At 71.6% G+C, this 54,556-nt stretch carries 62 protein-coding genes and 1 pseudogene (1 of these 63 cut by a window edge); 28 read left to right on the top strand and 35 right to left on the bottom strand.

Annotated elements, in window-relative coordinates; translation table 11 throughout:
- Positions 1-289: 289 nt before the first annotated feature.
- A complete protein-coding gene (locus BLA60_RS28385; RefSeq protein ID WP_075136075.1) occupies positions 290-514 on the top strand; it encodes a hypothetical protein in 225 nt (74 codons plus the stop codon).
- 41 nt (positions 515-555) lie between these two features.
- The gene (locus BLA60_RS28390) at positions 556-783 is read left to right on the top strand and encodes a hypothetical protein (protein WP_154814677.1); all 228 of its coding nucleotides are present in this window, start codon (positions 556-558) and stop codon (positions 781-783) included.
- 62 nt (positions 784-845) lie between these two features.
- On the opposite strand, the gene BLA60_RS28395 is transcribed toward BLA60_RS28390, so the two are convergent.
- On the bottom strand, positions 846-1,493 hold the full coding sequence (locus tag BLA60_RS28395) for a TetR/AcrR family transcriptional regulator C-terminal domain-containing protein (protein ID WP_245812194.1): 648 nt from the start codon (positions 1,491-1,493) through the stop codon (positions 846-848).
- Positions 1,494-1,574: 81 nt separating this feature from the next.
- On the opposite strand from BLA60_RS28395, the gene BLA60_RS28400 reads away from it, so the two are divergent.
- Positions 1,575-2,291, top strand: a complete 717-nt coding sequence (locus tag BLA60_RS28400; protein WP_075136078.1) for an NAD(P)-dependent oxidoreductase — start codon at positions 1,575-1,577, stop codon at positions 2,289-2,291.
- On the opposite strand, the gene BLA60_RS28405 is transcribed toward BLA60_RS28400, so the two are convergent.
- Positions 2,284-3,504: an acetyl-CoA C-acetyltransferase gene (locus tag BLA60_RS28405; RefSeq protein WP_075136079.1), complete on the bottom strand. Its 1,221-nt coding sequence runs from the start codon at positions 3,502-3,504 to the stop codon at positions 2,284-2,286. The genes BLA60_RS28400 and BLA60_RS28405 overlap by 8 nt on opposite strands.
- 36 nt (positions 3,505-3,540) lie before the next feature.
- Positions 3,541-4,353, bottom strand: a complete 813-nt coding sequence (locus tag BLA60_RS28410; protein ID WP_075136212.1) for an SGNH/GDSL hydrolase family protein — start codon at positions 4,351-4,353, stop codon at positions 3,541-3,543.
- Positions 4,354-4,595: 242 nt separating this feature from the next.
- Here BLA60_RS28410 and BLA60_RS28415 point away from each other — a divergent pair, with 242 nt between their 5' ends.
- The 3 genes from BLA60_RS28415 (at position 4,596) to BLA60_RS28425 (ending at position 8,555) form a co-directional block, all read left to right on the top strand.
- Entirely contained in the window at positions 4,596-5,972 is a 1,377-nt protein-coding gene (locus tag BLA60_RS28415; RefSeq protein WP_075136080.1) for a cystathionine beta-synthase, read from the top strand.
- A gap of 100 nt (positions 5,973-6,072) precedes the next feature.
- Complete coding sequence (locus tag BLA60_RS28420) at positions 6,073-7,290, top strand: DUF4064 domain-containing protein (RefSeq protein WP_075136081.1); 1,218 nt, start codon at positions 6,073-6,075, stop codon at positions 7,288-7,290.
- Positions 7,291-7,400: 110 nt separating this feature from the next.
- On the top strand, positions 7,401-8,555 hold the full coding sequence (locus BLA60_RS28425; RefSeq protein ID WP_075136082.1) for a cystathionine gamma-synthase: 1,155 nt from the start codon (positions 7,401-7,403) through the stop codon (positions 8,553-8,555).
- Positions 8,556-8,593: 38 nt separating this feature from the next.
- Here BLA60_RS28425 and BLA60_RS28430 read toward each other — a convergent pair whose 3' ends face one another.
- The gene (locus BLA60_RS28430) at positions 8,594-8,839 is read right to left on the bottom strand and encodes a hypothetical protein (protein ID WP_245812195.1); all 246 of its coding nucleotides are present in this window, start codon (positions 8,837-8,839) and stop codon (positions 8,594-8,596) included.
- Positions 8,840-9,002: 163 nt separating this feature from the next.
- Between BLA60_RS28430 and BLA60_RS28435 the strand changes: the two genes are divergently transcribed.
- Positions 9,003-9,896, top strand: coding sequence for an alpha/beta fold hydrolase (locus BLA60_RS28435; RefSeq protein ID WP_075136084.1), 894 nt, complete (start codon positions 9,003-9,005; stop codon positions 9,894-9,896).
- 63 nt (positions 9,897-9,959) lie between these two features.
- Here the strand turns inward: BLA60_RS28435 and hppD are convergent, their stop codons facing one another.
- Positions 9,960-11,159: a 4-hydroxyphenylpyruvate dioxygenase gene (gene hppD / locus BLA60_RS28440; RefSeq protein ID WP_075136085.1), complete on the bottom strand. Its 1,200-nt coding sequence runs from the start codon at positions 11,157-11,159 to the stop codon at positions 9,960-9,962.
- Between the two features lie 135 nt (positions 11,160-11,294).
- Here hppD and BLA60_RS28445 point away from each other — a divergent pair, with 135 nt between their 5' ends.
- Positions 11,295-11,789 (top strand): Lrp/AsnC family transcriptional regulator, encoded by a 495-nt coding sequence (locus BLA60_RS28445; RefSeq protein ID WP_075136086.1) that lies wholly within the window; start codon positions 11,295-11,297, stop codon positions 11,787-11,789.
- Positions 11,790-11,822: 33 nt separating this feature from the next.
- On the opposite strand, the gene greA is transcribed toward BLA60_RS28445, so the two are convergent.
- Together greA and BLA60_RS28455 are read right to left on the bottom strand one after the other, a co-directional pair.
- Positions 11,823-12,320: a transcription elongation factor GreA gene (greA, locus tag BLA60_RS28450; RefSeq protein ID WP_075136087.1), complete on the bottom strand. Its 498-nt coding sequence runs from the start codon at positions 12,318-12,320 to the stop codon at positions 11,823-11,825.
- A 176-nt stretch (positions 12,321-12,496) separates the two neighbouring features.
- Positions 12,497-12,952 (bottom strand): DUF4307 domain-containing protein, encoded by a 456-nt coding sequence (locus BLA60_RS28455; protein ID WP_075136088.1) that lies wholly within the window; start codon positions 12,950-12,952, stop codon positions 12,497-12,499.
- Between the two features lie 142 nt (positions 12,953-13,094).
- Here BLA60_RS28455 and mca point away from each other — a divergent pair, with 142 nt between their 5' ends.
- The 5 genes from mca to BLA60_RS28480 all read left to right on the top strand — a co-directional run bounded on the left by mca (position 13,095) and on the right by BLA60_RS28480 (position 18,855).
- Positions 13,095-13,976: a mycothiol conjugate amidase Mca gene (gene mca, locus BLA60_RS28460; RefSeq protein ID WP_075136089.1), complete on the top strand. Its 882-nt coding sequence runs from the start codon at positions 13,095-13,097 to the stop codon at positions 13,974-13,976.
- Positions 13,973-14,317, top strand: coding sequence for a hypothetical protein (locus BLA60_RS28465; protein WP_075136090.1), 345 nt, complete (start codon positions 13,973-13,975; stop codon positions 14,315-14,317). Before mca ends, BLA60_RS28465 begins: the two co-directional genes overlap by 4 nt.
- 161 nt (positions 14,318-14,478) lie before the next feature.
- Positions 14,479-15,381 carry an Abi family protein gene (locus BLA60_RS28470; protein WP_075136091.1) on the top strand — a complete coding sequence of 301 codons (903 nt, stop codon included), beginning with the start codon at positions 14,479-14,481 and terminating at the stop codon, positions 15,379-15,381.
- 70 nt (positions 15,382-15,451) lie between these two features.
- On the top strand, positions 15,452-17,452 hold the full coding sequence (locus BLA60_RS28475) for a thioredoxin domain-containing protein (protein WP_075136092.1): 2,001 nt from the start codon (positions 15,452-15,454) through the stop codon (positions 17,450-17,452).
- A gap of 800 nt (positions 17,453-18,252) precedes the next feature.
- On the top strand, positions 18,253-18,855 hold the full coding sequence (locus tag BLA60_RS28480) for a hypothetical protein (RefSeq protein ID WP_075136213.1): 603 nt from the start codon (positions 18,253-18,255) through the stop codon (positions 18,853-18,855).
- Positions 18,856-18,864: 9 nt separating this feature from the next.
- Here the strand turns inward: BLA60_RS28480 and BLA60_RS28485 are convergent, their stop codons facing one another.
- Positions 18,865-19,338 (bottom strand): MarR family winged helix-turn-helix transcriptional regulator, encoded by a 474-nt coding sequence (locus BLA60_RS28485; RefSeq protein WP_162293022.1) that lies wholly within the window; start codon positions 19,336-19,338, stop codon positions 18,865-18,867.
- Positions 19,339-19,409: 71 nt separating this feature from the next.
- Between BLA60_RS28485 and BLA60_RS28490 the strand changes: the two genes are divergently transcribed.
- The gene (locus tag BLA60_RS28490) at positions 19,410-19,841 is read left to right on the top strand and encodes a PPOX class F420-dependent oxidoreductase (RefSeq protein WP_075136094.1); all 432 of its coding nucleotides are present in this window, start codon (positions 19,410-19,412) and stop codon (positions 19,839-19,841) included.
- Complete coding sequence (locus BLA60_RS28495; RefSeq protein WP_075136095.1) at positions 19,838-20,302, top strand: nitroreductase/quinone reductase family protein; 465 nt, start codon at positions 19,838-19,840, stop codon at positions 20,300-20,302. The genes BLA60_RS28490 and BLA60_RS28495 overlap by 4 nt, the downstream gene beginning before the upstream one ends.
- A 181-nt stretch (positions 20,303-20,483) precedes the next feature.
- On the opposite strand, the gene BLA60_RS28500 is transcribed toward BLA60_RS28495, so the two are convergent.
- Both BLA60_RS28500 and BLA60_RS28505 read right to left on the bottom strand, forming a co-directional pair.
- Entirely contained in the window at positions 20,484-20,714 is a 231-nt protein-coding gene (locus BLA60_RS28500; protein WP_084735349.1) for a DUF397 domain-containing protein, read from the bottom strand.
- 29 nt (positions 20,715-20,743) lie between these two features.
- Complete coding sequence (locus tag BLA60_RS28505) at positions 20,744-21,259, bottom strand: DUF5753 domain-containing protein (protein ID WP_245812197.1); 516 nt, start codon at positions 21,257-21,259, stop codon at positions 20,744-20,746.
- Between BLA60_RS28505 and BLA60_RS28510 the strand changes: the two genes are divergently transcribed.
- Together BLA60_RS28510 and BLA60_RS28515 are read left to right on the top strand one after the other, a co-directional pair.
- Positions 21,212-21,430 (top strand): hypothetical protein, encoded by a 219-nt coding sequence (locus BLA60_RS28510; RefSeq protein WP_075136098.1) that lies wholly within the window; start codon positions 21,212-21,214, stop codon positions 21,428-21,430. The genes BLA60_RS28505 and BLA60_RS28510 overlap by 48 nt on opposite strands.
- A gap of 106 nt (positions 21,431-21,536) precedes the next feature.
- Entirely contained in the window at positions 21,537-22,088 is a 552-nt protein-coding gene (locus BLA60_RS28515; RefSeq protein WP_075136099.1) for a flavoprotein, read from the top strand.
- Between the two features lie 49 nt (positions 22,089-22,137).
- Here the strand turns inward: BLA60_RS28515 and BLA60_RS28520 are convergent, their stop codons facing one another.
- From BLA60_RS28520 to BLA60_RS28530, 3 genes are read right to left on the bottom strand one after another with little or no spacing between them, the layout of a single operon-like run.
- Positions 22,138-22,548, bottom strand: a complete 411-nt coding sequence (locus BLA60_RS28520) for a GNAT family N-acetyltransferase (protein WP_075136100.1) — start codon at positions 22,546-22,548, stop codon at positions 22,138-22,140.
- Between the two features lie 18 nt (positions 22,549-22,566).
- Positions 22,567-23,238 (bottom strand): PAQR family membrane homeostasis protein TrhA, encoded by a 672-nt coding sequence (trhA, locus tag BLA60_RS28525; protein ID WP_075136101.1) that lies wholly within the window; start codon positions 23,236-23,238, stop codon positions 22,567-22,569.
- A gap of 46 nt (positions 23,239-23,284) precedes the next feature.
- On the bottom strand, positions 23,285-23,701 hold the full coding sequence (locus BLA60_RS28530) for a CoA-binding protein (protein WP_075136102.1): 417 nt from the start codon (positions 23,699-23,701) through the stop codon (positions 23,285-23,287).
- Positions 23,702-23,739: 38 nt separating this feature from the next.
- On the opposite strand from BLA60_RS28530, the gene BLA60_RS28535 reads away from it, so the two are divergent.
- The 3 genes from BLA60_RS28535 (at position 23,740) to BLA60_RS28545 (ending at position 26,928) form a co-directional block, all read left to right on the top strand.
- On the top strand, positions 23,740-24,531 hold the full coding sequence (locus BLA60_RS28535; protein ID WP_075136103.1) for an isoprenyl transferase: 792 nt from the start codon (positions 23,740-23,742) through the stop codon (positions 24,529-24,531).
- Positions 24,532-24,815: 284 nt separating this feature from the next.
- On the top strand, positions 24,816-26,153 hold the full coding sequence (gene phoH2 / locus BLA60_RS28540) for an RNA 5'-3' helicase PhoH2 (protein ID WP_075136104.1): 1,338 nt from the start codon (positions 24,816-24,818) through the stop codon (positions 26,151-26,153).
- Between the two features lie 82 nt (positions 26,154-26,235).
- Positions 26,236-26,928, top strand: coding sequence for a DUF998 domain-containing protein (locus tag BLA60_RS28545; RefSeq protein WP_075136105.1), 693 nt, complete (start codon positions 26,236-26,238; stop codon positions 26,926-26,928).
- Here the strand turns inward: BLA60_RS28545 and BLA60_RS28550 are convergent.
- From BLA60_RS28550 to BLA60_RS28570, 5 genes are read right to left on the bottom strand one after another with little or no spacing between them, the layout of a single operon-like run.
- Positions 26,911-28,485: a P-loop ATPase, Sll1717 family gene (locus BLA60_RS28550; protein ID WP_075136106.1), complete on the bottom strand. Its 1,575-nt coding sequence runs from the start codon at positions 28,483-28,485 to the stop codon at positions 26,911-26,913. The two genes, BLA60_RS28545 and BLA60_RS28550, sit on opposite strands and share 18 nt — an antisense overlap.
- A 44-nt stretch (positions 28,486-28,529) precedes the next feature.
- Positions 28,530-29,969 carry a GuaB1 family IMP dehydrogenase-related protein gene (locus tag BLA60_RS28555; RefSeq protein ID WP_075136107.1) on the bottom strand — a complete coding sequence of 480 codons (1,440 nt, stop codon included), beginning with the start codon at positions 29,967-29,969 and terminating at the stop codon, positions 28,530-28,532.
- A gap of 11 nt (positions 29,970-29,980) precedes the next feature.
- Positions 29,981-31,513, bottom strand: a complete 1,533-nt coding sequence (locus tag BLA60_RS28560) for an ATP-dependent DNA ligase (RefSeq protein WP_075136108.1) — start codon at positions 31,511-31,513, stop codon at positions 29,981-29,983.
- Between the two features lie 44 nt (positions 31,514-31,557).
- Entirely contained in the window at positions 31,558-31,905 is a 348-nt protein-coding gene (locus tag BLA60_RS28565) for a DUF5615 family PIN-like protein (RefSeq protein WP_075136109.1), read from the bottom strand.
- Complete coding sequence (locus BLA60_RS28570; RefSeq protein WP_211288873.1) at positions 31,902-32,261, bottom strand: hypothetical protein; 360 nt, start codon at positions 32,259-32,261, stop codon at positions 31,902-31,904. Before BLA60_RS28570 ends, BLA60_RS28565 begins: the two co-directional genes overlap by 4 nt.
- Positions 32,262-32,466: 205 nt before the next feature.
- Here BLA60_RS28570 and BLA60_RS28575 point away from each other — a divergent pair, with 205 nt between their 5' ends.
- A complete protein-coding gene (locus BLA60_RS28575; protein ID WP_075136111.1) occupies positions 32,467-33,534 on the top strand; it encodes a MerR family transcriptional regulator in 1,068 nt (355 codons plus the stop codon).
- Here BLA60_RS28575 and pdxR read toward each other — a convergent pair.
- Positions 33,512-34,888: a MocR-like pyridoxine biosynthesis transcription factor PdxR gene (gene pdxR, locus BLA60_RS28580; RefSeq protein ID WP_075136112.1), complete on the bottom strand. Its 1,377-nt coding sequence runs from the start codon at positions 34,886-34,888 to the stop codon at positions 33,512-33,514. The two genes, BLA60_RS28575 and pdxR, sit on opposite strands and share 23 nt — an antisense overlap.
- 46 nt (positions 34,889-34,934) lie before the next feature.
- Between pdxR and BLA60_RS28585 the strand changes: the two genes are divergently transcribed.
- On the top strand, positions 34,935-35,873 hold the full coding sequence (locus BLA60_RS28585; protein ID WP_075136113.1) for a DMT family transporter: 939 nt from the start codon (positions 34,935-34,937) through the stop codon (positions 35,871-35,873).
- A gap of 222 nt (positions 35,874-36,095) precedes the next feature.
- Here the strand turns inward: BLA60_RS28585 and BLA60_RS28590 are convergent, their stop codons facing one another.
- On the bottom strand, positions 36,096-37,490 hold the full coding sequence (locus BLA60_RS28590) for a class II fumarate hydratase (RefSeq protein ID WP_075136114.1): 1,395 nt from the start codon (positions 37,488-37,490) through the stop codon (positions 36,096-36,098).
- 85 nt (positions 37,491-37,575) lie between these two features.
- Between BLA60_RS28590 and BLA60_RS28595 the strand changes: the two genes are divergently transcribed.
- On the top strand, positions 37,576-38,559 hold the full coding sequence (locus BLA60_RS28595; protein ID WP_075136115.1) for an NAD(P)/FAD-dependent oxidoreductase: 984 nt from the start codon (positions 37,576-37,578) through the stop codon (positions 38,557-38,559).
- Between the two features lie 534 nt (positions 38,560-39,093).
- On the opposite strand, the gene BLA60_RS28600 is transcribed toward BLA60_RS28595, so the two are convergent.
- Together BLA60_RS28600 and glpX are read right to left on the bottom strand one after the other, a co-directional pair.
- Complete coding sequence (locus BLA60_RS28600) at positions 39,094-39,687, bottom strand: L,D-transpeptidase (protein ID WP_075136116.1); 594 nt, start codon at positions 39,685-39,687, stop codon at positions 39,094-39,096.
- Positions 39,688-39,777: 90 nt separating this feature from the next.
- The gene (gene glpX, locus BLA60_RS28605) at positions 39,778-40,833 is read right to left on the bottom strand and encodes a class II fructose-bisphosphatase (RefSeq protein ID WP_075136117.1); all 1,056 of its coding nucleotides are present in this window, start codon (positions 40,831-40,833) and stop codon (positions 39,778-39,780) included.
- 106 nt (positions 40,834-40,939) lie between these two features.
- On the opposite strand from glpX, the gene BLA60_RS28610 reads away from it, so the two are divergent.
- Entirely contained in the window at positions 40,940-41,533 is a 594-nt protein-coding gene (locus BLA60_RS28610) for a DUF4245 domain-containing protein (protein WP_162293023.1), read from the top strand.
- On the opposite strand, the gene BLA60_RS28615 is transcribed toward BLA60_RS28610, so the two are convergent.
- The 6 genes from BLA60_RS28615 to dapE form a co-directional block, all read right to left on the bottom strand.
- A complete protein-coding gene (locus BLA60_RS28615; protein ID WP_075136119.1) occupies positions 41,526-42,089 on the bottom strand; it encodes a DNA-3-methyladenine glycosylase I in 564 nt (187 codons plus the stop codon). The genes BLA60_RS28610 and BLA60_RS28615 overlap by 8 nt on opposite strands.
- Positions 42,086-42,394 (bottom strand): DivIVA domain-containing protein, encoded by a 309-nt coding sequence (locus BLA60_RS28620; protein WP_075136120.1) that lies wholly within the window; start codon positions 42,392-42,394, stop codon positions 42,086-42,088. Before BLA60_RS28620 ends, BLA60_RS28615 begins: the two co-directional genes overlap by 4 nt.
- Before the next feature lie 37 nt (positions 42,395-42,431).
- A complete protein-coding gene (locus tag BLA60_RS28625) occupies positions 42,432-43,361 on the bottom strand; it encodes a glucosyl-3-phosphoglycerate synthase (protein WP_075136121.1) in 930 nt (309 codons plus the stop codon).
- Positions 43,361-44,230 carry a dihydropteroate synthase gene (gene folP / locus BLA60_RS28630; protein WP_154814679.1) on the bottom strand — a complete coding sequence of 290 codons (870 nt, stop codon included), beginning with the start codon at positions 44,228-44,230 and terminating at the stop codon, positions 43,361-43,363. The genes BLA60_RS28625 and folP overlap by 1 nt, the downstream gene beginning before the upstream one ends.
- Before the next feature lie 84 nt (positions 44,231-44,314).
- A complete protein-coding gene (locus BLA60_RS28635) occupies positions 44,315-45,094 on the bottom strand; it encodes an LOG family protein (protein ID WP_075136122.1) in 780 nt (259 codons plus the stop codon).
- Positions 45,095-45,163: 69 nt separating this feature from the next.
- A complete protein-coding gene (gene dapE / locus BLA60_RS28640; RefSeq protein WP_154814690.1) occupies positions 45,164-46,222 on the bottom strand; it encodes a succinyl-diaminopimelate desuccinylase in 1,059 nt (352 codons plus the stop codon).
- Between the two features lie 79 nt (positions 46,223-46,301).
- Between dapE and BLA60_RS28645 the strand changes: the two genes are divergently transcribed.
- From BLA60_RS28645 to BLA60_RS28660, 4 genes are read left to right on the top strand one after another with little or no spacing between them, the layout of a single operon-like run.
- Positions 46,302-46,793 carry a SigE family RNA polymerase sigma factor gene (locus BLA60_RS28645; RefSeq protein WP_075136123.1) on the top strand — a complete coding sequence of 164 codons (492 nt, stop codon included), beginning with the start codon at positions 46,302-46,304 and terminating at the stop codon, positions 46,791-46,793.
- A 19-nt stretch (positions 46,794-46,812) separates the two neighbouring features.
- On the top strand, positions 46,813-47,622 hold the full coding sequence (locus BLA60_RS28650) for a hypothetical protein (protein ID WP_075136124.1): 810 nt from the start codon (positions 46,813-46,815) through the stop codon (positions 47,620-47,622).
- 19 nt (positions 47,623-47,641) lie between these two features.
- Positions 47,642-48,616: a 2,3,4,5-tetrahydropyridine-2,6-dicarboxylate N-succinyltransferase gene (gene dapD / locus BLA60_RS28655; protein ID WP_075136216.1), complete on the top strand. Its 975-nt coding sequence runs from the start codon at positions 47,642-47,644 to the stop codon at positions 48,614-48,616.
- 50 nt (positions 48,617-48,666) lie between these two features.
- Positions 48,667-49,587 (top strand): CHAD domain-containing protein, encoded by a 921-nt coding sequence (locus BLA60_RS28660; protein WP_425427101.1) that lies wholly within the window; start codon positions 48,667-48,669, stop codon positions 49,585-49,587.
- On the opposite strand, the gene dapC is transcribed toward BLA60_RS28660, so the two are convergent.
- The 7 genes and pseudogenes from dapC to BLA60_RS28695 form a co-directional block, all read right to left on the bottom strand.
- Positions 49,584-50,672, bottom strand: coding sequence for a succinyldiaminopimelate transaminase (gene dapC / locus BLA60_RS28665; RefSeq protein ID WP_075136126.1), 1,089 nt, complete (start codon positions 50,670-50,672; stop codon positions 49,584-49,586). The two genes, BLA60_RS28660 and dapC, sit on opposite strands and share 4 nt — an antisense overlap.
- Positions 50,669-50,995, bottom strand: coding sequence for a ferredoxin (gene fdxA / locus BLA60_RS28670; protein ID WP_075127374.1), 327 nt, complete (start codon positions 50,993-50,995; stop codon positions 50,669-50,671). Before fdxA ends, dapC begins: the two co-directional genes overlap by 4 nt.
- A gap of 89 nt (positions 50,996-51,084) precedes the next feature.
- Positions 51,085-51,492, bottom strand: a complete 408-nt coding sequence (locus BLA60_RS28675) for a hypothetical protein (protein WP_154814680.1) — start codon at positions 51,490-51,492, stop codon at positions 51,085-51,087.
- Positions 51,492-52,337: an N-acetyl-1-D-myo-inositol-2-amino-2-deoxy-alpha-D-glucopyranoside deacetylase gene (mshB, locus tag BLA60_RS28680; protein ID WP_075136127.1), complete on the bottom strand. Its 846-nt coding sequence runs from the start codon at positions 52,335-52,337 to the stop codon at positions 51,492-51,494. Before mshB ends, BLA60_RS28675 begins: the two co-directional genes overlap by 1 nt.
- A gap of 30 nt (positions 52,338-52,367) precedes the next feature.
- A pseudogene (locus BLA60_RS28685) lies at positions 52,368-53,428 on the bottom strand (ABC transporter ATP-binding protein).
- Positions 53,425-54,498, bottom strand: coding sequence for an ABC transporter ATP-binding protein (locus BLA60_RS28690; protein ID WP_075136128.1), 1,074 nt, complete (start codon positions 54,496-54,498; stop codon positions 53,425-53,427). The pseudogene BLA60_RS28685 and the gene BLA60_RS28690 overlap by 4 nt, the downstream one beginning before the upstream one ends.
- 13 nt (positions 54,499-54,511) lie before the next feature.
- Positions 54,512-54,556, bottom strand: partial view of an ABC transporter permease gene (locus tag BLA60_RS28695; protein WP_245812196.1) — the final stretch only. It continues 933 nt past the right edge of the window; the window shows 45 of its 978 coding nt (coding positions 934-978); its start codon lies off the right edge, out of view; the stop codon is at positions 54,512-54,514.

Genomic DNA, 54,556 nt, shown 5'->3' on the forward strand with positions numbered 1-54,556 from the left:
TCAGGTTCACCCGATAGACGCAAGCTCGGGACGAATTTCGTCTGCTACTTTCGTCTTGCCGAAGTTCGCTTCGGTGGCTGCCCCCGCCCGGTCCCTCGTAGGTCGAGTGTTTCGGGCGGGGGCCGGTCGAGGACTGGGCGCGAGGAGTTGGGCCATGGCTCGCTCGCCGGGCCTTGTCGAGGAGAGCGCCGCAAAGGAGTGACCGCACCATGACCGCACACGACACACTGCTTCTCCGGGCTGGGGCGCGGGGCCGCGCTGGAGCGCGGGTAGCCGTTCGGGGTGTGTCGTGACCGCCGCCAGTGATCACCTTTCCGGTGTGGCGGTGGACTCGATGGACAAAGAGATCCGGTACACCGTGACGATCTCCAACGGCCGTGCGGAGATCATCTTCGCGCGAGCGGGATCCACCACCGGGATTCCGTCGCTGCGGCTCAGCGTCGACGAGACAGCCTGCGCCGCCCTCGCGAACACCGTGCTCGCCACCGTCCGCCATCTACAGGCAAAGCCCTGAGCGACACCGACGGATCTACCCCAGAAACTGGAGTGAACACCATGGAAATCGTTCCGTTCATGCTGACCTCGACCGAGGACACCACCAACCGCGTCTACGCCGCCTGTATGTGGATCACCACCGACAACGGCGACTCCGAGGTCGTCGTCTTCCGCCGGGGAACCGACGGGCTGCCCATGCTCGGACTGTCCGACAGTCCCGAAAGGGCCTTGCGGCTGCACAGCATGGTGACCCCACTGCGCATCGAATGGTGCGACAACACGAACTGACCACTCCGCCCAGGCGGAGGGTGCGGTAGCTCAGTCGGGTGGGGCGGGGAACTCGTCATTGCTCAAGGAATCTCATCCGGCCCCAAGGCGCCAAGAATCAACTCCAACCCGAACCCGAACTCATCCGCGTAAGCGTAATCAGGCCGAGAGGCGTAACTCACCATGATCTCGGTCAGATAAGGATAGGCATCCGCCGGGAGGTCGCCCATGATCTCCCCGGCGACCTCCTCCAACTCGTCCCGGGTGGAGAACGGCAACCCCACTTCCTGCAACACGAAACCGTAGACGTAACTGTCGATCAGCGACACGGCGTGCCCGGCCATCACGATCGAGAACCCCCCGCCCCGTAGCGCCCCCAGTACGGCGTTGTGGTGGCGCAACGTCGCCTCCCCGGGTGACCGCCGCGAGTCCATCAACGCCACGGCCCAGGGATGACGCCCCAGCGTCGCCCGAGCCGACGAGGCCCGCGCCCGCATGGCCTCCCGCCAGTGAACCCCCTTCTCCGGCAGTGAGATCTCCGAGAAGACCACGTCGACCATTCCGTCGAGGATGCCCTCCCGCCCGGCCACGTGGTTGTAGAGCGACATGGCCTCGACCCCGACGACGCCGGCGACGGCGCGCATCGTCACCCCGGCGACACCTTTCTCGTCGGCCAGTGCCACGGCCGCGGTGATCACCTGTTCCCGGCTCAACGGCGTACGCCTGCCCACCACGATCTCCCCGAACGGTTGACGAACTTACGCCGTAAGTCTAGCGTTTACTTACACCGTAAGTCACAAGGGGAGCATGTGATGAAGATCTGCATTGTGGGCGCCTCCGGAAAACTCGGCCAGTACATGGTCCGCCACGCCCTCGACCGTGGTCACGAGGTCGTCGGCGTCTGCCGCGAGCGCAGCGTCGGCAAACTCGCCGCACTCGCCGACCGGATCACGATCGTCCCCGGTCAGACCAACGACCGCGACGTCATCCGCCGCGCCGTCGCCGGCTGCGACGGGGTCCTGACCGTGCTCGTCCCCTGGGGCGTGCGCCAGTACTCCTCCGGCACCGCCAAGGCCGTCCTCGACCACGCCGAACCCGACGCCCGGCTCGTCTTCTCCTGCGGCTGGCACATCAGCCGCGACGGCCAGGACCGGTACTCCTGGCTGTTCCGCACCGGCCTGCGGGTCGCCACCTGGCTGACCAAAGCCCTGCGGCTGGTGGAGATCGACGACCAGGTCCTGGCCTGCCGCACCATCTTCGACAGCGACCGGCGCTGGACCGTCGTGCGCGGCAGCGACCTGGAGGAGGGGGAGAGCCAGGGCCTGCCGGTGTGGAGCGAACACGTCGGCGACCCGGTCCTGGCCAGCAACATGACCCGCCGGATCGACTTCGCGTTGTTCATGGTCGAGGCGCTCACCGACGACACCCTCATCGGCCAGGTGCCGGCGATCGTCGGCCGGGGGACGCCCAGCGCCCTGGCCCACGCCGGCGGGTCCGGGCAGGGACCCGCCGGCGACCAGGTCAGCTGAGCCGCTCCAGGACCATGGCCATGCCCTGGCCACCGCCGACGCACATGGTCTCCAGGCCGAACTGCTTGTCGTGCCACTGCAACGAGTTGATCAGCGTCGTGGCGATCCGGGCGCCGGTCATGCCGAACGGGTGGCCGACGGCGATCGCGCCGCCGTTGACGTTCAGCTTGTCGAGGTCGATGCCCAGGTCACGGTAGGACGGGATGACCTGGGCGGCGAACGCCTCGTTGATCTCCACCAGGTCGATGTCGTCGATGGTCATCCCGGCCAGCGCCAGCGCCCGCTTCGACGCCTCCACCGGGCCAAGGCCCATGATCTCCGGCGACAGACCGGACACCCCCGTCGACACGATCCGCGCCAGCGGGGTGATCCCCAGCTCCTTCGCGCGGTCCGAGCTCATGATCACCAGCGCGGCGGCGCCGTCGTTGAGCGGGCAGCAGTTGCCGGCCGTCACCCGGCCGTTGGGCCGGAACACCGGCTTCAGCGTGGCGGTCTTGTCGTAGGTCACGCCAGCCCGGGGGCCGTCGTCGGTGTCCACGACGCGGCCGTCGGGCAGGGTCACCGGGGTGATCTCCCTGGCCCAGAAGCCGGCCTTGATCGCCTCCTCGGCCAGGTTCTGCGAACGCACCCCGAAGTGGTCCATGTCCTCGCGGCTGACGTCCTTGGCCAGCGCCAGGTTCTCCGCCGTCTGGCCCATCGCGATGTAGACGTCGGGCAGCACGCCGTCCTGGCGCGGGTCGTGCCACGACGTGGCGCCCTCGGCGGCCGCCGCCGAGGTCCTGGCCTCCGCCTCGGCGAACACCGGGTTGTGCGTGTCCGGCCAGCTGTCGGCGCTGCCGTTGACGAACCGGGACACCGTCTCCACCCCGGCGCTGATGAACACCGAGCCCTCGCCGGCCTTGATCGCGTGCAGCGCCATCCGGGTCGTCTGCAGGCTCGACGCGCAGTACCGGGTCACCGTGCAGCCCGGCAGATGGTCGTAGCCCAGCTCAACGGCCAGCGCGCGGCCCATGTTGAAGCCCTGCTCGCCACCGGGCAGACCACAGCCCAGCATCAGGTCGTCGATCTGGGTCGGGTCGAGTTCTGGCACCTTGTCCAACGCCGCCCGCACGATCTGCGCCGCGAGATCGTCCGGCCTGATGTCCACCAGCGAACCCTTGGCGGCCCGGCCGATGGGCGAGCGGGCCGCGGAAACGATGACCGCATCTGGCATGCGTAACTCCCTCGTCAGTGATGCCTGCGAAGGAGGTTACGCGTGGGTAAGGTCCCGGCTCCCCCACAAGCCGGCAGCATCACACAACGGGGCGAGCAGCAGGTCCGCCGCCAGTTCGTAGCCGGCGCCGCTGGGGTGGAACCGGTCGTCGCTGAACAGCTCGTCCGGGCGGGCCAGGAACTCCGGGGTCAGCAGCGCCGCCGTCGACACCGTCGACACCCCGTCCAGCCGCTCCAGCTCCCGGCGCTGCGCCCGCGCCAGGGCCAGCCCCCAGCGCGACGCGATCGCCCGCAGCGGCTGCGGTATCGGCGCGATGATGTCCAGGTCGGGGCAGGTGCCGACGACCACCGTGGTGCCGGCGCGGACCATCCGGCGCACCTGCTTGGCCAGCACCGCCGCCGACGTGCCGATCCGCATCCGGCTCGTCACGTCGTTGCCGCCGATGATCACCATCGCCAGGTCTGGCGGGTCGATCAACGCCACGTCGACCTGCTCGTCCAGGTCGGAGGTGCGGGAACCGCTGACCGCGTGCGTGGTCAGGCGCACCGGGCGGCCGGACTCGTCGGCCAGGCCCCTGGCCAGCAGCACCCCCGGCAGCTGGTCGGTGCGCTCGGCGCCCAGGCCAGCGGCCAGCGAGTCGCCGAGCATCGCGAAGGACAGGGTGCCGCCGGGTTCGCCGGCCACCGGGCCGCTACCGTCGGGCAGGTACACGCCGTCAGCGTTGAGCGGCAGCGCACGGGACTTCCCGATGATCGTGCGCGCCTTCTTCGACTGACCGTTGAGCAAGCTGATCGCCGCACCGGACAGCCCGCCGACCGAACCGGCGACCAGGACCAGTGCTCTGAACATCCGCACTCCCGCCAACGCCGTCCTCCTCAGACAACCAGTGAACCACCGGGACACGATCCGGCAGGCGGGCACGGCCACCCGCGACACCGGATCGAAGCTCGATTGAGTGTGTTCCTTGTCACTAGCGATCCGCTCAAGGTCAGCTCGAGCCGCATAGGCAGAACCTGTCACGCCGTGCTAACCGAACCGGGCTACGCTCGCGGCGTGCCGGGGGGCGCCACGTTCGCGAACAAGGAGTGCAGGTGGAGTACGTCGAACACGTCATGGATCTGGTCGGCAACACGCCGCTGGTGAAGCTGAACTCACTGGCCGAGGGGATCTCCGCGACCGTCCTGGCCAAGGTGGAGTACTTCAACCCGGGCGGCAGCGTCAAGGACCGGATCGCGCTGCGGATGATCGAGGCCGCCGAGAAGTCCGGCGAGCTGCGCCCCGGCGGCGTGATCGTCGAGCCGACCAGCGGCAACACCGGGGTGGGGCTGGCGATCGTCGCCCAGCGCAAGGGCTACCGCTGTGTGTTCGTCTGCCCGGACAAGGTCAGCGAGGACAAGCGCAACACCCTCAAGGCCTACGGCGCCGAGGTCGTGGTGTGCCCGACGGCGGTCGCGCCCGAGCACCCCGACTCCTACTACAACGTCTCCGACCGCCTGGTCACCGAGATCGAGGGCGCCTGGAAGCCCGACCAGTACTCCAACCCGAACAACCCGGAGAGCCACTACCTGGCCACCGGACCGGAGATCTGGCGGCAGACCGGCGGGCGGATCACCCACTTCGTGGCCGGTGTCGGCACCGGCGGCACCATCTCGGGCACCGGCCGCTACCTCAAGGAGGTCTCCGATGGCCAGGTGAGGATCGTCGGCGCCGACCCGGAGGGCTCGGTCTACTCCGGCGGCACCGGCCGGCCCTACCTGGTCGAGGGCGTCGGTGAGGACTTCTGGCCCGACACCTACGACCGGGGCGTCGCCGACGAGATCATCGCGGTCTCCGACGGCGAGTCCTTCGACGTCACCCGCCGCCTGGCCAGGGAGGAAGGGCTGCTGGTCGGCGGCTCCTGCGGGATGGCGGCGGCCGCGGCCATCCGGCTGGCCAAGCGCCTTGGCCCGGACGACGTGGTGGTCGTGCTGCTGCCCGACGGCGGCCGCGGCTACCTGTCGAAGGTGTTCAACGACGACTGGATGGCCTCCTACGGCTTCCTGCCGCCCGAGCACTCCGGCGCCACCGTCGGCGACGTGCTGCGCCGCAAGGGCACCGGCGGCGCCATGCCCGACCTGGTGCACGCCCACCCGACCGAGACCGTCGCCGACGCCGTCGGCTACCTGCGCGAGTTCGCCGTCAGCCAGATGCCGGTGGTCAACGCCGAGCCGCCGGTGATGGCCGCCGAGGTCGTCGGCGCGGTCAACGAGCGCGACCTGCTGGAGGCGCTGTTCACCGGCAAGGCCAATCTCGCCGACCGGCTGGACAACCACATGTCGCCGCCGCTGCCGACCATCGGTGCCGGCGAGCAGGTCAGTTCGGCGATGAAGGCGCTGGCCGACGCCGATGGCGCGCTGGTGCTGATGGACGGCAAACCGGCGGGTGTCGTCACCCGGCACGACCTGCTGGGTTTCCTCGCCGGACGATGAGGAAACCCCGTCAATTGGCCCCGTTGGCGCAGCTGTACCACTCGAATGCACTAGCGTTGCCCCGAACTCAACTTGACAACTCTGAAGGGGTTGGAACCCGATGAGCTCTCCGCAGCCGCCGAACCAGCCATGGCAGGGCGGCCCGCCGCCGCAGCAGCACGGGGAGGGTGAGCAGCCGGACAACCCGGCGCTGGCCAGCCCCGGTCCGACGCAGGTCGTCCAGCCGGGCGGGCAGCGTGGCGCCGACGGAGTGGAGCGCACCCAGGCGATCCAGCCCGGTCAGCAGCCGCCGCCCGTCGGTCAGGACTCCGGTGCCACCCAGGTCGTGCCGCCGGGCCAGTTCGCCCAGCAGGGCCCGGACGCCGGCGCCACGCAGATGGTCCCGCCCGGGTCGATGCCTCCCCAGCAGCCGCCCTACGCCCCGCCGCCCGGCGCCGACGCCTCGCCTCCCGGCGGGTTCCCCGGCCAGCCCGGTGGGTTCGGCCAGCCCCCGGCCCAGCAGGGCTACGGTCAGCCGCCGGCGCCTCCCGGGTACGGCCAGCCGCCGATGCAGCAGGGCTACGGTCAGCCGCCGGCCCCTCCCGGGTACGGCCAGCAGCCTCCTGGTGGGTTCGCCCAGCAGCCGGGCCTTGGCGCCGGCCCGAACTTCGGTGGCCCCGGCCAGAACCTGCAGATGATCTCGTGGGGCCTGGCGGGCGTCGCGGCGCTCATGGGTCTGCTCGTCGCCATCTTCCTGCTGGTCGACATGGGCGACATCGGCGACTACTCCGATGGCTACGACTCGGTCCCCGAGGCCATGCGGGACGAGATGGGCCTGCCTGCGCCGGGGATGGTCTGGCTCTGCTCGATCGCCATCCTGCTCGGTGCGCTGGCCGCCATCGGCGGTGGTGTCCTGATCTACCTGAAGCACAAGATGGCGGCGCTCGCGCTTGTGGTCGGCGGCGGGCTGATGCTGGTGTTCGGGATCATTGAGATGATCATGTTCGGCAGCATCGACACGGGGGGTATCGGCGCTCCCAGCGCGCCGGACAGCGCGGTGTGGGGTCTGATCGGCGGCATCATCGTCGGCGGGGTCGGTGCGCTCGGCTACTTCCCGCAGACCAAGAAGTTCCTCGGTGGAGACTCGGTGTTCGGCCCGGGCGGCCCCGGTGGCCCCGGCGGTTTCGGTCAGCCCCCGGGCTTCGGCCAGCCCCCGCAGCAGGGCTTCGGCCAGCCGCAGCAGGGTTTCGGTCAGCCGCCGCAACAGGGCTTCGGTGCCCCGCCGCAGCAGGGCTACGGCCAGCCGCCCCAGCAGGGTGGCCCGCCGCCCCAGTGGTGACCTGACGTTGGTGGAAACGCCGGCGGCCCGTCCGGGCCGCCGGCGTTTCTCGTTCCATTCCCGAGGTTCCACATGGTGGGCACGTCAGGGCCTGGTAATAATGTGTGTCCATGGCAGACGACACGAGCCGTTGGGGCTTCGAGACTCGCGCTATCCACGCCGGTCAGCGCCCGGATCCGCAGACCGGCTCGGTCATCGTGCCGATCTACGCGACCTCCACCTTCGCCCAGGACGGCGTCGGTGGCCTGCGTTCGGGCTACGAGTACTCCCGCTCGGCCAACCCGACCCGCACCGCCCTGGAGGAGGCGCTGGCCTCGCTGGAGGGCGGCCGGCACGCCCTGGCCTTCTCCTCGGGCATGGCCGCCGCGGACGTCGCGCTGCGGGCCATGACCCGCCCGGGTGACCACGTCATCCTCGGCGGCGACGCCTACGGCGGCACGTTCCGCCTGCTGGACAAGGTCCTCGCGCACTGGGGCGTCGAGTACACCACCGTCGACCTGGCCGACGTGGACACCGCGCGGGCCGCCGTGCAGGCCAACACCAAGGTCATCTGGTGCGAGACGCCGACCAACCCGCTGCTGGGCATCGCCGACATCGCCGCGCTCGCCCAGGTCGCCACGGTCGCCGGCGCGCGGCTGGTCGTGGACAACACCTTCGCCACCCCGTACCTGCAGTCGCCGCTTGGCCTTGGCGCGGACGTGGTGCTGCACTCCACCACCAAGTACCTCGGCGGCCACTCCGACGTCGTCGGCGGCGCGCTGATCACCTCCGACCCGGACCTGCACGAGCAGTTCGGGTTCCTGCGCAACGCGGTCGGCTCGGTGCCCGGCCCGTTCGACGCCTACCTGACGCTGCGCGGCGCGAAGACGCTGGGCCTGCGGATGGAGCGGCACAGCGACAACGCCGAGCGGATCGTCGAGGCGCTGCTGGGCCACCGCAAGGTCACCAAGGTCTACTACCCTGGCCTGGCCGACCACCCCGGTCACGAGGTGGCCGCCAAGCAGATGCGCCGCTTCGGCGGCATGGTGTCGTTCTCGGTGGCCGGCGGTGAGGCCGCCGCGCTGGAGGTCGCGGCCCGCACGCAGCTGTTCATCCTGGGCGAGTCGCTGGGCGGGGTCGAGTCGCTGATCGAGCACCCCGGGCGGATGACCCACGCCAGCACGACCGGCTCGCCGTTGCAGGTGCCCGACGACGTGCTGCGCCTGTCGGTGGGCATCGAGGACGCCACCGACCTGGTCGGCGACCTGCTCCAGGCACTGGGCTGAGAAAACCGGGCTGAGAACCGGGCTGAGAACGACGAACGCTACGGGGCCGTGATCCGGTCGGTCATCTCGTTGACCGCCGGCTCGGCCGGCTCCGGCGTGTTCCTGTCGTAGTGGTGTTCGGTCGGCAGCTGGGCCGGGTCGACACAGCTGTCGACCAGTTCGACCTGCCCGTTGTCGTGCTGGACGTACCGGCCCGGATCGGCACAGCTCGCCTGGCCGACCGTGTACACGGCGACACCGGCGAGCGCCACGGCCGCCAACGACGCACCGGCAAGCGGGAGCACTCCCGCGACTCGAGACCCAACGGCCATCGTTGCAACCCCATCCACGCTGCTTGCGACCGAGAATACCCGGCTTCGGGGATTTCCTGTCGCCAGCTGTCGATCCCGGCCCCGCCCGTCCGACGCGTCAGCGACTGACCGACCAGGACCGAACAGGGGAGCTGCCATGAACAGGATCGCCAGGACCGCCGCCACCGCCGTCGCCACCGTCGTCGCCGCGTCGATGCTCACGGTCGGGACCACCACCGCCTCCGCCGGCGTCGACGACACCCGGGGTCGCGGCCACTATGCCGAGGTCAACGGCCTGCGCTTGTACTACGAGGTGCATGGCAAGCGCACCAGCCGGCCGCCGGTCGTGCTCGTCCACGGCGCGTTCTCCGCCACCGGCACGTCGTGGGGCGAGCTGATCGGCCCGCTGTCGCGCGAACGCCAGGTGATCTCCGTGGAGATGCAGGGCCACGGCCACACCGCCGACATCGACCGCCCGCTGCGCGCCGAGCTGATGGCGCGGGACACCGTCGCGCTGATCGACCACCTGGGCATCGAGCAGGCCGACGTGTGGGGCTACAGCATGGGCGCGTCGGTCGCGCTGCACACGGCGCTGGCCGACCCGGAGAAGGTGCGCAAGCTGGTGTTGCAGTCCGTGGCGATCACCAGCGCCGGCTACCACCCCGGCCACGAGGACTCGATGGGCCAGATCGAGCCGGAGATGCTGTACGGCAGCCCGTTCCACCAGGAGTACCTGGAGCTGGCGCCGCACCCGGAGAACTTCGACGCGCTGGTGGGGAAGGTCAAGGACATGGTCGAGCACACCACCGACGTGCCGGTCTCGGCCCTCGAGGCGCTGGACCTGCCGGTGCTGACGGTCATGGGCGACTCGGACATCTTCCGCCCCGAGCACGGCGTGGAGATCTTCCGCGCCACCGGCGGCGGGGTGAACGGCGACGTCGTCGGCCTGCCGGAGTCCCAGCTGGCGATCCTGCCCGGCACCTCGCACATCGGCACCTCGCAGCGGGTGGACCTGCTGCTGGCGATGGTGCCCGCGTTCCTGGACGCCTGAGCCGCTGGTGCCCCGGAGCCCGACCCCGGATCGCGGGGTCGGGCTCCGGGTGGTCGCGGGGTCCTACAGGTTGCCCCGGCGGTCCTGCTCACGCTCGATGGCCTCGAACAGGGCCTTGAAGTTGCCCTTGCCGAAGCCCAGCGAGCCGTGCCGCTCGATGAGCTCGTAGAACACGGTCGGCCGGTCGCCGATCGGCTTGGTGAAGATCTGCAGCAGGTAGCCGTCCTCGTCCCGGTCGACCAGGATCCGGTGCTCCTTGAGGACCTCGATCGGCACCCGGACCTCGCCGATCCTGGCCCGCAGCTCCGGGTCGTCGTAGTAGGAGTCGGGGGTGTCGAGGAACTCGACGCCGGCCTCGCGCATGGCCACCACGGTCGCCACGATGTCGCCGGTGGCCAGGGCGATGTGCTGGCAGCCGGCGCCGTCGTAGAACTCCAGGTACTCGTCGATCTGCGACTTCTTCTTGGCGATCGCCGGCTCGTTGAGCGGGAACTTCACCCGGTGGTTGCCGTTGGAGACGACCTTGCTCATCAGCGCGGAGTAGTCGGTGGCGATGTCGTCGCCGATGAACTCAGCCATGTTCACGAAGCCCATGACCCGGTTGTAGAAGTCGACCCAGTGGTCCATCCGACCCAGCTCGACGTTGCCGACGCAGTGGTCGACGGCCTGGAACAGGCGCTTGCCGGCCGGCACGGTCGAGGTCTTCTCGACGTAGCCGGGCAGGTAGGGGCCCTGGTAGCGGGAGCGGTCGACCAGCGAGTGGCGGGTCTCGCCGTAGGTGGCGATCGCGGCGCGGCGCACGGTGCCGTGCTCGTCGGAGACGTCGTGCGGCTCCTCCAGGATGGTGGCGCCCTGGGCGCGGGCGTGCTCGACGCAGCGGTCGACGTCGGCGACCTCCAGCGCGAGGTCGACCACGCCGTCGCCGTGCTTGCGGTGGTGGTCGTGCAGCGGGCTGTCCGGGGCGACGCCGCCGTTGATCACGAAGCGGGCCGAGCCGGACTTCAGCACGAACGACTTGTGGTCGCGGTTGCCGGTCTCCGGGCCGGAGTAGGCGACCAGCCGCATGCCGAAGGCGACCTGGTAGAACCACGCGGTCTGGGTGGCGTTGCCGGCGACGAACACGATCGCGTCCATCGCCCTGACCGGGAACGGGTCCTTGGACTCGTCGTGCTCCACGAGCCCGACGAGCTGGCGGAGCTGGTCGAGGCTCACGTCATCGATCGGGCGGTCGAGTGGCCGGTCGTGGCCGAGGGTCTCAGTCATCGCGCTTGTCCTCCCTGATGGCGGTAACCGCAGGATCCGTCCGTTCTGCAGTCTGCGCAACAGTCGATCGATTCACTGGGCAGATCGTCCAGTGTGGCGCGGTGATCGATGTACGAGGTGAGGCATTCTGTGTAGATGACTGAACTGGATGCGCTGGATGCCCGGTTGCTGCTGCTGTTGTCCGACGAGCCGCGTCTTGGCGTGCTGGAGTGCTCGCGGCGGCTGGGGGTGGCCCGGGGGACCGTGCAGGCCAGGATGGACCGGCTGGAGCGGCGCGGGGTGCTCGGCGGCTTCCCGCCGGAGGTGGACCTGGCGGCGATCGGCTACGGCCTGACCGCGTTCGCGGTGCTGGAGATCGCCCAGGGGCGCCGGGTGGAGGTGGCGGCACGGCTGGCGGCGATCGACGAGGTCTGCGAGGTGCACGCCACGACGGGCGAGGGGGACCTGCTGGTGCGCATGGTGGCGCGGTCCAACGCCGACCTGCAGCGGGTCATCGACGAGGTGGTCGACGTCCGCTGGGTGCGGCGGACCTCGACGTCGATCGCGCTGTCGACACCCGTCCCGCCGAGGGTTCGGCCGCTGCTGGAACGGGTGGCGACAGACGCGGGAACAGACCCAATTCCCCGCTGAATTGGGCCTGTTTCGACGTGGGAAATCGTGAATTTATCCGGTGTAGGGAACGGCCTTGACGAGCGTCACCTTCTGGGTGTTGCCGTTGGGCAGTTCGTAGGAGCGGGTCTCGCCCTCCTTGGCGCCGAGCAGCGCCTTGCCCAGCGGTGACTCCGGCGAGTAGACCTCCAGCTCACCCTCGGCGCCCTCTTCGCGGGTCGCCAGCAGGAAGTTCTCGGTGTCGGTGTCACCGTCGTACCGGATGGTGAGGATCTTGCCCGGTTCGGCCAGCCCGTCGTTGGCCGGCGCCTCGCCGACCTTGGCATTGCGGAGCAGTTCCTGCAGGTGACGGATCCGCGCCTCGGCCTGGCCCTGCTCCTCACGTGCCGCGTGGTAACCCCCGTTCTCCTTGAGGTCACCCTCCTCGCGGCTGGCGTTGATCTTCGCGGCGATAACCGGGCGATTGTCAACGAGCTCGTCAAGCTCCTGCTTGAGCCGGTTGTAGGCCTCCTGGGTCAGCCAGGTCACCTGGGTGTCGCTCACGGTCACCAACTCCTCGCTAATACTTCCGGGTCCCGCGGATTCGGGTCGGTAGTTCCCGGGCGGCGGCGAACACCCGGAACGGAAAAACACGGCCCCGCTTGGGGCCGTGCAGGTACGACAGGCTATCACGGATAACGGAACAGCATTGTCCGTTATGTCCGATTCTGCCGTGTGGTGGTACTAGTTCACCCTGATGGCGGCAGGTCCGTGGACAGGTAGGTCGGAACCTGGTACGAGCAGCCGAACACGTCGGCCGTGACCGGCTCGGCGACACTGCGGATGTCGGTCGTGACCCGCGTCGACTCCCGCCCGGCGGGGACCAGGACCTCCTTGCGCCCGCCCTCGCTGCCGTCGAGCACCCGCACCCGCACGATGCACACCACGTCCCGCTCCGGGGAGTCCCGGGTGACCTCGAAGGTGAGCCGCATGCCGTTGTCGGGCAGGTTGTCGAAGGTGGTGGCCTGGGTCTCGATCGGCGCACTGCCCAGGTTGACGTAGCCCACCCAGGCGATCGCCGCGCCGAACAGCAGCGCCACCGCGCCGAGCAGCCAGTACGCGCGGCGCGAGGTCCGGCGCGGCCGGGTGCCGTAGCGCTGCGCGAGCTTGTCTGTCGGCTCGGTTGTTGGCGTCGGCGCGGTCATGTTCGCGAGCCTCCAGCCGGATTGTCGGTGCCGCCGGGAACAATGAACCCAAGCGGCTTGGTTCGTACAACCAGGGTCGAGTATCCGGCAGGCCCACTGCCGGGTACGGCTGGGGTGGAGCGTCTGGGAGGACGACGAGACGATGGCGGAGAAGCTGAGGCTGATGGCGGTGCACGCGCACCCGGACGACGAGTCCAGCAAGGGCGCGGCGACCATGGCCAAGTACGTCGCGGAGGGCCACGAGGTCATGGTGGTCACCTGCACCGGGGGCGAGCGGGGGGACATCCTCAACCCCGCCATGGACCGGCCCGAGGTGGCCGAGAACATGAACGAGTTCCGGCGCAAGGAGATGGCCAGGGCCGCGGAGATCCTCGGGGTCTCGCACCGCTGGCTGGGCTTCGTCGACTCCGGGTTGCCCGAGGGTGACCCCAAGCCACCGCTGCCCGACGGCTGCTTCGCGCTGGTCCCGCTGGAGGAGTCGGTGCCCCCGCTGGTCCGGGCGATGCGTGAGTTCAAGCCGCACGTCGTGATCACCTACGACGAGAACGGCGGCTACCCGCACCCCGACCACATCCGCACCCACGAGATCTCGGTGCCCGCGTTCGACGCCGCCGGCGACCCGGAGCTCTACCCGGAGGCCGGCGAGCCGTGGACCCCGCTGAAGCTGTACTACTCGCACGGCTTCTCCCGGGCCAGGATGCAGGCCATGCACGACGCGCTGATCTCCCGGGGCATGGAGTCCCCGTACACCGAATGGCTGGAGAAGTGGGACACCACCCGGGGTGACGTCGACGGCCGCGTGACCACCAGGATCCGGTGTGGGGAATACTTCGAGAAGAGGGACGCCGCGCTGCTCGCCCACGCGACGCAGATCGACCCCAACAGCCGGTGGTTCGCCGTGCCGCTGGAAGTCCAGCGCGACGTGTGGCCGTACGAGGAGTACGAGCTGGTGCGGTCCCTCGTGGACACGACACTGCCGGAGGATGACCTGTTCTCGGGCATCAGCGAGAAGGTAAATGCATGACATTGCTGGGCATTGACCAGGTGGCCCTCGGGGTGGACGCCACGTCGACCACCACGGTGGCTCTGGTCGCCCAGCCGCCGTCGGCGCCGAACGAGGAGGATCCCGGCGGGCGCGGCGAGGACTTCGGCAAGTCCTCACCGATCGGCCTGCTGGTGATCCTGCTGTTCTTCGTGGCGGTGGCCTTCCTGGTGCGGTCGATGACCAAGCACCTCAAGCGCCTGCCCAAGTCCTTCGACCCGCCCGACGAGACGATCGACGAGTCGCTCGACGGCCAGACCCCCGCCGAGGACGGCGAGGAGAAGAAGTCGGAGAACGGCGACCCGGCTTCGCGGAAGGGCTGACAATGCCCAACCGGTTGACCGAGGCGACAAGCCCGTACCTACCTGCGCGAAGCGCACTCGCGTCTGCGTCGCTCATCGGCTAAGCTGGAGGCAATCGACCCCCTCCCAAGCCTCTCCGCGATGCTCAAATGGGAGGGGCCTTTTTCGTTCAGGGGTGTGCGGTGAAGCCGAGCCTGTCCTGGGACGAGCAGGTCGCGCTCCTGGTCAGACGTGGCCTGACTGTCCATGACGAACTCTCGTGCGCACGCTTCCTCGCGGCGGCCAACTACTATCGGTTCTCCGGTTATGCCCGCTACTTCCAGAGGGCCCCCCACCTCGGCGACGATGGCTTCCGTCCGGGAACCACGTTCGACGAGGTCCGTGCCGTCTACGACGCCGACCAGGCGCTGCGAACCGATCTCCTCCGACCACTTTCGCAGGTCGAACTCATGCTCCGCTCGCACACCGCCCGCGTCATCGCGGACGAGCACGGCGCGTACGGCCGGTACCTCGAGGAGGACTTCTACACCGACGTCGGCGACCGGGAGCCGACCGTTGAGTCGTGCCTGCGTGACATCGAACGCAGCCGGGACCGCCACATCCTCCGCTACAGGGGCGCCGGCGGCGACCGCGCGGACTTCAGTGAGCTACCGGTGTGGTCGGCCGTCGAGGCGTGGTCGTTCGGGACCCTGTCGAAGGCCATCGAGCGTGGAGGGCGGGGGACCCTGGCCTCCGCTGTCGCGGCAAGCGTCGGCGTCGCGGGGAAGGGGTTCGAGTACCGGGTGAAGGCGATCGTCTACCTCCGCAACCGCTGCGCCCACCACAGTCGCCTCTGGCATCACTCGGTCGTCGACGCCGGGCCCACGCCCAACAATGTCCGGGGCAGAGCCAAGAGGCTCGCGGGTCAGTTCAAGCCTCGGTCCGTGCTCGACGTCATCGCCTCGCTCGACGACATCGCGTCGCGCACCGGCGTCGCCGATCCGCTCCTCCCACGGCTCGTGGCACAGCATGGCCGTGGCTCCGAGTTCTGGAAGGGTCTGTCCGATCCGCAGAGCCCCCGTGACCACGTCAGTGACACGTCGTAGCGATCTACTGAAGCCCTCGTGCGCGTTCGCCGCGTCCTGCGTGTCGCAGGTCTGAGGCAGGATGGAAATCATGAACCGACTCGTCCGGTCCACCAGTCCGTACCTGCGTCAACACGCGGGTAATCCAGTGGATTGGCAGGAGTGGGGCACCGAGGCGTTCGCCGAGGCCCGTCGCCGCGACGTGCCGATCCTGCTGTCCATCGGCTACGCGGCCTGTCACTGGTGCCACGTCATGGCGCACGAGTCGTTCGAGGACGACGAGGTGGCGGCCGTGATGAACGAGCACTTCGTCAACATCAAGGTCGACCGCGAGGAACGCCCCGACGTCGACGCGGTCTACATGACCGCCACCCAGGCGATGACCGGCCACGGCGGCTGGCCGATGACCTGTTTCCTGACCCCCGACGGCGCCCCGTTCCACTGCGGCACCTACTACCCGCCGGCACCCCGGCACGGCCAGCCCTCCTTCCGTCAGCTGCTGGAGGCGGTCGACGAGGCGTGGTCGGACCGGGGGGCGGAGGTCCGCGAGGCCGGCGAGCGCGTCGTCGCCCAACTGGCCAGGCAGACCGAGGCCCTGCCGCCCTCGCCGGTGGACCCGGCGGCCCTGGACGGCGCGGCCGCCGCGATGCTGCCCGAGTACGACCGCCGCCACGGCGGTTTCGGCACCGCGCCGAAGTTCCCGCCGACGATGGTGCTGGAGTTCCTGCTGCGCCACCACGAGCGCACCGGCTCGGTCGAGGCGCTGTCCATCGCGGAGGGCACGGCCGCCGCCATGGCCGCCGGCGGCCTCAACGACCAGCTCGACGGCGGCTTCGCCCGCTACAGCGTCGACGCCGGCTGGGTGGTGCCGCACTTCGAGAAAATGCTCTACGACAACGCCCTGCTGCTGCGCTTCTACGCCCACCTGGCGGTCCGCACGCGCTCGGACCGCTACCGCGAGGTCGCCACCGCGACCGCGCGGTTCCTGCTGGGCCGCCTGCGCACCGCCGACGGCGGTTTCGCCGCGTCGCTGGACGCCGACACCGACGGCGTCGAGGGCCTCACCTACGCCTGGACCCCGGCGCAGCTGGTCGAGGTCCTCGGCGAGGACGACGGCGCCTGGGCGGCGGACCTGCTCGGGGTGACGGCCGCCGGCACGTTCGAGCACGGCACGTCGACCCTGCGCCTGCTGCGCGAACCCGAGGTCCCGGCCCGCTGGGAGCGGGTGCGGGTGGCCCTGCTGGCCGCCCGCGACACCCGCCCCCAGCCCGCGCGCGACGACAAGGTCGTGACCGCGTGGAACGGCCTGACGATCGGAGCCCTTGCACACGCCGGCACGCTGCTCGACGAGCCGTCGTGGGTGGCCGCGGCGGTCGCGGCGGCCACGCTGGTCGTCGACCGGCACCTGGTCGAGGGCCGACTGCGCCGCGCGTCCCGCGACGGCGTGGTCGGTGACGCGGCCGGCGTGCTGGAGGACTACGGCTGCCTGGCCGACGGCCTGCTCGCGCTGCACCAGGCCACCGCCGACCCCCACTGGCTGGACGTGGCGACCGGACTGCTGGACACGGCCCTGGCCCACTTCACCGACCAGGACGCCGACGGCGCCTTCCACGACACCGCCGACGACGCCGACGCGCTGGTCTGGCGCCCGTCCGACCCGGCCGACAACGCCAGCCCGTCCGGGGCGTCGGCGCTGGCCGGGGCGTTGCTGACGGCCTCGGCCCTGGTCGGCCCGGACCGCGCGGGCGACTACCGGGCGCGCGCCGAGTCGGCGGTGGCCAGGGCCGGGCTGCTGGCCGAGCGTGCCCCCCGTTTCGCCGGGCATTGGCTGTCGGTGGCCGAGGCCCTGGCCGCCGGTCCGGTCCAGGTCGCCGTCGTCGGCGCCGAGGACGACCGCCGCCGGGCCCTGGCCGAGGCCGCGCGGCGCACGGCGCCCGGCGGGGCCGTGGTCCTGGTCGGCGGCCCGGACGAGGCGCCGTTGCTGGCCGACCGTCCGCTGGTCGACGGCCTGCCGGCGGCGTACGTGTGCCACGGGTACGTGTGTGACCGCCCGGTCACCGAGGTCGCGGACCTGCTCACCGCACTCGCCTGACCCGGGCGTCCGATCCCTGCCCTGCCCTGTCCGGCCCAGGTGTCCGATCCGCTGCCCTGCCTTACCCGGGTGCCCGATCCGTTGCCCTGTCTGACCGGCTGGCCGCAGCGTGTTCACTGCCGAGCCGGCCCCGACCCTGTGGCCCCGACCCTGTGGCCCGGCCCGACCGGCTGGCCGCAGTGTCCGTTCACTCCTGAGGCTGCTCGGCGTCCTGTGGTTCCTGTTTGACCGGCTGGCCGCAGCGTCCGGTCACTCCCGAGACAGCTCGGCCCCCTGTGGACTCTGTCCGACCCAGCTGGCCGCCCGGTCCGTTCACTGCCGAGCCGGCCCCGACCCTGCGGACCCTGCCTGACCGGCTGGCCGCTGCGTTCGTTCACTCCCGAGGCGGCCCCGACCCTGTGGGCCCTGCCCGACCAGCTGACCGCCGCGTCCATTCGCTCGTCAGGCCACCCCGCCCCCTGTGGACAAACCCCGCGCGAGCCCCGGCCCTGTCGGTGTCTCTCACTACCCTTGAAACAGGGGTCCCCCTGGGGGAGTGCGGGAAGACACGGGCAGTGGTGTTTGCTTTCGCACCGGCACCGGCACCGGCACCGGCACCGGCACCGATGAGGGCGAGGGCGCCGGCGAGGGCGAGGGCGAGGCGAGGGCCGGGGTGAGGTGGGGCGAGGGCCGACCCGTTCCACCCCCAGCGAACACCACGGCGGTAATGGCGGGTCTTCTGTAAGCTCTGTATTGATGTAATCATGTAAGCCAGCCGTGCGGAGGCTGCCATGTTCGACCAGTGCGGGGTGGAATTCCAGATGGGACCAAGAGGACACCGATGGGGCGGCGGACCGGGCCGAGGCTGGGGCGGTGGCCCCAAGGGCGGCCGGGGTGGCTGGCAGAAGGCCGATCTCCCGTCGGCTGACGACGCGTCGGCCTGGTTCGCCGGCCGGCTGCCGGAGGGCTGGTTCACCGAGCCCCCGATCGTGGTCGTCGACCGCGAGGAGATCACCGTCGTGGGCCAGCTCCCGGCCCTGGAGGGCGACTTCGCCGACGACGCGGCCCGCGCGGCCGCCGAGTCCGGCCGCATCAGCCGCTACCGCGAGGAGACCCGCGACGAGCGGATCGAGATCGCCCGTCAGGCCGAGCACCGCTACGGCCGCAAGGTGGCGTGGGGCGCGCGGATCGGCGACACCGAGGAACTGTTCACGACGCTGTCGGTCCCGGTCATGACCCGTCTGCGCCAGGAGGAGCGGCTGATCCTGGACACCCTGGTCGACGCCGGGGTGGCCCGTTCCCGCTCCGAGGCGCTGGCCTGGGCGGTGCGCCTGGTCGGCGAGCACGCCGACGAGTGGCTGACCGAACTGCGCAACGCCATGACCAAGGTCGACGACCTGCGGGCCAAGGGCCCCGAACTCTGACCCCTGGTCTCACGCGCCGGCGGCCGCCTCCCCCGGGGGCGGTCGCCGCTGTTGGTACTGGCTGACGATGGCGTCCAGCGCGGCGCCGAACAGTTCGCGGCCCTCCGTCGGGAGCGGTTCGACGAGTTTGCTCAGCTGGTCGCCGATCTCCGCGTGAAAGGCCGTCGCGGCGGCCCGGCCGGCGTCGGTGAGTGTGACCTGGACCGCGCGTCGGTTGCCGGGGACCGGTGAGCGGCGCGCGAGGCCGCGGCGCTCGGCCCGGTCCATGAGCCCGGTGAGCGCGGCCCGCTCGACGTTGAACGCCTGGGCGAGTTCTGCCATGCCGCGAGGTCCGTCGAGCAGGACGCACAGGAGTCTGGCCTGGACGGCGGTGAGGTCGTGGCGGACGGACGTGCGCGCGTAGATCTCCTGTACCAGCATCGTGAGCTGGACAAGCCCTGCGGCGATGTCCGCCTGGCCGCACTGGTGCTGTCGTTCGTCCACGTCGTAACAGTACATGGCGCGTACTGTTAACGACGTGTACTGTACGCGTCGTTAACAACGAGGGGTGGGAGATGTCGTTCACCGAGGAAGAGATCGGCTACCTCAAGTCCCAGCCACTGGCCCGCCTGGCCACCGTGGGGTCCGACGACCAGCCGGACGTGTCCCCGGTCGGCTTCGAGTTCGACGGAACGTACCTGTACGTGGGCGGGCTCGACGTCACCAGGACCAGGAAGTACCGCAACGTCGCGGCCGGGAAGACCAAGGTCGCCCTGGTTGTCGACGATCTGGCGTCGGTGAATCCGTGGACCCCGCGCTACCTGCGGATCTACGGGAACGCCGAGCTGGTCGAACGTCAGGGACAGTTCGGCGCCGGGGCCTACCTGCGCATCGAGCCCACCGTGTCGTGGAGCTTCAACCTGGCCGGCGACCCCTTCGGCCACGACCGGGAGATCACGGTCGGGCGCACCGTCCATCGAACGCCCTCAAGAGAGAGAGTCACATGACCTTCAACGTCCCGTCCGGTACCCGCGGAGCCCGCCAACCCAAGGCGAGCGCCTTCCTGCGCCTGATGAACAACGCGGCCATGAAGCGGGTCCGCCGCAAGGGCGGTCGGGTCATGGGCATGAACGCCCTGGTCCTGCACACCGTCGGCGCCAGGAGCGGGGCCGAGCGCGCCACCCCGCTCGCGTGGTTCCCCGGCGAGGACGGCTCCCGGCTGATCGCCGCCTCCGCCGCCGGCGCGCAGGCCAACCCGGCCTGGTACCACAACCTCGCCGCCAACCCGGACAAGGTCCACATCGAGATCGACGGCGGCAAGGTTCCCGTCGACGTCGAGCAGCTTCACGGCGCCGAGCGCGAAGCCGCCTGGAAGACGATCGTCACCGCGACGGCCAGGTTCGCGCAGTACCAGGAGAAGACCGACCGCGAGATCCCCGTCATCCGCCTGACTCCGCGCGCGGAGTGAAGGCCTGGGCCCGCTCAGGAGTCGCGGGACCTGGCCGACCTGTCGAGAGCATCGAGGTCGATACCGAAGCGGGCGGCCGCGTCGCCAAGGCTGACGCGATCGCCGGTGTCGGTGGCCGTACGCCTGATCGCCATGGTGAGGAGAGCGGCGTCCTGGAGCCGCTCAAGCCTGTCGTTCTGGTTCAGGATGAACTCCCGCGTCGGCCGAACCGGTCGGCCCTGACGGCGGTGAGGAACGGCTCCGGGTCGGCGAGGGCGATGCGGTGGTCGTTCGCCGCGCCGAACGCCGTCTTGGAGTCGCGCACCTCGGCCCACCCGGACCGCCGCGCGATCTCCACGCAACTCTGGTTCGGCTGGCTGACGGTGGCCTTGCGGAAGTCGGACTCGGTGAACGTCGGTCGGATGCTGCGCATCGCGGCGGGCTCCCTCGGGGACTCGGGCACTACTGGAAATCGCGGGCTACCTGACGCATGAACGCCCGGGACTCCTCGAAGCCCAGCGCCGCGGTGGACATGCGCGTCCACGCCTGCTCGCGCTTGGCCAGGGCCTTCTTGTCGTCGAGATAGCGTATCTCCGTGTCGTCCTCGGTGTAAGCCAGTTCGAGCGGCCCGGCGGCGCCGGGCGACGGGATCTGCAACAGGATGAACCGGGTGCCGATCGGCGATCGACGGCCTGGCGGCGCGTTGAACGGCATCACCTGGATCATGATGTTCGGCCGGTTGGACAGTTTGATCAGATAGTCGAGCTGTTCCCGCATCACGGCTTCGCCGCCCCAGACGCGACGTAGGCAGGACTCGGACAGCACGAAGTGCACGGTCGGCGGGTCCGTCTTGTCGTAGATCTGTTGGCGCCCCAGGCGGGCCTTGATGCGGTCGTCCATGGTCACGCCGTCCTCGTCCGGCAGGTCGGCGTGCAGCGCCCGGACGTAGGACTCGCACTGCGCCAGCCCCGGGACCACCTCGACGTCGACGGCGAGCTGCGGTTCACCCTGGGCGGCTCCACCCAGGACTGGCAGTACATCGCGTTCGAACGCCCGGCGCTGGAACGGTTCGTCCGGCTCGCGCACGAGGTGCTGGCCCTGCGCGAGCCCGCCGACAGGAAAGCGGACCGCCCGACGGCCGTGGCCTGACGCGTTCGCCGGCTCCTTACCGTGGGAGGAGCCAGCGCGCCCGGTGGGGCGACGCGTCGACCCTCGCTACCGTGGCGAGCCAGGTTGCCGGACAAGGGGAGAGCTGATGGCGCCGGTCCTTGGCCTGGTCGGGTCGTCCGCCGGAGGCGTTGAGCAGATCCTGCCCCGGCTGATCGAGCCCCTGCTGGAGCGTGGCTGGCGCGTCGCCGTCACCCTCACTCCCACCGCGGCGACCTGGCTGGACGCCAGCGGCGAGATCTCGAGGATCGAGCAGCGCACGGGGTATCCCGTGCGCTGGCAGCCGAGACTGCCCGGCGAGACCAGTCCGCACCCGCCGCTCGACTGCCACGCGGTCGTCCCCGCCACGGCCAACACGGTCGCCAAGCTCGCCCTCGGCATAGCGGACAACCAGGCGCTGACCCAGGTGTGCGAGGCGATCGGCCTCGGTGCGGCACCGGTCGTCGTCTTCCCCCGGGTCAACGCGGCGCACGTGCGCCACCCGTCGTGGGGCGGGCACGTCGCCGCCCTCCAGTTGGCCGGCGTCCACCTGGTGACCGGTGACGACGTCTGGTCGCTGCACGAGCCGCGTTCGGCCCCGGGCCGTGAGCTCCCCTGGGTCACGATCGTCGAGACGATCGTCGCCGCTGTTCGCGGCTAGGCGTGCCGGCACCGACGATCGCCTCGCGGGGCGGTTCACCTGCCCGGTGTCAGTGCTTCGTGGCCAGGTGGATCAGTCCCGCCTCGGTGGGGCGGAAGCCGCAGGCGTCGAGGTAGAAGCGTCGCACCTCCGGCTCGAAGTCGACGTGCAGCCACTCACAGCCCGCCGCACGTGCCCGCGCCGCCGCCAGGTGGACGACCGCCGTCGCGATACCGCGACGCTGGTACGAGCCCCGGGTCTTCGTGTCGATCAGGAAGGCGTGGTCCGCACCGTCCCACGCCACGTTCACAAAGCCGACCAGGACTCCTTCGCCGTCGCGGGCAGCCACCCAGCCGAGGCTGTGCCGCCTGACCCGGTTCCACCACCCGGGCACGGCGTCGCCGCCATGCGACCGGACGAGGTCAACCATCTCGTCGTCGGTGATGGGATCCCGCCAGGTGTAGGAGATCGCGTCGCTCACCCTGCTACCCAGCCGAGGCTAGGCGTACATGACCAGCCAGATCGCGATGTAGTGGGAGATGGCGGCCAGGACCGTGGCGGCGTGGAAGAACTCGTGGTGGCCGAAGACGTGGGCCCAGTGGTCGGGCCAGCGGGTGGCGTAGAAGACGGCGCCCAGCGTGTAGAACAGGCCGCCGACCAGGATCAGGATGAAGGCGGCCATGCCGGCGTTGGCCAGCAGTTCCGGCAGGACGAACACGGCCACCCAGCCGAGCGCGATGTACACGGGCGTGCCAAGCCAGCGGGGGGCGTGCGGCCACAGCAGTTTGAGGCCCACGCCGAACGCGGCGCCGGACCAGACGATGGTCAGGACGATGTAGCCGGTGGGCTGGGGCATCGCCAGCAGGGAGAACGGGGTGTAGGTGCCGGCGATGAAGATGAAGATCATCGAGTGGTCGAGGCGTTTCATCCACGCCCGCACGCGCAGGCTCTCCCACCACCGCCGGTGGTAGAGGGCGCTCACCCCGAACAGGCCGAGGACCGTCGCCCCGTAGATGGACGTGGCGAGCGCCGCGGTGCCGGACACGGTCGCGGCGGCCAGGGAGATCAGGGCCGCGCCGGTGGCCACGGAGACCAGGAACGACCAGTAGTGGATCACCCCGCGCAGGCGCGGCTTGGCGGGCCGGGGCGGGGTCAGGGTCGCGGCTTGCACAACAGGGAGGTTACGGGACCGTAGGTTGGCCACGGCGTGACGCAGCTCACGACCAGCCGACGACCTCGCGGTGCTCGACCGCCAGGCACCGGTCCATGACCACGTCCAACCCGCCCTCGGCGGCGATCTCGGCCGCCTCGGTGTTGATCACGCCGAGTTGGAGCCACAGGGCGGCGGCGCCCAGCTCCACCGCCTCCCTGGCGATCTCGGGGGTGTGCGACGGGCGGCGGAAGACGTCGACGACGTCCACCGGGCCGGGCAGCGCCGACAGGGACGGGTAGGCCGGCAGGCCCTGCCAGGTCGTCAGCGCCGGGTTCACCGGGAGGATCCGCAGGCCACTGCGGTGCAGGTAGGTCGCCACCCCGAAGCTCGGGCGGGCCGGATCGGCCGACAGACCCACGACGGCCACGGTCCGTGCCTCGCGCACCACACGCTCGATGACGGTCAGCTCCTGCCAGCGCATGAGCCCAGTCTGCCCCGACTGGCGTACTCTGCGGGGACGTGAGTCCTCACTGGCGGAGTATCCGCAGGAAAGCCTCCCGCATCGTCTACGGCGTCTACGACCGCCGGCTGCTTCAGCAGGCCGCCGGGCGGCACCCCAAGCATGTCGGGGTCGTTCTCGACGGCAACCGGCGATGGGCGAGAGAGGCGGGGTTCACCGACGTCGCCGACGGGCACCGGGCCGGGGGGCGACGCATCGCCGAGCTGCTCAGCTGGTGTCGTGAGGCCGACGTGCAGTTGGTCACCCTCTGGCTGCTGTCCACCGACAACGTCACCCGCCCGCCGGAGGAGCTGGGGCCGCTGCTGGAGGTCATCGGCGGCGTGGTCGACGAGCTGGCCGCCGACGGCAACCCGTGGAAGCTGCGGATCATCGGCGCCCTCGACGTGCTGCCCCGCGAGACCGCCGATCGCCTGTCGGCCGCCGCGCAGCGCACCGCCGGGCGCACCGGCATGGAGGTCAACATCGCCGTCGGGTACGGCGGGCGGCGCGAGATCGCCGACGCGGTGCGCAAGCTGCTCCAGCAGCACGCCGAGAAGGGCCGCACGATCGAGGAGCTGGTCGAGGTCCTCGACGTCGACCACATCGCCGAGCACCTCTACACCTCCGGGCAGCCCGACCCCGACCTGGTCATCCGAACATCCGGTGAACAGCGGCTGTCGGGTTTCCTGCTGTGGCAGTCGGCGCATTCGGAGTTCTGGTTCTGCGAGGCCTACTGGCCCGACTTCCGGCGCACCGACTTCCTGCGGGCGCTACGCGACTACGCCATCCGCCACCGTCGGTTCGGCTCCTGAGGATCCTGACCAACCGGTCGAAACCGGCTCGTCGCGCGCAAAATCACCCGCGTTGTCACCGCCACGGAGGGCCCGCCACGGGTAGCGTCCGAAGTGACGGGTCGTGCCCACGCGACTCGTCCCGGGAGGCCCAGGTCGTGATGGTGACGATCACGGGGGCCGGCACCCGGCCCTCGTGGGCGACGCGGACGGCGTCCGGGAGGACGCCGCACTGATCGCCCAGCCTGGGAGGTGCCTGGCCCTACGAGCAGCGGACGTGGTGCCGCGTTCGCGTTGGAGTCGCCGTGACTGCTTCGCGTCCCTCTTCCAGCTCGGGTGATCTGCGCCGTACCTACGTCCTCGACACGTCCGTACTGCTGTCCGACCCGTGGGCGGTGACCAGGTTCGCCGAGCACGCCGTCGTGCTACCGCTGGTGGTGATCGGCGAGCTGGAGGGCAAGCGGCACCACCCCGAGCTCGGCTGGTTCGCCAGAGAGGCTCTCCGCCTGCTCGACGACCTGCGAGAACGCAACGGTCGGCTCGACCGGCCGATCGCGATCGGACAGGCCGGCGGCACGCTGCACGTGGAGCTCAACCACTCCGACCAGAACGTCCTGCCCGCGGGGTTTCGCACCGACTCCAACGACGCGCGGATCCTGGCCTGCGCGCTGAACATGGCCGCGCACACCCCCGGCGTCACGCTGATCACCAAGGACATCCCGCTGCGGGTGAAGGCGGCGGCCGTCGGCCTGGACGCCGACGAGTACCGCGCCCAGGAGGTCACCCCGTCGGGGTGGACCGGGATGGCCGACCTGGAGGTGCCGGCCGAGGCGCTGGACGCCCTCTACCGCGACGGCGAGCTGGACCTGACGGGCTACGGCGTCGAGGCCGGTGACCTGCCGTGCAACACCGGGCTGCGGCTGATCGCCGCGTCGGCCAGCGCGCTGGGGCGCATCACCAGGGACAAGACGGTGGCGTTGGTGCGCGGCGACCGGGAGGCGTTCGGCCTGCACGGGCGCTCGGCCGAACAGCGGGTGGCGCTCGACCTGCTGCTCGACCAGGAGGTGGGCATCGTCTCGCTCGGCGGGCGGGCCGGCACCGGCAAGTCGGCGCTGGCGCTGTGCGCGGGGCTGGAGGCGGTGATGGAACGCAACCTGCACCGCAAGGTCGTGGTGTTCCGGCCGGTGTACGCGGTGGGCGGGCAGGAGATCGGCTACCTGCCCGGCTCGGAGTCGGAGAAGATGCAGCCGTGGGCGCAGGCGGTGTTCGACACGCTCGGCGCATTGGTCAGCAAGCCGGTGATCGAGGAGGTGCTGGGCAGGGGCATGCTGGAGGTGCTGCCGCTGACCCACATCCGGGGCCGGTCGCTGCACGACTCGTTCGTCATCGTCGACGAGGCGCAGTCGTTGGAGCGCAACGTGTTGCTCACGGTCCTGTCGCGACTGGGCACCGGGTCGCGGGTGGTGCTCACCCACGACGTCGCCCAGCGGGACAACCTGCGCGTCGGTCGGCACGACGGGATCGCGGCGGTGATCGAGAAGCTCAAGGGGCACCCGCTGTTCGCGCACATCACGCTGACCCGCTCGGAACGGTCACCGATCGCGGCGTTGGTGACCGAGATGCTCGAGGAGCACGTCACCTGAGACCGGGGTAGGGGTAGCCCCCGGGCCAACTCGGGAGTTTCCCGGATGGTTCGGGGGCCGCCCGCACGAGAGTGTTGGTGTCGTGACCAACCTCGTGCTGACCAGGCCCCGCGTCGCGACCGACGCCGCGCCGCCCCGACCGACGACCGTCGCCGTCCGGCTCGGGCTGGCCGGCATCGTCTGCTCGCTGCTGTTCATGGTGAACCTGACCGTGACGGCGTGGCAGTCGATGAGCGTGCTGGACACGACCATGTCCGACTACGTCTTCGTGCCCGAGGTGGGGTGGATGTTCGGCGCGGCGGTGCTGTGCATCAGCGTCGCCGGGCTGGGCGCGATGCTCGGCCTGGCCGCGATTCGCCTGCTGGGCAACGGGATGCTGCGTCTGGCGTTGGGGTTGGCGGTGGCCGGGGCGGTGCTGGCGGCGGTGTTCCCGACGGATCTGGGGGAGTCGCTGTCGGTGTCGGCGCAGATCCACCGGTACGCGGCGGGCGTGGTGTTCTTCTGCGTGCCGATCGCGGCGGTGCTGGTGGCCCGGCAGCTGCGCGACGTGAGGTACCTGGCGGGCTACCGCAGGGCGTTGTACGGCAGCGTCGTGCTCACCTCGGTGGTGCTGGCGCTGTTCATGACCAGCCACTTCGGGGTGATGCCGGAGGTGCTCCAGGAGCTGAACGGGTTGTTCCAGCGGGTGCTCTACGTGCTGGAGCTGGTCCTGCTGGCACAGTTGGTGCTGCTGCCGCTGCGGTTCCGGGCGCCGCGCTCAGTCCTCGTCGGGTAGGTCCCAGATGCCCGCGTTGCCCTGGTAGGCGTTTCCGCTGCTGATGTCGCCCACGACGAGACCGGACTGGAGCGGGGTGTACCCGTACCCGGTGGTCACCGTGTCCGCGACGGTGAGGGCCGGGCGGAAGCACGGGTGGATGTGGAACTCGGTCTCGTGCGGCTGGATCGGCAGGGCAGCGTTGGTGATGTAGGTGATGTCCCCGCCGCGCCGCACCCCGAGGAACCCGACGCGGAACAGCACGTCGAGCAGGCCGGTGGGGTTCAACATGGCGCTGTAGCGGGGGAACTGGGCGTGCAGCGACTCGCCGAACTCGTCGAGGTGGCGGGCGGTGGTCGCCGGGGTGACGACGGTGGCGCCGTTCTGGAACATGGCGAGCACACGTTCCAGGAACGGCAGCGTCGAGCCGTACTCCCTGGCCAGGTCGTTGGTCTTCCACCGGGAGAACTCGACGGCCGCGTTGACGACGTCCTGGTCGGTGATGCGGTCGTGGCCGGCCCACCGGGCCTGGTCGCGGCACTGGTTGAGGAACTGGATGGTGTCGCGGGGGCGGGCGAGCATCCGGGAGAACAGGTAGTCGACGACCGGTTCGCCGTCCACGGACGGCGGGAACACCGTGCCCCACAGGAACTCCCGGGTCACGTGCTGGCCCAGCGAGGCGGCGGCCCTGGTGACGGCGAGGTCGACGAGCTGCTCGCGGGACCAGTCGAGGCGGATCTCGTCGCTGCGGAACTTGTCGGCCTCGCTGTAGGACAGCGAGTCGTAGATGTCCGAGCGCAGGAACACCACGCAGCGCGCCGCCCGGTGATAGGTGGTGGCGACGTGCTTGGCGGCCACCAGCAGGCCGGTGATCAGCGCCTTGCTGTCCGGCTCGGTCGACCAGATGTGTTCGAGCTTGTCGACCAGCAGCAGCACCGGCCGGTGCGTGCCGGCGCAGTCGAGGTGGGCCAGCGCCGCGCCGACACCGCGTTCGATGATCGCCAGTTGGGCCGAGGCGCGGATGCCCTCGGAGGCGGCGTTGAGGTCGGCGGTCAGCGACAGGCCGAACGCCTCCAGCCGCAGGCTGCCGCGCAGGCCGGTGGCGGCGGTGGCGATCCGGCTGGGCAGCCGCGCGTCGGCGAGTTCGCCGTTGGCGCGCAGGAACTGGCGCACCCGCCTGACCGACTTCGGTTCACGGTGGCCGTGCGACCGCCGGGTGTGGTGGTCGACGAGGTGGCGGGCGATGTGGATGGCGAACACGTACCGCCAGATCAGCGACTTGGCGGCGGCACCGGTCAGGTCGGCCAGTTCGAACCCGCGCAGCGGCGCGCTGGCCGTGTCGTCCGGGGTGATCAGCAGGTGCTCGCCCTGCGACACCTCCGGCATCGCCAGCCGCATACAGATCGCGCTCTTGCCGGAGCCCTTGCGGCCCACGATGAGGCTCTTGCGGCCCCACAGCGCCTCCTCGTAGGCGCTGGTGGTGACGAAACCGGTGCGCAGCAGCCCGTCGACCGCGTCGTTCTCCGCGTCGTCGCGGCCGAAGTAGAGCCCGCTCACCAGATCGAGCCGGTCACTCATGGGCACACCCCCAGGTAGCCACCCCGGATTGTCCCACAGAAGCGCTACCAGCCGCGGGGAAGTGGCGCCCCTTCGGCGAAACCGGACGCCGACTGGGTGCCGACGACCGCGCGGGCGTGGAAGTCCTCCAGGGTCGTCGCGCCGGCGTAGGTGCAGGCCGAACGCACCCCGGAGCAGATCGCGTCGAGCAGGTCCTCGACGCTGGGCGCGGCCGGGTCCAGCCGCATCCGCGAGGTGGAGATGCCCTCCTCGAACAGGGCCTTGCGGGCCCGGTCGAACGCGCCGTCGCCGCGCGTGCGGGCGCTGACCGCCCTCTTGGACGCCATCCCGAACGACTCCTTGTAGGGGTGGCCGTGCTCGTCGCGTTGCAGGTCGCCGGGCGACTCGTAGGTGCCGGCGAACCACGAGCCGACCATGACGCTCGACGCGCCGGCCGCCAGCGCCAGCGCCACGTCCCTCGGATGCCGCACCCCGCCGTCCGCCCAGATGCGTTTGCCCAGGTCGCGGGCGGCCTCGGCGCAGTCGAGGACGGCGGAGAACTGGGGGCGGCCGACGCCGGTCATCATCCGGGTGGTGCACATCGCGCCCGGCCCGACACCGACCTTCACCACGTCGGCGCCGGCCTCGACCAGGTCGTGCACGCCCTCGGCGGTGACCACGTTGCCGGCCACCACCGGCACACCGGGGTCGGTGCCGCGCACCGCCTTGAGCGCGGTCAGCATCTTGTCCTGGTGCCCGTGGGCGGTGTCCACGACCAGCGTGTCGACCTCGGCGGCGACCAGCGCCTCGGCCTTGGCGGCCACGTCACCGTTGACGCCCAGCGCGGCGGCGATCCGCAGCCGCCCCAGCGCGTCCAGCGCCGGCCGGTACAGCTCGGCGCGCAGCGCCCCGACGCCGGTGAGCACCCCGGCCAGGCGTCCGCCCGCGTCCACACCGACGGCGATGCCGGCGGTGCGCCCGTGCAGCCGCTCGAACACCTCACGCGGCGGCGTGCCGACCGGCAGGGTCACGATGTCGGGGTCGGAGACCTCCCCGAGCCGGGTGAACCGGTCGACGTCCAGGCAGGCGGCCTCGTCGACCACCCCGACCGGGGTGCCCTGCTCGTCGACCACGACGACCGCGCCGTGGGCGCGTTTGGGCAGCAGGTTCAGCGCGTCGGCCACGGCGTCGCCGGGGGTGAGCACCAGCGGCGTGTCCCACACGGGATGCCGGGACTTCACCCAGCGCACGATGTCCCCGACGACCGACGGGTCGACGTCCTGGGGCAGCACCACCAGCCCGCCGCGCCGCGCGAGGGTCTCGGCCATCCGCCGCCCGGCGACGGCGGTCATGTTGGCCGCCACCACGGGGATCGTCGCGCCGGTGCCGTCCGAGGTGGACAGGTCGACGTCGAAGCGGGACGCCACCGCCGAGCGACCCGGCACGAGGAAGACGTCGTCGTAGGTCAGGTCGTAGCCGGGGGTCCGGTCGTTGAGGAAACGCACACCTGCGGAGCCTAGCCGCGTCCGGCCGCCTCGGCCCCCGGCAGCAGCGCCCGGACCGCGTCGATCGTGTCCGCGTCGGCCGGCTGTTTGTCCGGCCGGTACCGCACGACCCGGGCGAAACGCAGCGCCACCCCGCCCGGGTAGCGGGTGCTGACCTGCACGCCGTCGAGCGCGATCTCCACGACCAGACGCGGTCGCAGGTGAACGGCCCAGTCGTCGCGGTGGGTCTCGTGGGTGGGGAACTCGGTGGTCTGCCAGGCGAGCAGCTCGTCGGTGAGGCCCTTGAACGTCTTGCCGACCATGACCGGCGGCCCACCGTCGGGGTCGCGGGCGCCCAGGTGCAGGTTGGACAGGTAGCCGGTGCGCCGCCCGTGCCCCCACTCGGCGGCCAGCACCACCAGGTCGAGCGTGTGCACCGGTTTGATCTTGCGCCACGCCTTGCCGCGCCGCCCCGCCTGGTAGGCGGAGTCGAGATCCTTGACCACGACACCTTCGTGGCCGCGCTCCAACGCGTCGGCCAGGACCTGTTCGGCCTGCTCCCCGGTCGGCGCCAGCACACCGGGGATGACCAGCGCGTCGCCGACGGCCCGGTGCAGCGCCGCGTTGCGTTCGCGCAGCGGGGCGTCGACCAGGTCGGTGCCGTCGAGGTGCACGCAGTCGAAGAAGTAGGGGTGCAGCGGCAACTCCCGCTCGACGGTGGCCCCGAAGCGGCTCATGGTCTCCTGGAACGGGCGGGGCCGGCCGCCGTCGTCGAGGGCGAGGGTTTCGCCGTCGAGCACCGCGGTGCGGCAGTCCAACGCGCGCACCAGGTCGACCAGTTCGGGCACGGCGCCGGTGATCTCACGCAGGGTTCTGGTGTAGACGTGGACGTCGTCGCCGTCCTTGTGGACCTGGATGCGCGCACCGTCGAGCTTGTACTCGACGACGCACTCGCCCATGGCCAGCGCCTCGGCCAGGGACTCCCCAGGCGAGGCGAGCATCGGCCGGATCGGCCGCCCCAGCGTCAACCCGAACCCGGCCAGCGCGGCGGCGCCGCCGGTGAGCGCGGCGGTCGCGGTGTCGGCGAGCCGGCCGGAGAGCATGAACGCCCGCCGCACCTCCTGCTTGCCGACGGTGTCGTCCCCGGCGGCGGCGATCGCGTCCAGCATGACGCCTTCGAGGGCGCCCTGGCGCAACTCGCCGGTGAGCAGCCGCAGCAGGAACCGCTGCTCGTCGGCGGTGGCCGCGCCGAACAGCCCTTCCAGCAGGGTGGTGCGCCGCGCCGCGGACCCTTTCCCGCTGGTCACCGCCACCTCACCGAGCGTCGTGTCCACCGCGGCGACGGTCAGCGTCGGCTCCTGCGCCGGTGGCACCGACAACCCGACCAGCGTGCGCCACCCGGCCCCGATCCGCCCCTGGGCGGGCGCCCCCGCGAGGTAGGACACGACGGTCCCGACCTGGTCCCCGGCCCGCCGCAACAGCCCGGCGATCGCCTCGACCTTCGCCAACCGCGACCGCGTCGCGGCCACCGAGGCGGAGGTCGTCACGACATCGCACAGCAGCACGCCCCCATGATGCCCCGCGACACCGACACTCGCGTTCCCGCAGGTCAGGTCAGCCAGCGACGGTCATCGGGGCCGGGTAGCCGGCCGGCGGCCACGGTTTCGTGCAGGGCGTTCGCCAGCCGGGGAAGGGCGGCGCGGGTCTTCGGCCACCGGCGGGCAGCGACGAACAGGATGCCGGCGTGGCGGGTGTAGCGGGCCAGCAGCGCGAAGTCCCGCACGTTCTCGGTCACCAGGCACCGCCCGGCGGCCCGCGCCGCATCAAGGACGGTGGCGTCGTCCCGGCCGACCAACTCGACCATCGCCAGCACGGCGGTGACGTCGTGTCCCTTGTCACGCAGGGTGTCGGCCAGGGTGTGCGGGAACATCTCGTCCAGCAGGAGTGAAGCAGTCACCGAACCCGGGTCCCTCGCAGCAGATCCTGCTCGGCCAGCCACTGCTGTTCGGTGTGCGCCGCCAGCTCGCGGTTCGCGGTGATCCACTCGTCGATCTCGGTGGAGTACGCGGCGTAGTAGCGCACCGCGACACGAATCTGGGTGCGTGCCAAGCCGCTCATCTCCGCGGTCTCGGCAAGGAGGGCGTCCTCGTCGAGTTCTGGTGCTGACTCTCGGACGGTCAGCAGGGTGTCGATGACCTGCCACACGTCCGGTCCGCCGACCAGCCCGGCCCGCCTGCCTGCTGGGCCCGGCCGGAACATGATGCCCGGATGTTCCTCGGCGCGGAGAGCCTCATCGACGAAGACGCTGGTCATCGATGACATGGACGTTCCGGGGTGATCCCGGACGTAGCGGTCAAGACGGCGCAGCAGGTCATCATCGAACCGTATGGACCTAGGGGTCATGAGTTGTACTGTACACCTCAGTAGTTGTGTGTCGTGGATGTAGTCACTTGTAGTTCGTTGACCTTGCCCAAGGGGGAGGCGCCACGGTGGAGTCGTTCAGGGACGAGGAGGTCGGATGCTCACCATCGGGGCGTTCGCCCGGGCGTCGCGGCTGTCGGCGAAGGCGTTGCGGCTCTACGACGAGTTGGGGTTGCTGCGGCCGGCGCGGGTCGACCCGGTCAGCGGGTACCGGTTCTACGAGCCGGCGCAGCTGGAGCGGGCCCGGCTGGTCGCGTGGCTGCGTCAGCTCGGGATGCCGCTGGCCCGCATCCGCACGGTCTGTGACCTGCCGGGGCCGGCGGCGGCGCGGGCCGTCGCCGAGTACTGGCGCGGTGTCGAGGCCGACACCGAGGCCCGGCGTGACCTCGCCGGCTTCCTCGTCCGCCAGCTGTCCGGGAGGGACGACATCATGCCAACCCAGCCACCGACCCAGCCACTGACCATCTCCTACGCCGCGCGCACCGACCGTGGGCTGGTCCGCGCCGCCAACCAGGACCGCGCGTTCGCCGGCGACCGGCTGCTCGCGGTCGCCGACGGGTACGGGCAGCGGGGCGAGGCCGCCAGCGCGGTCGCGATCGACGCCCTGCGACGGATCGACTCGGCCGTGCCGGCCGGGGACCTGCTCAACGTCATGGCCGAGGCCGGCCGGCAGGCGCGCACGGCCGTCGCCGAGCGGGTGGCGGGCGAGGACGGGGGGACGACGCTGACCGCGCTGCTGTGGTCGGGGTCGAAACTCGGTCTCGTGCACATCGGCGACTCCCGCGCCTACCTGCTGCGCGACGGGGAACTGTTCCAGATCACCCACGACCACACGGTCGTCCAGTCCCTGCTGGACGAGGGAAAACTGACCGCCGACGAGGTCGCCACCCACCCGCAACGTTCGATCCTGCTCCGCGCGCTGACCCGCGACGGCGAACCCGAGCCGGACGTGCGCCTGCACGAGGTCCGCGCCGGCGACCGCTACCTGCTGTGCTCCGACGGCCTGCACACCGTGCTCGACGAGGACGCCCTGCTCACCACGCTCGCCGGGGTCGCCGCACCGCACGAGGCCGTGGAGCGGCTGGTCGAGCGGGCCAACGAGGCCGGCGGGCCGGACAACATCAGCTGTGTGGTCGCCGACATCACCGCCCGCCCGGCCGGGTGATCCGCGCGATCTCGGCGACGGCGGCGCGCAGCCGATCGGGGGTGGTGGCCGCGTAGCCCAGCACCAGGCCCGGGTAGGGCGGGTGCGTGGCGTAGGTCGACAGCGCGGGCGCGTTGACGCCCCGGCCGGCCAGCAGGGCACTGGTCGCGGCGTCGTCGGTGCCGGCCGGCAGCCGCAGCACGACGTGCAGCCCGGCGGCCACGCCGACCGGTTCCCAGTCGGGGAGCCGGTCGGCGATCGCGCCGAGCAGCGCGTCGCGGCGGGTGCGGTAGAGGGCGCGGGTGCGACGCAGGTGGCGGTCGTAGCCGCCGGAGCGCAGCAGGGTGGCGAACGCGGCCTGCGGGAGCGGGGAGCAGCCAAGGTCGGTGACTTCCTTGCGCCGCACCGTCGTCGCCCGCAGTGCGGGTGGGAGCACCAGCCAGCCCAGGCGCAGCGCCGGGGCCAGGGTCTTGCTGACGCTGCCGAGGTAGGCGACCCGTGACGGCTCCATCGCCTGGACCGCGCGCAGGGCCGGGCGGTCGTAGCGGTGCTCGGCGTCGTAGTCGTCCTCGATGATCAGGCCGTCGTGGTCGCGGGCCCACGCCAGCAACGCGTGCCGGCGCGCCGGACGCAGCGCCACCCCGAGCGGGAACTGGTGCGCGGCGGTCACCACGACAGCACGGCACCCGTTGCGGCGCAACGCGTCCACGTCGATCCCGTGCTCGTCGACAGTGGTCGGGACGGGGGTGGAACCGTTGGCGCGCAACATCTCCACCTGCCCGGGATGCCCCGGCTCCTCGACCGCGATCCGCCCGCCGACGACCGAGGCCAGCAGCGAGAGCCCTTCGGCGGCGCCGTGGGTGATCACCACGTCCCCGGCGGTGGCGGTGACCGCGCGGACCCGGCCGAGGTAGCCGGCCAGCTCCGCGCGCAGCTCCGGCCACCCGGACGGGTCCGGGTAGCCCAGGGCCTCGTCCGGCAGGTCGGCCAGCGCCGAGCGGGTGGCGGCGGCCCACTCGGCCCGGGGAAACGCGCCCAGCGCCGGCAGTCCGGGTCGCAGGTCGAACCGCCACTGCCGTGCCGGCCGCGCCGGCTCGGCCGGTGGCGTGGCGCGCCCGATCCCCTCGGCGACCCTGGTCCCCGACCCGTGCCGGCTGGTCAGGTAGCCCTCGGCGACGAGCTGGCCGTACGCCGAGGTCACCGTGCCGCGCGAGACCCCGAGCTGGGCGGCGAGGTCACGGCTGGAGGGCAGCCGCAGGCCGGCCGCGAGCTGCCCGTCGCGGATCGCCCCGCGTAGCGCGGACTCGACCGCGCGACCGCGCGCCCCGACGGCCGGGAGCAGCAACTCCCGCAAAGTGGTCCAGTTCTCCGTCATCGAAGTGGAGCTTACCTCTGGACCACTGAGCGGTGAGCATGACGACATGCGCACAGTCCACCCCCCGACCGCCGCCGCCCTGGCCGCCCTCGCCGCGATCTTCGTCGGCGCGTCCGTCCCGGTCACCGGTCTGCTCGACGGCTATCCCGTGCTCTCCGCCCAGGCGGCCCGCTACGCCATCGGCGCCGCACTGCTGTTCGTGTGGTTACGCGGCCGGGTCCCCCTGCCCACCCGCCGCGACCTCGGCGGCCTGGCCGTGATGGTCGGCGCCGGCATGCTGGGCTTCAACGCGGCGATCCTGCTGGCCCAGCGCTACGCCACGCCCGGTTTCGTCGCCGCCATGCTCGGCGCGTCCCCCCTGGTACTGGCGGTCGCCGCGCCGCTGCTGCGCGGCCGACGCCCCTCCCGCCCCGCCCTGACCGGCGGTGGCCTGGTCGCCGTCGGCGTGGTGACCCTCTCCGGCGGCGGCTCGTGGCACGGCCCCGGGCTGGTCCTGAGCATCGTCGTCGTCCTCTGCGAGGTGGCGTTCACCCTGGGCGGAGTGGGGGTGGTCGCCAGGCTGGGGGCCGTCGGCGCGTCGTTCTGGTCCTGCGTCGGCGCCGCCGCCGGCGGAGCGGTGCTTTCGACCGTGCTGTCCGGCACTGCCGCCTGGCCGGCCCCGACCACCACCGAGACGGTCGCCGTACTGGTCCTGGGATCGGTGGTGACCGCGCTCGCGTTCGGCTGCTGGTACACCGGCGTCGCGGTCCTCGGCGCCGACCGGGTCGGGGTCCTGATCGGCCTGATGCCGGTCGCCGGCCTGGCCGCGTCGGTCCTGCTCGACCGCCAGGACCTGACACCGGTGTCGGTCATCGGCGTCCTCATCGTCACCGCCGGCTGCGTCCTCGGCCTACGCGGCGAACGCACCCCACCGCCCCACCACTCGCGGCCGACGTTGTCCACAGCCACCGCTGGACAGCTGTGCAGCGCCACTCATGTCGATTAGCCTGGAATTCGGGGGGCCCCCGCGAGCCCAGGGTGTGAGTGGCCTGGTTGGAGTGTGTTCCCGGCCTCTGGCCACCCGGACCCGCTCGGAGTGCGTATCGCGCGACCATTCGCGGCAGAGGTTGTCCACAGCCGCCGCTGGACGTCTGTGCAGCGCCGCTCTTGTCGAATAGTCTGGAAATCGGGGGGCCCCCGGCGGGCCGGGGTGTTCAGGGAATGCGGGTCAGTCGCCCTTGGCCATGGTCAGGACGTTGAGGGCGGCGTCCAGTTGGGCTTCGGTCAGGGTGCCGGAGGCGACGTGGCCGCGTTCGAGGACGACCTCGCGGATGGTCCGTCGCTGGGCGAGGGACTGTTTGGCGATGGACGCGGCCTCCTCGTAGCCGAGGTAGCGGTTGAGCGGCGTCACGATCGACGGTGACGACTCCGCGTACTCCCGCATTCTGTCCACATTGGCCTCAACGTCGGCGAAAACCTTGTCCGCCAACAGTCTGGACACCGCCGACAGCAGGCGCGCGGACTCCAGCACGTTGCGGGCGATCACCGGGAGCATCACGTTGAGCTGGAAGTTGCCCTGGCTGCCGGCGAACGCCACCGCCGCGTCGTTGCCGATCACCTGCGCCACGGCCATCATCGTCGCCTCGGGGATGACCGGGTTGACCTTGCCGGGCATGATCGAACTGCCGGGTTGCAGGTCGGGCAGCGCCAGTTCACCCAGACCGGTGCGCGGGCCGGAACCCAGCCAGCGGACGTCGTTGGCGATCTTGTACAGCGACACGGCAACCGTACGCAGCTGGCCGGACGCCTCGACCACGCCGTCCTGCGTGGCCTGGGCCTCGAAGTGGTCGCGGGCCTCGGTCAGCGGCAGCCCGGTCAGCTCGGCCAGTTCGGCCGCCACGGCCGCGCCGAAACCGGGCGGCGCGTTCAGGCCGCTGCCGACGGCCGTGCCGCCGATGGGGAGCTCGCCCAGGCGCGGCAGGGTGTCGCGCAGCCGCTCGATCCCGTACCGGACCTGGGCGGCCCACGCGCCGGCCTCCTGGCCCAGCGTCACCGGCACGGCGTCCATCAGGTGCGTGCGCCCCGACTTGACGACCCGCGACCACTCCCCGGCGCGGCGTTCGATCGTCGACGCCAGGTGGTCCAGCGCCGGCACGACCTCGCGCAGCACCGCCTCGGTGGCGGCGATGTGGATCGTCGTGGGGAAGGTGTCGTTGGAGGACTGGGAGGCGTTGACGTGGTCGTTGGGGTGCACGTCCCGCCCCAGCGCCCGGCTCGCCAGCGTGGCGATCACCTCGTTGGCGTTCATGTTCGACGACGTGCCCGAGCCGGTCTGGAACACGTCGATCGGGAACTGGTCATCGTGCTGACCGTCGGCGACCTGCTGGGCGGCGGCGGCGATGGCGTCGGCCAGGCCGGCGTCCAGCACGTCCAGGCGGGCGTTGACGGTCGCGGCCGCCGCCTTGAGCAGGCCGAGCGCGCGGATCTGGCTGCGTTCCAGGCCACGGCCGGAGATCGGGAAGTTCTCCACCGCCCGCTGGGTCTGTGCCCGCCAGAGCGCGTCGGCCGGGACCCGGACCTCGCCCATCGTGTCGTGCTCGATCCTGAACTGATTGTCGGTCACGTATCCAGTCTGGCCTGCCGTGGCGGGCCGCGCCCGGGTAGCTTGTGGTGGTGCTGACCACTGTCCGCCCGTGAGGTAGGTGCGCATGAGTTCGCCGATCGAGGTCGACCTGCTGATCGTCGGCGCGGGTCCGACCGGGTTGTTCGCCGCCTACTACGCGGGGTTCCGGGAGTTGAAGACCGCGGTGGTCGACTCGCTGCCCGAGGCGGGTGGGCAGGTCACCGCCATGTATCCGGAGAAGCAGATCTTCGACATCGCCGGGTTCCCGTCCATCCTGGGCCGCGACCTGATCGCCGCGCTCGTGGAGCAGGCCGACCAGTTCAAGCCGACCTACCTGCTGGGCCGACCAGCCCGCAGACTGTCCGAAGTGGACGGTAAGTACGAGGTCGAGGTCGGCGACACCGTGGTGCGCACCGGCGCGGTGCTGATCACCGCCGGCATGGGCGAGTTCACCCCGCGCCCCCTGCCGGCCGGCGGCGAGTGGCTCGGCCGGGGCGTCGTGCACTTCGTGCCCGAACTGGAGGCGCTGCGCGACCAGGACGTGGTCATCGTCGGCGGCGGCGACTCGGCGTTCGACTGGGCGCTGTCACTGCACCCGGTCGCCAGCAGCGTCACGCTGGTCCACCGCCGCAACAAGTTCCGGGCCTTCGCCGCCACCGTGCGGCAGGTCACCGAACTCGGCGTGCCGATCATCACCGACGCGCAGGTCGTGGCCCTGCGCGGCGACGCCGCCGGCACCCTCGCCGAGGTCGAACTCGACGTCAAGGGCGAAGCCGAGCCGGTGGTACTGCCGGCGCGCACGGTCGTCGCCGCCCTCGGTTTCACCGCCGACCTCGGACCGATCGAGGCATGGGAACTGGAGATCGTGCGCCGCGCCGTCGCCGTCGACACCACGATGCGCACCGCCCGCGACCGCATCTACGCCGCCGGCGACATCGCCGCCTACCCGGGCAAGGTCAAACTCATCGCCACCGGCTTCGGCGAGGCCGCCACCGCCGTGAACAACATCGCCGTCGCCCTCGACCCCGACGCCCACCTGTTCCCCGGCCACTCCAGCGACGTCAGCTGACCCCTCGGGCGGCGTCCGCACACGCCGCCACACACGCGAGCGACTTCCCGCCCACGTACCGGATCAGCGAGCGGAGCCGAGACACCGCCGCCCGCGCCCCCGGGCGCCGCCCGTGCTTGCCCCCTTGAGGCGCCGGGGCCCCCCGATTTCCAGCCTAGCTGGAGAAAGTGACGGTTCGGGGAGGGCAGGAGCTGCCTGTGGACAACCTCGGCCGCGAGTGGGGCCGGGTCAGTGCGGGCGGCGCGGTGCTGGTGCGGGACTTGGCGCGGGCCGGCGCGGTGCTGGTGCCGGACTTGGCGCGGGCGGCGCGGTACCGGACTTGGCGGGCGGCGCTGGACTTGGCGCGGGCAAGCGATCAGCGCCTGGCCCGCGGGGCCCCCGCTTTCCACGTTAGTCGGTGGTGTGGGCGGTTCCCAGCCGTTGGGGGGTGGCTGTGGACAACTTCGGCCGTGGGTGGAGCCGCCGTGGGTGGAGCCGCCGTGAGTGGGGCTGCCGTGAGTGGGGCTGCCGTGAGTGGAGCTGCCGTGAGTGGAGCTACGGGACGACCTGGATGACGTCGCCGACGGACAGGGCCTCGTAGTACGTGCGGGCGGCGCTGTTGGACAGGTGGATGCAGCCGTGGGACAGGTCGCTGAGGCTGCCTTCGTGGAAGGCGATGCCGCCGTTGAAGAACACCGAGTAGGGCATGGGGGCGTTGTTGAACTCGCTGCTGAGGTGGTCGATGTCCTTCCAGCCAACGTGGAACGTGCCGGGTGGGGTCAGGTAGCCGGGGCGGCCGTGGGTGATCGGCACCGGGCCGTAGGTGACCTTCCCGCCGGCCAGCAGCCATGACTTGTTCGCCGACAGGTCGATGCACGCGTCGACGCCGCCGCCGCAGGGGACGCCGGCGGGGGGTGGCGGGGGCGGCGGGGTGGTCTTGGTGATGGTCACCTCGGCCTCGGCGACGCGGGGGATGGGGGGCAGGGCGGTGACCGGGGCGGTGGCCTCGGTGGTGGTCGCGGGCCGTGGGGGCACGGACGGGAGCGACTCCGTGGACGGCGGGGGTGCGGCGGTGTTCGCGGCCGCGCAGGCCGGTAACAGGGTGATGGCCGCACCCACCAGGCTCAGGATCGTCACGCGTACCCGCATCGTGGCTCCTTCCGGCTCCGTACCGGAAGACGTCTTCCCGGCGCCGGTGGTTGCTCATTCACCGGACGCCGTATGCGAACCGTTACCGAATCAGGGGAGTGGGGGCAGCGGCTCCCCGCCGGTCCGGTCGAAGTCGACGTCGGAGTACTCGCGCAGCTTGGTCAGCCGGTGGAAGCCGTCGATCATCCGCACGGTGCCGGACTTGGAGCGCATGACGATCGACTGTGTCGTGCAGCCGCCGCTGCGGTAGCGCACGCCGCGCAGCAGGTCGCCGTCGGTGATGCCGGTGGCGCAGAAGAACGCGTTGTCGCCGCTGACCAGGTCCTCGGTGCGCAGCACCCGCCCGAGGTCGTGGCCGGCGCCGACGGCCTTCTCCCGCTCCTCGTCGTCCTTGGGCCACAGCCGGCCCTGGAGTTCACCGCCCATGCACTTGAGCGCGCACGCCGCGATGATGCCCTCCGGGGTGCCACCGATGCCGTAGAGCATGTCGACGCCGGTGTCGGGGCGGGCGGCGGAGATCGCGCCGGCGACGTCGCCGTCGCTGATGAAGTGGATGCGGGCGCCGGCGTCGCGCACCGCGCGGACGTGCTCGGCGTGCCGTTCGCGGTCGAGGATGCACACCGTGACGTCGGAGACGTCGGTGTGTTTGGCGGCCGCGACCCGGCGGATGTTCTCGGCGATCGGCGCGGTGATGTCGATGACGTCGGCCGCCTCCGGGCCGACGGCCAGCTTCTCCATGTAGAACACCGCGGACGGGTCGAACATCGCGCCGCGTTCGGTGGCGGCGATGACGGCGATCGCGTTGGGCATGCCCTTGGCCATCAGGGTGGTGCCGTCGATCGGGTCGACCGCGACGTCGCACTCGGCGCCGTCGCCGTCGCCGACGTGTTCGCCGTTGTAGAGCATCGGCGCGTGGTCCTTCTCACCCTCGCCGATGACCACCACGCCACGCATCGTGACCGTGCCGATGAGCTTGCGCATCGCGTCGACCGCGGCGCCGTCGCCGCCGTTCTTGTCGCCCCGGCCGACCCAGCGGCCGGCGGCCATGGCCGCCGCCTCGGTCACCCTGACCAGTTCGAGGGCGAGGTTGCGGTCCGGTATCTCGCGTCGGCTCCTGGTCGTTGGCTGGTCGGTGGACGAGGTCATGCCGCCTCCCGGTGTCGCCGTGCGTGGTGATCTGTCGATCCTCCCAGAATCCGGGACCGGGGTACGAGTGAGCATGGTCTCGGTGACCTGCGAGGATGGCCGCGTGGTGGAGACCGAACCTGGCGGGCACCGGCCACCGGGCCGTGCCGGCCTGCGGATGCGCGACATGATCGGGGCGGTCGTCGTGCTGTTGGCGATCGTCGCGGTGATGGTGACCCTCACCCGGGGCTGCTCGTTCGACCCCGGCGGGCCGAACGTCTCGCCGGACACGGCGCCGTCGGTGGACGCGTCGGCCAAGCTGCGTGACGCCGCCCGCTCGGCGCCGTTCACGGTGCGTCAACCCGAGCTGGCGGCCGACTGGCGGGCCAACTCCTCGTCCACCTCGGCGGTGGGGGCCGGCGCGGCGGCCAGCGTCGTGGTCCGGGTCGGCTGGGTGACGCCCAGCGGGCGCTACCTGCAGCTGAGCCAGTCCGGCGGGGACGCCCAGGACGTGCGGGAGACCGAGACCGGGGAGTCGGACCGCTCGACCGGCACGGTCGAGGTCGACGGGGTCAGCTGGGACGCCTACGACTCGCGGCGCGACGAGCAGGCGTGGCTGACCACGATCGACGGGGTGGTCCTGCTGGTCACCGGGTCGGGGACCGAGGCCGAGTTCCGGGTGCTGGCCCAGGCCGCGCAGACCGCGCCGCCGCTCACCTAGCGCGCCAGCAGTCCCGGACGTGGTCGTCGACCATGCCGGTGGCCTGCATGAGGGCGTAGGCGGTGGTCGGGCCGACGAACGCGAACCCGCGCCGTTTCAGCTCCTTGGCCATGGCCCTGGACTCGGGGGTGATCGCCGGGACGTCGGCCAGGGTCGCCGGGCGGACCCGGCCGGTCGGGTCGGGCGCGAAGGACCAGAGCAGCTCGTCGAGCGGGCGGTCGAGCTCGGCGATCGCGCGGGCGTTGGTGACCGCGGCGTTGATCTTGGCGAGGTTGCGCACGATCGACGCGTCGGCCATCAGCCGGGCCACGTCGTCCTCGCCGAACGCGGCGACCGTGGCCGGGTCGAACGCGGCGAAGGCGCGGCGGAAGTCGGCGCGTTTGCGCAGGATCGTCAGCCAGGACAGGCCCGACTGGAACGCCTCGAGCGTCAGCCGCTCGTAGAGTTCGCGTTCGCCGTGCAGCGGGACGCCCCACTCCTGGTCGTGGTAGTCGAGGTAGATGTCGGCGGAGGTGGCCCAGCCGCAGCGGCGCCGGCCGTCGGGACCTTCGGTCACCGGATCTCGGCCTCGGCCAGCCGCGAGCGCAGGTCGGTGACCTCGGCGCGCAGGTCGGCCAGTTCGGTGCCGACGCGGCGCAGCACCCAGTCCACCTCGGACATCTTGTAGCCGCGCAGGACCAGCTGGAACCGCACGTCGCGCACGTCGTCGGCGGTGATGCCCTCGGCGGGCAGGCGGGTCGGGGACGCGCCGGGCGGGAGCGCCGGCAGCTCCTCGCCCCGGCCGAACACGACCGAGGCCAGCAGGAACACCACGGCCGCGACGAGGACCATGACGACCAGGTAGATCAGTGCGGTGGTCACGGCAGGGATCGTCCCACACGTGCGGCGCGGGGTGTGCTCACCGCGGCCGGGGAAGTGAGGGGCTGGGTCGCAGCTGGCGCATCGGTGGGCGGTCGGCGGTGGGTACGGCGGCGGTGTCGGGCAGCCACTCGTCGGCGACCTGGACGAACTGGGTCAGCGCCCCGGGCGCGGCGGGCAGGCCGCAGCGGGCCAGCGCGGTGCTCAGGATCTGGCGGGCCATCACGCCCAGCGCGGCCAGCGGCTGGTTGCGGTGGCGGCGCACCCCCAGGTTGACCTGGGCGAGGCCCGGCAGCCCGACGCGTTCGTGGGCGTCGAGCAGCAGGCCGATCTCCACGCCGTAGCCCGACGCGAAGGGCACGGCCTCCAGCAGCCGCCGGGTGCCGGCGTACTCGCCGGCCAGCGGCTGGATGACCCCGGCGAGTTCGGGGCGCAGCACCGAGAGCAGCGGGCGGGCCATCAGCTCGGTCACCCGACCACCCCCGGAGTCCTCAGTGGACAGTGGGCGGCGGTAGAAGCCCTTCACCAGCTGGATGTCCGGTTCCAGCAGCAGCGGGCCGAGCAGGGTCGGGACGAACATCGGGTCCGGGTCGACCAGGTCCGAGTCGACGAACACCAGCAGGTCGCCGGAAGTCGCGGCCAGCGAACGCCAGAGCACCTCTCCCTTGCCCGGCAACGGTTCCAGGTCACTGAGGACATCGGTGCGGTGGACCACCCGGGCGCCGGCGGCCAGCGCCACCTCGACCGTCGCGTCGGTCGAACCGGAGTCGACCACCACCAGCTCGTCGACCAGCGTGGGAACCAGCGGGGCGATCGAGGCGATCACGCCGGCCACCGTCGCCTGCTCGTTGAGCGCCGGCAACACCACACTGACCGTGCGGGAACCCTTGGCGGCCACCAGCTCCGCCACCGTCCACCCGGCACTCTGCCAGGTCCGGGACGCGAACCAGGCGCGCGCTGCGGCGTCCATCACGCCAGCGCCCGCAGACACAGCGCCGGCGGTCGGGTGCCGGCGATCGCGGCCACCATGTCGACCGCCTTCCTGGTCCGGCCGACCTCGTGCGCGCGGAACACCCGCGCGCCCTGCAACGCCGCCACCGACGTCGCCGCGAGCGTGCCGTCCACCCGGTCGGCCAGGCCAACGCCCAGCGTCTCGCCGACGAAGTCCTTGTTGGACAAGGCCATCAGCACCGGCCAGCCGGTGTCCACCAGCTCGTCGAGGCGGCGCAGCAGCTCCAGGCCGTGCCAGGTGTTCTTGCCGAAGTCGTGCGTCGGGTCGATCAGCACCCCGTCGGCCGGCACCCCCAGCGCCACCATCCGCTGGGCCCTGGTGACCAGCTCGTCGGCGACCTCGGCCACCACGTCCAGGTAGCGCACCCGGTGCGGGTCGGTCCTGGGCTCCGCGCCGCCGGTGTGGGAGCAGACGATGCCGGCGCCGAACTCGGCGGCCACCTCCGCCAGCCGGGGATCCGCGCCCGCCCAGGTGTCGTTGATCAGGTCGGCGCCGGCCGCGCAGGCCGCCCGGCCGACCTGGTGGCGCCAGGTGTCGACGCTGATGACCAGGTCCGGGTGACGTTCCCGGACCCGCTCCACGATCGGCACCACCCGGCGCAGCTCCTCCTCGACGTCCACCCGCTCACCGTGGGCGCCGGCCCGCACGCCGCCGATGTCGACGATGTCCGCGCCCTCGGCCACCAGCCGGTCGACCGCGCCGCACGCCGCCCACTCGTCGAAGGTCGCGCCCCGGTCGTAGAAGGAGTCCCTGGTGCGGTTGACGATGCCCATCACCAGGGCACGGCCGCTGGCCACCGTCCGGTCGCCGAAACGAAGTTTTCCCACGAAACCGATGGTGCCATGGCGTCAGCCGGAAACCGGCCGGTGATACACCGAGGTCACAATTGGTGACACGAGGGAAACGAATCGTCAGTGGACCTCGACCCAGGCCTGGTAGGCCTCCTCGACCACGCGGATCGCGTCGTCGACGTCGTCGGTCAGGTGCAGCAGTGCCACGTCCTTCTCGCCGATCTTGCCCTCGGCGTACACCGTGTCCCGCACCCACTCGTACAGGCCGCCCCAATAGGACCGTCCGAACAGGACGACCGGGAACTTGGTGACCTTCTTGGTCTGCACCAGGGTCAGCGCCTCGAACAGCTCGTCCAGGGTTCCGTAGCCACCCGGCAGGCAGATGAACGCCTGCGAGTACTTGACGAACATCGTCTTGCGGGCGAAGAAGTAGCGGAAGTTGACCCCGAGGTCGACCCACGGGTTGAGGCCCTGCTCGAACGGCAGCTCGATGCCCAGCCCGATGGACAGCCCACCGGCCTCCGAGCAGCCCTTGTTCACCGCCTCCATCACGCCCGGGCCGCCGCCGGTGATCGCCGCGTAGCCGGCCTTGGCCAGCGCCCCGCCGATCCGCGCCCCCAGCTCGTACTCCGGGTGGTCGCGGCCGGTGCGCGCCGAGCCGAACACGGTCACCGCGCGCGGCACCTCGGCCAGCGCGCCGAAACCCTCGACGAACTCGGCCTGGATGCGCAGCACCCGCCACGGGTCGGTGTGCACCCAGTCGGCGGGGCCACGGGAGTCGAGCAGCCGCTGGTCGGTGGTCGTGGCCTCGTCGCGGCGCGACCGGCGCAGCACGACCGGGCCCCGCTGCTTCTCCCTCGGATGCTCCTCGTCGGTCGGGCCGAACTGCTGGATCGTCACCCGCGCGAGTCTAGGCGCCGGCCGGTAGGCCGGAACGTCCGCCGGGGAAAAACCCGGTGACCGGCGCGCTCAGGTCAGGAAACGCGCCAGGACCTCGGCGCAGCGGTGGATCTGGGCGATCGGCACGTGCTCCTCGCGGGTGTGGGCCAGGGTCGGGTCGCCCGGTCCGAAGTTGACCGCCGGCAGGCCCAGGGCGGCGAAGCGCGCCACGTCGGTCCAGCCCAGCTTGCCGACCGGCTCGCCCCCGGCGGCGGCGACCAGTTCGGCGGCGGCCGGCGCGGTCAGCCCCGGCAGCGCCCCGGCCGCGTGGTCGGTGACGGTCAGCGCGTACCCGTCGAACACCTCCCGCAGGTGGGTTTCGGCGGCGGCGACCGTGCGGTCGGGGGCGAACCGGAAGTTCACCGTGAGCACGGCCTCGTCGGGGACGACGTTGCCGCTGACCCCGCCGCCGACCCGCACCGCCTGCAGGCCCTCCCGGTAGCGGCAGCCGTCGATGTCGACCTCCCGCGCCCGGTAGCCCGTCAGGGTGCGCAGGGCCGGTTCGAGGGCGTGGATGGCGTTGACGCCCAGCCACGCGCGGGCGGTGTGGGCGCGGGTGCCGGCGGTGCGCAGCTCCACCCGCATGGTGCCCTGGCAGCCGGCCTCGACGACCGCGTTGGACGGCTCGCACACGATCGCCAGGTCACCGGAAAGCCAGTCCGGCAGGTCCCGTTCGACGCGGCGCAGGCCGTTGTGCACGGCCTCGATCTCCTCGCAGTCGTAGAACACGAACGTCAGGTCGTGGCGGGGCTCGGTGAGGGTCGCGGCGATGTGCAGCATCACCGCGTCGCCGCCCTTCATGTCGACGGTGCCCAGGCCGTGCAGCTCGTCGCCGACCCGGCGCACCGGCAGGTTCTCGTTGACCGGCACGGTGTCCAGGTGCCCGGCCAGCACCACCCGCGACGGCCGGCCCAGCGCCGTGCGGGCCAACACCGTGTTGCCCGATCGGGTGACCTCCAGGTGCGGCAGGGCCCGCAACGCCACCTCCACGGCCGCCGCCAGCTCGCCCTCCTCGCGCGAGACGCTGGGGATGTCGACCAGCGTCGCGGTCAGGTCGGCGGGGTCGGCGGTGAGGTTCAGCTGCGCGATCACGAAACGAACGTACTCGCCGTGCAACCCGGGGGCCGGCACCCCGCGTGACTAGTCGTGGAAAACCACGGGAGGCTCCATGAAGGATCGTGACAGGGCGTTCGCCGACTACTTCGCGAGCCGGTCGGGTGCCATGCGCTCCACGGCCTACCTCCTCTGCGGTGACTGGCATCGGGCGGAGGACCTGGTCCAAACGGCTTTCGTGAAGCTGTACCGGGCGTGGAACCGGATCGGCGGGCACCACACGCTCGACGCCTACACCCGGCGGATCCTGGTGCGCACCTTCCTGGACGAGACCCGGCGCGGCTTCTTCCACCGCGAACGGCCCACCGCCGAGCACCCCGACCGGCCGGAGGCGGTGACCCACACCGTCGAGGACCGGCTGGTGGTGCTGCGCGCACTGGTCGACGTCGCGCCCCGGCAGCGGGCGGCGCTGGTGCTGCGCTTCTGGGAGGACATGTCCGTCGAGGACACGGCCAGGGCACTGGACTGCTCGGTCGGCACGGTCAAGAGCCAGACCGCACGGGGCCTGGACACCCTGCGCCACCTCATTCCGGCCAACACCTACTGATCCGCGGGAGACAGAACACATGAACGAACACGAGTTCCGCAGCGCCCTGCGCACGAGCATGGCCGTCACCACCGAGCCGCCGCCGATGGGCGAGGCGGCGATGCTCGACGCCGCCCACGTCGACCGCCGGCGCCGTCGCACCACCTGGGCCGGCCTGGGCAGCGCCGCCGCCGTGGTCGCCATCGCCGCCGCCGTGGTCGCCTTCGCGCCACCAGGTGACGGCGGCGGTGAACCGGGCCTGGGGGTGGCGGCCCCCGGCAGCACCCGCACCCCCCTGGACACCAGGACCGTCACCACCGAGACCAACGTGGCCTGGCCCAATGGCCAGTTCGACAACCTCGACGTCTCCGGCGAGGAGTACAACCGGGCCGGCGACCTGCTCGACCTGCTGGTGGCGCAGGTGCCCGACAGCGTCGAGGTGCCCGACGACCTGCGCGGGCGCGGGGACCTCGACGGGGTGACGCTCAAGCGGTTCGTGGCGCAGAACGACGGCATCTGGGCCTACTACGGGCAGGCACCGCTGGTCAGGGGGGAGGGCGTCGGCAGCCTGGACATCAGGGTGGCCCCCCACTACCCGGGCCTGGAGGACAACGCCGGCTGCGGGGACTCCCCGAACTGCACGGAGCTGCGGGTCGGCGGGAAGCTGGTCGAGTTGCGCGACTACGGGACCGGCGGGATGTCGGTCGACCACCACGGCGAGGCCGCCTACGTGTCCCTGTCGCAGTCGACGACCTTCGAGTTCGCCGGCTACCCGGCGCTCGACCAACTGCCGTTCACCGTCGACGAGCTGGCCGCACTGGTCACCGACCCACGCTTCCAACTGGACTAACCTCACGGGTGTGAGCAGCGTGGACGACACCGTGGACGAGAACACCGGAGCACAGGGCGTTGGCCTCGCCACCGTCGCCGACGACGGGACGGTGCTGGACGTCTGGTACCCGCACCCCAAGCTGGACGACGGCCGGATCCCCGGCACCAACCGGCTCTCCGAACAGGAGGCGGTCGACGAGCTCGGCCAGGGGGTGTCCGCGCTGCTCGGCCCGGACGGCGACCGCGAGGTCGAGGTGGTCGCGGTGCGCTGCGGCATCATCTCGCTGACCGAGCCGCCCGCCGACGCCTACGACGCCTACCTGCGGCTGCACCTGCTGTCCTCGCGGCTCGTGCCGCCGCATGGGCTGAACCTGGACGGGCTGTTCGGGGTGCTGGCCAACGTCGTGTGGACCAACTACGGGCCGTGCCGGGTGGAGGGCTTCGCCGCCACCCGGCTGCGGCTGCGGGCCCGGGGCGCGGTGACCGTGTACGGGGTCGACAAGTTCCCCCGGATGGTCGACTACGTGCTGCCCGCCGGGGTGCGGATCGCCGACGCCGACCGGGTCCGGCTGGGCGCGCACCTGGCGACCGGCACGACCGTCATGCACGAGGGCTTCGTCAACTTCAACGCCGGCACGCTCGGCGCGTCCATGGTCGAGGGCCGGATCTCGGCCGGCGTGGTCGTCGGCGACGGCTCCGACGTCGGCGGCGGCGCGTCGATCATGGGCACGCTGTCCGGCGGCGGCACGGAGACCATCGAGATCGGCGAGCGCTGCCTGGTCGGCGCGAACGCCGGGGTCGGGATCTCGCTGGGCGACGACTGCGTCGTCGAGGCCGGCCTGTACGTCACCGCCGGCACGAAGGTGTCGCTGGACGGGCGGCTGGTCAAGGCGCGGGAGCTGTCGGGCCGCCCGGGCCTGCTGTTCCGCCGCAACTCCACCACCGGCGCCGTGGAGGCGGTCGTGCGCGCCGGGCGCGGCGTCGAACTCAACGCCGCCCTGCACGCCAACTGAGCAACCTGGACGTGATCTCAGACACGTGTCGCTCGCCTAGCATGGGTGTGGTGAGCACGTCAGGTGAGCTGGGTCTGCCCGAGCCGCCGCCGGCCGCGACACCCGACGCCCCGCCGGCGGCCCACGTCCGGGTGCGGATCGACCGCCAGGTACGGGCGCTGGTCGAGCACGAGGCCGTCGCCCGGCTCGGCGAGGACCCCGAAGGGGTGCACCAGATGCGGGTCGCGGTGCGCCGGCTGCGGGCCGCGCTCAAGGCCGTGGTGCCCGACGCCGGCCTGACCGCCACCCAGGACGAGCTGCGCTGGCTGGGCGGGGTCCTCGGCCGCATCCGCGACCTCGACGTGCTGCTCGGGCACCTGCGCGCCCAGGCCGCCGACCTGCCGGTCGCGGAACGGGCCGCCGCCGAACGCCTGGTCGGCGCGCTGGTCGCCGACCACCGGCGGGCCCGCCGCCGCATGCTCGACACGTTCCGCACGGTCCGCTACCGGTCGCTGCTGCGGGCGCTGGCCGCGCTCACCCACGCCGAGCTGCCGACGGTCATGCCGGCCGGGGACGGCGGCGCGCTGCTGGAGGTCATCGCCCGCCCGCACCGCAAGCTCCGCCAGGACGCCCTGGCCCTGGGCGAGGACCCGCCCGACGACGACCTGCACGCGCTGCGCATCCGGGGCAAGCGGTTGCGCTACGCCGCCGAGCTGGCCGCGCCCGCCGGCGGCCGCCCGGTGCGCCGGCTGATCACCGCCACCAAAACCTTCCAGGAGGTTCTCGGCGACCACCAGGACGCCGTGCTCGCCGAGGACGAGCTGCGCCGCCTGGTCGCCGAACTGGCGGAACTGGCCGACGTGGACCACGAGGCGGTCTTCGTCGCCGGGCGCCTGGTGGAACGCGAACGTGCCCGCCGCGCCGCCTGCCGCGCCCGCTGGCGCGAGACCTTCGACGAGGTCGACGTGCTGGCCTCCGCGCTGCTGGCCTAGCCAGCCAGCCGGCCGGGAACCATGGCGACCTGGGCGTCGGTGGCGGTCAGCGCGACCCGCACGTGGCGGTCACCGGTCGGGCCGTAGATGGTGCCCGGCGCGACCAGCACACCCCGGCGGGCCAGCCGGTCGACCGTGTCCCACGCCGGCTCGTCGCGGGTGGCCCACAGGTACAGGCCGGCCTCGGAGTGGTCGATGCGGAACCCGGCGGCGCGCAGCGCCCCCGACAGCACCTCCCGGCGCGCGGCGAACCGGCCGCGCTGCGCGGCGACGTGCTCGTCGTCGGACAGCGCGGCGGTCATCGCCGACTGCACCGGAAGCGGGACGATCATGCCGGCGTGCTTGCGGGCCGCCAGCAGCCGCTCCACCAGGGCCGGGTCGCCGGTGACGAACCCCGCCCGGTAGCCGGCCAGGCTGGAGGACTTGGACAGCGAGTGCACCGCCAGCAGCCCGTCGAACCGCCCGCCGCACACGTCCGGGTGCAGGATCGAGCGCGGCGGCTCACCGGAGTACCCCAACGTCAGGTAACACTCGTCGGAGGCCACCACCGCGCCGCGCTCCCGCGCCCAGTCCACCACCTTGCGCAGGTGCTCGACCGGCAACACCGTGCCCGTCGGGTTCGACGGCGAGTTCACCCACACCAGCGCCGGCCGCAGCGGGCCGGCCGCCAGCAGCCCGTCGGTGCGCAGCACCGACGCCCCGGCCAGCCTCACCCCGACCTCGTAGGTCGGGTAGGCCAGCGCCGGGATGACGACCGTGTCGCCCGGCCCGGCGCCCAGCAGCGTCGGCAGCCACGCCACCAGCTCCTTGGAGCCGATGGTCGGCAGCACGTCGGTCGGCGACACCGTCACGCCGTGGCGGCGCGCCAGCGCCCCGGCCGCCGCCGCGCGCAGCGCCGGGGTGCCGTGGGTCGTCGGGTAGCCGGGCTCGGCCGCCGCCGCCAGCAGGCCCTGCTGGACCACGGCGGGCACCGGGTCGACCGGCGTGCCCACCGACAGGTCGACCAGGCCGTCCGGGTGCGCGGCGGCCAGCGACTTCGCCGAGGCCAGCGAGTCCCAGGGGAAGGTCGGGAGCTCGCGGCTCACTCGTCGTGCTGAACCGGCGGCAGATCCTTGATCCACTGCGGGTCGGCCGCGACCTTGCCCACCTTGGCCGCGCCGCCCGGCGAGCCGAGCTCATCGAAGAAGTCGACGTTGGCCTTGGTGTAGTCCTTCCACTGATCGGGGACGTCGTCCTCGTAGTAGATGGCCTCGACCGGGCAGACGGGCTCACAGGCACCGCAGTCCACGCACTCGTCGGGGTGGATGTAGAGCATCCGGTCCCCTTCGTAGATGCAGTCGACCGGGCACTCTTCGATGCACGCTTTGTCGAGCAAATCGATGCAGGGCTCGGCGATCACATAGGTCACTGCGTTCTCCTGCTTCTTCCTTCTGCGGTTGTGCCTGCCAGCGGAGGTTACTGGCTGGAACTAGTATCCCCCTCGGTTCCCGAGCACTGTCAGCGTGGTGCCGTGATCGAGTTCGCGAGCACCCTGCCCAGCACGATCGCCGAGGGCAGCGCCCCACACGCGAACAGCACCAGCGAGCGCACGTCCGCCGTCAGCAGCACGTCCCCACCGGGTCCGAACATGCCCACGACGGCGATCGTCAGGATCCACGCTGCCAGCGGGGCCAGCGCGACCGCCAGCCGGTCGGACAGGCTCCCAGCCACTGAGACCAGCCACGGCGTGGTCACCGCCGCCAGCAGCGCCATCAGCGGCAGCGGGAAGCCACCCAGGTTGGGCAGCAGGTACCCGTCGAACGACAGCGGCAGGAACATCAGCTGCACCACCCCGAGCACGACCGCGTCCAGGCACAGCACCGCCAGCACCAGCCAGTCCCTCGGCGTCAGCACCCGGGAGGCCATCACAGCCCGCCGAACAGGTCCGTGTCCGCGCCGGTCGGGTCGCCGTCGGCGAGCACGTAGCACTCCGCGGCCGGGATGGGCTGGGCGCGGCCGTCGGACAGCGCGTAGCAGCGCGCCCCCTGCGCCGACTCCCACACGCTGACCTGCGTCGAGTGCGCGCGCAGCGCCGCCAGCTTGGCCGGGACGACCTCGGTGACCCCCACCCGGGTGGTGATCAGCGCGTCGTCCACGACCGCCAGGTCCTCGATCGGCGGCAGGGTGAACGGCAGGTCGTCGACCCCGGCCAGCGCGGCCAGGCCCTCCTCGGTGGCCCGCCGCGAGGTCACCGCGTGGAACACCCGGTCGACCCCGCCGGTCGCCGCACAGGCGGCCGTGGTGATCGTGTGCGCGCGCACGTGGTCGGGGTGGCCGTAGCCGCCGTCGGGGCCGTAGGTGACCACGACCTGCGGGCGGACCTCGGCCAGCACGGCGGCCAGCGCGGCGACCTGCTCACCGGGGTCGCCGCCGGCGAACGCGCGCGGGTGGGCGTTGGCCGCCACCCCGGCCATGCCGGAGTCGCGCCAGCGGCCAGGCCCGCCCAGCCAGCGGTGGTCGGACACGCCCAGCGCGGCGCAGGCCGAACGCAGCTCACCGACCCGGTAGCCGCCGAGCTGGTCGGCCTGGTCGACGGCCAGACCGCGCAGCGCCTCGGGGATGATCTCGCCCTCCTCGCCCAACGTGCAGGTCACCAGCGTGACCTGCACGCCGGCGGCGGCGTAGCGGGCGATGGTCCCCCCGGTCCACAGGCTCTCGTCGTCCGGGTGGGCGTGGACGAGCAGCAGTCTCGGAGCGGCCGACAGTGTCATGAGTAGAAGGTCCAGTCCCTACGGAGTCGGTCAGGCGCGCACCACTTCACGCGGTGCCGCATAGTGACACGACGCCTGGTGGGTCGGGACACCGGCCACGTCGATCAGCGGCGGCGGCTCCTCCACACAGCGCAGCGCGTCGCTCTCCGAGAGCTGCTCGAACTTCCAGCAGCGGGTCCGGAACCGGCAGCCCGACGGCGGGTTGGCCGGGTTCGGCACGTCGCCGCGCAACACGATCCGCTGACGCTGGCGCTCCACCTTCGGGTCCGGGATCGGCACCGCCGAGATCAGCGCCTGGGTGTAGGGGTGGTGCGGGTTGTCGAACAGCTCGTCGCGGTCGGCGATCTCCACCACGTTGCCCAGGTACATCACCGCGACCCGGTCGGCGATGTGGCGCACCACCGACAGGTCGTGGGCGATGAACAGGTAGGTCAGGCCCAGCTCGTCCTGCAGGTCCTCCAGCAGGTTGATGATCTGCGCCTGGATCGACACGTCCAGCGCCGAGACCGGCTCGTCGAGCACGATGAACTTGGGTTCATCGCGATCGCCCTGGCGATGCCGATGCGCTGGCGCTGCCCGCCGGAGAACTCGTGCGGGTAGCGGTCGGCGTACTCGTCGGCCAGGCCGACCGTGTCCAGCAGGTCCGGGATCGTGCGCGAGGTCACCTCGGCGCCGAGCAGCTCGTACTTCTCGGTCAGCGCCTGGCGGATCTTCATCCGGGGGTTGAGCGAGGCGTACGGGTCCTGGAACACGATCTGCATGTCCCGGCGTGCCTTGCGCAGCTCCTTGGGGCCCAGCGACAGCACGTCCACCCCGTCCAGGCGCACCGAGCCGCTGGTGGGCTCGATCAGCCGCAGGATGGCCCGCGCGGTGGTCGACTTGCCGCAGCCGGACTCGCCGACCAGCGCCACCGTCTGGCCCCGGTTCACGTTCACCGAGACCCCGTTGACGGCCTGGACGAACCCGGTCGGCCGGCGCCCGACCAGCCCTCCCCGGATCGGGAAGTGCTTGACCAGGTCGGTCACCTCGAGCACCGGCGCCTGCGCCACCGCCGCCCCGCCACCAGCATTCCGCGAACTGGGGGAACTCATTGCGCAAGCCTTTCCTCGAACGCGATCTGGACCTGGTCGCTGTGGATGCACGCGGCCCGGTGGAGGCCACCCCCGTCGGTCTCCGGGAGCACCACGGTGTCCAGCGGCGGCAGCGCCTCCGAGCAGGCCTCGGTGGCGAAGCGGCAGCGCGGGTGGAACGGGCAGCCCGGCGGCACGTTCGACAGGCTCGGCGGCATGCCGGTGATCGGCAGCAGCCGCTCCTGGCGGCTCCGGTCCATCCTGGCCAGGCTGGAGAGCAGGCCGTAGGTGTAGGCGTGCTGCGGGCGGTAGAACACGTCGTCGCAACTGCCGGACTCGACGATCCGCCCCGCGTACATGACGTTGATCCGGTCGGCGTGGCTGGCGACCAGCCCGAGGTCGTGGGTGATCAGCACGATCGCGGTGTTGCGCTCCTCCTGGAGCTTCTCCAGCAGCAGCATGATCTGCGCCTGGATGGTCACGTCCAGCGCGGTCGTCGGCTCGTCGGCCAGCAGCACCTTCGGGTCGTTGGCCAGCGCCATCGCGATCATCGCGCGCTGGCGCATACCGCCGGAGAACTCGTGCGGGTACTGGTTGATCCGCACGCCCGGGTTCGGGATGCCGACCTCGCCGAGCAGGTCAAGGACCTTGCGCCGGGCGACCGTCTTGCTCACGTGCTGGTGGTTGGTGACCATCTCGGCGATCTGGTCACCGACCTTGAACACCGGGTTCAGCGCGGTCAGCGGGTCCTGGAAGATCATCGCGATCTCGCTGCCGCGCAGCTTGCGCTGCTGCTTCTCCGGCAGCGCCAGGATCGACCGGCCGCGCAGCCGGATGTCGCCGGACGGGAAGACCGCCGGGGGGCTGGGCACCAGGCCGAGGATGCTCATCGCCGACACCGACTTGCCAGAGCCCGACTCGCCGACGATGGCCAGCGTCTCGCCCTCGTCGACGTACCAGCTGACGCCGTCGACCGCCTTGACCAGGCCACCGTCGGTCGTGAAGTGCACCCGCAGGTCGTCGACCTCGAGCAGCGGCGCCGCCGGACCGTCCCCGAGGTCGAAGTCGGTTGTGCTTTCGTTGCGCGCCATGCGCGGTGACTCCTTACCGAAGTTTCGGGTCGATCGAATCGCGCAGGCCGTCGGCGAC

Origin of the sequence: Actinophytocola xinjiangensis (assembly GCF_001921215.1) — a bacterium.
Taxonomy (GTDB): Bacteria; Actinomycetota; Actinomycetes; order Mycobacteriales; family Pseudonocardiaceae; genus Actinophytocola; species Actinophytocola xinjiangensis.

Coding starts and splice junctions, on each gene's coding strand:
- mshB (WP_075136127.1), bottom strand. CDS start 52,337: ATGACACTGTCGGCCGCTCCGAGACTGCTGCTCGTCCACGCCCACCCG.
- BLA60_RS28410 (WP_075136212.1), bottom strand. CDS start 4,353: ATGTTCAGAGCACTGGTCCTGGTCGCCGGTTCGGTCGGCGGGCTGTCC.
- BLA60_RS28530 (WP_075136102.1), bottom strand. CDS start 23,701: ATGCGCTGGCAGGAGCTGACCGTCATCGAGCGTGTGGTGCGCGAGGCA.
- BLA60_RS28490 (WP_075136094.1), top strand. CDS start 19,410: ATGTCGTTCACCGAGGAAGAGATCGGCTACCTCAAGTCCCAGCCACTG.
- BLA60_RS28500 (WP_084735349.1), bottom strand. CDS start 20,714: ATGCGCAGCATCCGACCGACGTTCACCGAGTCCGACTTCCGCAAGGCC.
- BLA60_RS28570 (WP_211288873.1), bottom strand. CDS start 32,261: ATGACCAGCGTCTTCGTCGATGAGGCTCTCCGCGCCGAGGAACATCCG.
- BLA60_RS28495 (WP_075136095.1), top strand. CDS start 19,838: ATGACCTTCAACGTCCCGTCCGGTACCCGCGGAGCCCGCCAACCCAAG.
- BLA60_RS28400 (WP_075136078.1), top strand. CDS start 1,575: ATGAAGATCTGCATTGTGGGCGCCTCCGGAAAACTCGGCCAGTACATG.
- BLA60_RS28515 (WP_075136099.1), top strand. CDS start 21,537: ATGGCGCCGGTCCTTGGCCTGGTCGGGTCGTCCGCCGGAGGCGTTGAG.
- BLA60_RS28405 (WP_075136079.1), bottom strand. CDS start 3,504: ATGCCAGATGCGGTCATCGTTTCCGCGGCCCGCTCGCCCATCGGCCGG.
- BLA60_RS28690 (WP_075136128.1), bottom strand. CDS start 54,498: ATGGCGCGCAACGAAAGCACAACCGACTTCGACCTCGGGGACGGTCCG.
- pdxR (WP_075136112.1), bottom strand. CDS start 34,888: ATGACGGAGAACTGGACCACTTTGCGGGAGTTGCTGCTCCCGGCCGTC.
- BLA60_RS28390 (WP_154814677.1), top strand. CDS start 556: ATGGAAATCGTTCCGTTCATGCTGACCTCGACCGAGGACACCACCAAC.
- BLA60_RS28595 (WP_075136115.1), top strand. CDS start 37,576: ATGAGTTCGCCGATCGAGGTCGACCTGCTGATCGTCGGCGCGGGTCCG.
- BLA60_RS28435 (WP_075136084.1), top strand. CDS start 9,003: ATGAACAGGATCGCCAGGACCGCCGCCACCGCCGTCGCCACCGTCGTC.
- BLA60_RS28465 (WP_075136090.1), top strand. CDS start 13,973: ATGACATTGCTGGGCATTGACCAGGTGGCCCTCGGGGTGGACGCCACG.
- BLA60_RS28675 (WP_154814680.1), bottom strand. CDS start 51,492: ATGGCCTCCCGGGTGCTGACGCCGAGGGACTGGCTGGTGCTGGCGGTG.
- BLA60_RS28575 (WP_075136111.1), top strand. CDS start 32,467: ATGCTCACCATCGGGGCGTTCGCCCGGGCGTCGCGGCTGTCGGCGAAG.
- glpX (WP_075136117.1), bottom strand. CDS start 40,833: ATGACCTCGTCCACCGACCAGCCAACGACCAGGAGCCGACGCGAGATA.
- BLA60_RS28585 (WP_075136113.1), top strand. CDS start 34,935: ATGCGCACAGTCCACCCCCCGACCGCCGCCGCCCTGGCCGCCCTCGCC.
- BLA60_RS28600 (WP_075136116.1), bottom strand. CDS start 39,687: ATGCGGGTACGCGTGACGATCCTGAGCCTGGTGGGTGCGGCCATCACC.
- BLA60_RS28625 (WP_075136121.1), bottom strand. CDS start 43,361: ATGGACGCCGCAGCGCGCGCCTGGTTCGCGTCCCGGACCTGGCAGAGT.
- BLA60_RS28425 (WP_075136082.1), top strand. CDS start 7,401: ATGGCAGACGACACGAGCCGTTGGGGCTTCGAGACTCGCGCTATCCAC.
- BLA60_RS28445 (WP_075136086.1), top strand. CDS start 11,295: ATGACTGAACTGGATGCGCTGGATGCCCGGTTGCTGCTGCTGTTGTCC.
- BLA60_RS28475 (WP_075136092.1), top strand. CDS start 15,452: ATGAACCGACTCGTCCGGTCCACCAGTCCGTACCTGCGTCAACACGCG.
- BLA60_RS28455 (WP_075136088.1), bottom strand. CDS start 12,952: ATGACCGCGCCGACGCCAACAACCGAGCCGACAGACAAGCTCGCGCAG.
- BLA60_RS28650 (WP_075136124.1), top strand. CDS start 46,813: ATGAACGAACACGAGTTCCGCAGCGCCCTGCGCACGAGCATGGCCGTC.
- BLA60_RS28550 (WP_075136106.1), bottom strand. CDS start 28,485: ATGAGTGACCGGCTCGATCTGGTGAGCGGGCTCTACTTCGGCCGCGAC.
- BLA60_RS28420 (WP_075136081.1), top strand. CDS start 6,073: ATGAGCTCTCCGCAGCCGCCGAACCAGCCATGGCAGGGCGGCCCGCCG.
- BLA60_RS28480 (WP_075136213.1), top strand. CDS start 18,253: ATGGGACCAAGAGGACACCGATGGGGCGGCGGACCGGGCCGAGGCTGG.
- hppD (WP_075136085.1), bottom strand. CDS start 11,159: ATGACTGAGACCCTCGGCCACGACCGGCCACTCGACCGCCCGATCGAT.
- BLA60_RS28645 (WP_075136123.1), top strand. CDS start 46,302: ATGAAGGATCGTGACAGGGCGTTCGCCGACTACTTCGCGAGCCGGTCG.
- mca (WP_075136089.1), top strand. CDS start 13,095: ATGGCGGAGAAGCTGAGGCTGATGGCGGTGCACGCGCACCCGGACGAC.